A 57671-nucleotide genomic window follows, 5' to 3' on the forward strand; every position below is an offset into this window, starting at 1 on the left:
ACAACATAGCCCAAAGATACACCCAGCCACACCACATGTTTACTTATGCAGCACTACTTATTACGGTTACCCCCGCGTTACGCGCCCGCCCACTTGCCGGCGTTGCGCCTACCCTTTTCCCCGTTCACGCATTCAGCGCCCACTATGCCTGCCGCCCCTCTCCCCTACGCCCTCATCTTCGACATGGATGGCGTCATCATCGACAACACCGCCGCCCAGGCGCGGGCTTTTCAGCTGCTGTTCCGCGACCTGGGCCTGACCACCAACGCCCGCCGTTTGTTGCGCCGGCTGAACGGCATGCCGGCCGGCGAAATCCTGCAGCACGTGTTCACCAAGCCCGTTCCAAAGAAGCAGCTGGCCGAGTTTGCCGCCCAGCGCGAGCTACTCTACCGGGTGCTGTACTGGCACAAGCGGCAGGCGCTGCCCGGCCTGCGCGAGTTCCTGCAGGCGGCCCGCGCGGCCGGCTTCCGTATCGCGCTGGGCACCGGCTCGGGCACCGAAACCATCAGCTACATCCTCGACCACCTCGACCTGCGCCGCTACTTCGATATGGTAGTGGGCAAAGACGACGTAAGCAAAGGCAAGCCCCACCCCGATACCTACACCACCACAGCCCACAAGCTGGGCATCGAGCCCGCCCGGTGCGTGGTGTTCGAAGATGCCTTGCTGGGCGAGCAGGCAGCCTACCGGGCCGGTATGCGCTGCATAGGCGTCAGCACCACCCTCAACGCCGCCGACTTCCAGGCCCCGCTCACCGTCATCCCCGATTTCACCCACCTCACGCCCCAGCAGGTACTGGCGCTGCTGAAGCAGCACCCCGAAGCGCCCAAGCCCAGCAAGCAGCTGGCGAAACGGCAGTACATGCGGGGGTGAAACACACGCAAAACGGCCCGCCTCCTTGCGGAAGCGGGCCGTTAAACGAAGGTTGTCAACTAATAGCTGAAAGGGTACTACCGACTCGCGGCCAACGCTTCAGCGCCACCTACGATTTCGAGAATCTCGGTGGTGATGGCCGCCTGGCGGGTGCGGTTATAGGTCAGCTTGAGCTCCTTGAGCAGCTCACCGGCGTTGTCGGTGGCTTTGTCCATGGCCGTCATCCGGGCACCGTGCTCCGAGGCGTTGCTTTCCAGCACCGCCTTGTAGAGCTGAATCTTGAGCGACTGCGGAATCAGAGTCTGCATAATCTCCTGCTGCGAAGGCGAGAAAATGTAGTCCACGTTGCTGGTCGCCGTTTCAGTCACGGGCTGCTCGGAGGGTACCAAGGGCAACAGCTGCTCCACCCGCACCACCTGCGTGGCCACGTTGCGGAACTCGTTGTACACCATCACTACCTCGTCGTACTCGCCGCTGCGGAAACCGTCCATGGCCTGCTCGGCAGCCTGGCGTACGGTGTCGAACGAGAGCTGCCCGAACACGTGCTGGTAGTCGCCCAGCAACGGCCCACGCTTCCCGAAGTACTCGTGCGCCTTCTTGCCAATGGCCATCACCGTCAGGCTGCGCGAGGCGGCCTGCTCGGCGTAGCGGCTGTTTACCAGCGCATTCGTGGCCTTGAACACATTGCTGTTGAACGCGCCCGCCAGACCCCGGTCGGAGGTGATGGCGATGATCAGCACGCGGCGCACGTCGCGCACGGCGGCGTACTCGCTCTGGAGCTCCTCTCCGGCCAAAGCCGTGAGGTTACCCAGAATGCCGTTGAGCCGCTGGGCGTAGGGCCGCATGCGCAGAATGTTGTCCTGGGCGCGCCGCAGCTTGGCCGCCGCCACCATTTTCATGGCTTTGGTGATCTGCTGCGTGCTCTGCACCGACGTAATGCGGTTGCGGACTTCTTTTAGGTTAGCCATTACTTTGAGCTGTTAGCTATTAGCTGTTAGCTGTTAGCTCACCTGCTACCCTGCTTATTTTGGGCGGCAAGAAGCATTCACCAGTAGCTGTTAGCGGCGCCTCCTGATCGGAAGCTGACAGCTAACAGCTACTGGCTAACAGCTTAAATTAAGCGGCGTACTGAGCCGACAGGTCTTTGGTTACCTGGCGGATGGCCCCGATGATGGTGTCATCGAGCTTGCCGGCCTTCAGGGCCGCCAGCTCGGGAGCATGGCGGGTCTGCATGGTCTGGGTGAACTCCTTCTCGAACTCGCGCACCTTGTTCACGGGCACTTTGTCGAGCAGGCCGTTGGTGGCGGCATAAATGATGGCCACTTGGTCCTCTACCCGCTGGGGCGAGAACTGGGGCTGCTTCAGGATTTCGAGGTTACGACGGCCGCGCTCAATGGTGAGGCGGGTCGAGGCATCGAGGTCGGAGCCGAACTTGGCGAAGGCTTCCAGCTCGCGGAACTGGGCCTGATCGAGCTTCAGCGTACCGGCCACCTTCTTCATCGACTTGATCTGGGCGTTACCACCCACGCGGCTCACAGAGATACCCACGTTGATAGCGGGACGCACACCGGAGTTGAACAGGTTGGTTTCGAGGAAGATCTGGCCATCCGTAATCGAAATTACGTTGGTCGGGATGTACGCCGAAACGTCACCGGCCTGGGTTTCAATGATGGGCAGAGCCGTCAACGAACCGCCGCCTTTCACCAAGTGCTTGATGCTTTCAGGCAGGTCGTTCATCGCCTGGGCAATAGTGTCCGAGGCGTTGATTTTAGCGGCCCGCTCCAACAAGCGGCTGTGCAGGTAGAATACGTCGCCGGGATACGCCTCACGTCCTGGAGGACGACGCAGCAACAGCGACACCTCGCGGTACGCCACAGCCTGCTTCGACAAGTCGTCGTACACCACCAGGGCCGGACGGCCCGTGTCGCGGAAGTACTCGCCAATGGCGGCACCCGTGAAGGGCGCGTAGAACTGCAGCGGCGCCGGGTCGGAAGCCGAAGCGGATACCACCACGGTGTAGTCCATCGCGCCGCCCTTAGTGAGCGACTGCACTACCTGAGCTACGGTCGAGGCCTTCTGGCCTACGGCTACGTAGATGCAGAAAACAGGCTCGCCGCGCTCGAAGAACTCGCGCTGGTTGAGGATGGTGTCAATAGCCACGGCCGACTTACCCGTCTGCCGGTCGCCGATGATCAGCTCGCGCTGGCCACGGCCAATCGGAATCATCGCGTCAATCGACTTGATGCCGGTCTGCATGGGCTCGGTTACCGGCTGGCGGTAAATTACGCCGGGCGCCTTGCGCTCCAGGGGCATCTCGAAAGTCTCGCCCTGGATGGGGCCACGACCGTCGATGGGCTGGCCCAGCGTGTTTACCACGCGGCCCACGATGCCCTCGCCCACTTTAATGGAGGCAATTTTATTGGTGCGGCGCACCGTGGCACCTTCCCGGATTTCGGAGTAGTCGCCGAGCATTACGGCTCCAACGTTGTCCTCTTCCAGGTTCAGCACCAGGGCCTGCAGGCCGTTTTCAAATTCGAGCAATTCCCCCGACTGGGCGTTGCCCAAGCCGTAGATGCGGGCTACACCGTCGCCAACCTGCAGCACCGTGCCCACCTCTTCGAGTTCGGCTTCGGTTTTGAAGTTGGAGAGTTGCTCCCGCAGAATGGCGGATACTTCATCCGGACGTACGTCTGCCATGGTGGGTTATAGTTGGGGTTGGTAGGGATTCTTCGAGAATTCGGTGCGCAGCTTGCGCAACCGGTAGCTCACCGAGTCATCGATGAGCCGGTCGCCGATGCGGAGCACGAAGCCCCCAATCAGCGCTGGGTCAATTTTTTCCTGGAGCGTAACCCCGGGCATGCCGGCCTGCTCGCGCACGAGCTGGCTGAGCGACTCGCGCAGGGCGGGGTCGAGCGGCGTGGCCGTGGTTACCTGGGCCACTTGCACACCCTTTTTCAGGTTGTACTGCTTGAGAAACTCGTCGCCGATGAAAACGAGCGAGTCTTCGCGGTTGTGCTTGGTTACGAGCGTGAAGAACTTCTCCGTCATGGTCGTAACCTTGCCGCCGAAAATAGCCTGCAGAATCGCCAGCTTCTTATCGTGCTTCACAATGGGGTTGCGCAACAGCATGCGCAGGTCGCGGTTCTCGCTCAGCGTCTTGCTGAACAGGTCCATGTCCTGCTTCACCTGCTCCAGCTCACCCCGCTCCAGGGCCAAATCAATCAGCGACTTGGCGTAACGGGAAGCAACTCGTAGTTCAGACATTATTTTTAGCTGATAGCTGTTAGCCATTAGCTGTTAGCCTTGCCGCTCTCAAAAAGAGCTAACAGCTAACAGCTAATGGCTAACAGCTTAGTTAAGCTTTACTTCTTTCAGGTACGAATCGACGAGCTGTTGCTGGGCGGGCTGATCGGTCAGCTCGCGGCGCAGGATGCGCTCGGCAATGTCGATGGAGAGCTGAGCGGCGGTGTTTTTCACCTCGGCCAGCGCAGCATTTTTCTCGTTGCGGATGGCTTCACGAGCCTGCTCAATCATGCGGGCACCTTCTTCGGTGGCCTTGGTTTTGGCCTGCTCGATGAACTGGTTCGACATGGTGGTGGCTTCCTTCAGAATCCGGTCGCGCTCCATGCGGGCTTCCGCCAACAGCTTTTCGTTGCCGGCCTGCAGTTGCTGCATTTCGAGCTTGGCCTGGTCGGCCATGCGCAGGGCGCCCTCGATGGAGCTTTCGCGCTCCTTGAGGGAGCTGAGGATGGGCTTCCAGGCATACGCGCGCAACAGGAGCACTACGATGAGGAAGATCACCACCTGCCAGAAGATCAGGCCGAGGTCGGGCGTTACTATATTCATGGGAAGTAATCAGTAAGGAGTACTTAGGACTCTGGAATCCGGCAGAAGGGCCACTGCGGGCCCGGACTTCGGAAAAGCCAAAACAGCCCGCTACGCTATGCGCTAAAGCGCCCTAGCGCAGCGGGCTGCTCTGGTATTACTTCTTTCCTTAGAGCTTGAAGGAAATCAGCAAGCAGACTACTACGGCGAACAGAGCCAGACCTTCAATCAGAGCGGCAACGATCAGCATAGCCGTCTGGATTTTGCCCGACGCTTCTGGCTGACGGCCGATGGCTTCCATAGCCTGACCACCGATACGACCAATGCCCAGACCGGCACCCAGAGCAACCAGACCAGCACCGATAGCGGCACCGAATACAGCCAGACCAGTAGAGTTAGCAATGGCCTGCAACAACAGAGAAAGAAGCATAAAAAAGAATTTGGGGAAGTGAAAAACGGAAAAAATTCAGCGAAAAAAACAGAAGGCGAACTTAGTGAGCCTTTGCCGGCATGGCACCATCGCCGCCACCCATCTGGTAGTCAGCATCGTGGTGGTCTTCTACGGCACCACCGATGTACATGGCGGTTAGCAGCGTAAAGATATAGGCCTGCAGAATGGCAACCAGCAGCTCAAGGAAGAAGATGAACAGACCGAAAGCCAACGACACGGGGGCAATACCAATGTTGCGGAAGATGAAGATGAGCGAGATAAAGCTCAGGGTTACAATGTGACCGGCCGTGATGTTGGCAAACAGTCGCACCATCAGCGAGAAGGGCTTCACCACGATGCCGATGAGCTCGACCGGAATCATGATGGGCAACAGAGCCTTGGGCACCCCGGGCGTGGCGAAAATGTGGGCCCAGTAGTTTTTGTTGGAGCTGAACAGGGTGATGAGCAGCGTAATGACGGCCAGCGTCAGGGTCACGGCAATGTTGCCGGTGAGGTTGGCGCCGCCGGGCAGCAGGCCCAGCAGGTTGCTAAACCAGATGAAGAAGAACACGGTGAGCAGGTACGGCATATACCGCTCGTACTTCGGGCCGATAGACTTCTTGGCTACCTCATCGCGAATGAAGATGATGAGGGGCTCGAAGAACGACTGAATCCCGCGGGGGGCTGCGGTGCCGCGCTTGGCATAGCCGCGGGCTACGGTTATGAACACAATCAGCATCAGCGCCGACGCAATCATCAGCGTAGCTACGTTCTTGGTGATGGAGAAGTCGTACACCTTGGCGCCGTCGGTCGAAACCAGGTGCTCGTGCTCGAGCTTCAGGCCCTCGTGTACCTTGCCCTCGGCCAGCTCATGCGACGAAAACACCGACAGACCGCTGCCCGCCCGGTAGGCGATAACGGGGAGGTAGGTGGTCACATGGGTTTCGCCCATCGAGAACCAGTGCCACTCGTGCGAATCGCCGATGTGGTGCAGAATCATCTCGCCCGGGTTGAAGTTTTCGGACTCCGTTGCGTCGGCCGTGGTAGCGACCGGCTCGCTGGCATGGGCCGTCAGCGAAAGGAGGCAGAGGAGGGCAAAAAGTAAGCGCTTCATTCAGAGTGGCTTAGGGATTTACTCACAAAATCTTCATTTCGTGATTTCGCCCCGTTTTGAAAACGGGCGCAAGTTACTCAGAACGGCCCATACTTCAAACCCGGCGAAGAGAAAATAGAGTACGAAGAAGCTCCCGAGGAAGGCCCAACGGGCATTTCCCTCCTGCCCGCCACCCCGTAAAAGGTACACCAGCACCAGTGTAAGCGACAAAAGCAGCCGGGCCACCATGGCCCCGAAGTAGGCTACTATAAAGTTGTCGGCATCGGCCCGTAGCAGTCGCTCCATCATCCGGTAGAGCACCAGCGTGAGCACTGCGAAGAAGGCAAACGTGTAGACCGTGAACGGATGGATGACACGCGGCCCGAACTGGCTATAAAGCGCATACAGTACAAAGCCCACGATCAGGCAGAACAGTAAGTAGGTTTTGAGGAAGGGTTTCATGCGAGAGGCTTTTGAGCCGTTAGCTGACAGCTATTAGCTGATAGCGTTCTTTTGTTCTATTGATATAGAAGGCGAGTCATCATAAAAGCTAACGGCCAACAGCTATAGAAGCTGTTTAGAAAGTCAAAAGAACGTCATGCTTCATCTGACGTCCTAACTGATTGCTGGCACTTCCTAAATAGCTTCATAAGCTAACGGCTCAAAAACCTATTCGCCTTTGCTCACGGCCCGGATTACGTTGTACAGCGCCGCGAACAGGCCCAGCAGCATCAGGCCCAGTGTAAACCAAGGCGTTTTGGTCTGGTAATGCTTGTCGAGCCAGTAGCCGGCCCAGGTGCTCAGACCGATAGTGGCCGCCATCTGCATTCCGATACCCGAGTAGCGGGCCACAGTGCGCAGGCGGTCGGAACCGTTATCAGGGTTGTTGGGCTTGATAGGACTGGCCATAACCGGTGGGACAACTAGGATGGGGCGACAAAATTAGGGCTTAACACGTTAGCAACGCCCTGGGGCTCCTGCTGGCAACGTCCGGGCAGAAAGCCGTACTTTTACCCAGGTTGCGACGTTGCAGGAAAAAACCAAGCCCCCGAACGAATCGGTGGGTGGCGGGCGTTTTCCGTCCGTCCTTCTTTTCTGCCCCGAGCCTCTCTGCCGCCTTGACGACGACCCCGACGACCCTTCGCGCTGCTCTTTCCCGCCCCTTGGCAGCACTGGCGGCTACCGGGCTGCTGGCCACGCTGCTGGCTGGCTGTGCCGGCTCCGACCGCCGCTCGCTGGTGGGCCGCACCTACGACAACGTGGTGGCCCGCGACAACGCCTACTTCCTGGCCCGCGAGAAGATGCGGGAGGTGGAGGCCAAGCTTAATACGGAGCGCGTAAACGACTACAACCGCGTATTGCCGCTGTTTCCAGTGATTGATCAGCCCACGGCCACGCGCCTGACGGCCGATATGGACGACATCATCAAGAAGGCCTCTATACCGGTGCAGTACCGCCCCGGCTCCGACTGGACCGACGACTCCTACCTGCTCATCGGCCAGGCCCGCTACTATAAAGGCGAGTTCGAGGACGCGGCCAAGACGTTTAAGTATGTTAACAGCACCGGCAAAGACCTCAACGCCCGCCACGAGGCGCTGGTCTGGCTTATGCGCACTTTTCTGGCCCTGAATGAGCTGGATAACGTGGCCGCCGTGTCGAACATCCTCGATAAGGAAGCCGGTACCGAGCGCAATGCCCGGGCCCTGTTCCTGACCCGCGCCGAGTACTACCAGCGCGTAAATGAGCCGCTGCTGGCCATCGAAAACCTCGAAAAAGCCATTCCTTATATTGAGGAGAAAAACGAGCAGTCGCGCACTCGCTACGTGCTGGCCCAGCTCTACCAGGCCCAAGGCGACGATAAGAAAGCGTACGCCGAGCTCAACCAGATTCTGAAGAAAAACCCGCCCTATGAGCTGGATTTCTACAGCAAGCTGATGCTCGGGCAGGTATCGGACCTGAACCTGAATGACCGGGCCCGGCTGGAAAAGTACTTCGCCAAGCTGCTTAAAGACCCCAACAACAAGGAGTACACCGATAAAATCTACTACGAGATGGGCCGGTTTGAATACCGGCAGCAGCGCTTCCCGGCGGCCCTGACGCTACTCGAAAAGTCGGTGCGCGTACCCAAGGGGAGTCCGGCTCAGAAGGCCTACACCCACTTGCTGCAGGGCCGCATCTACTACGAAAACCTGCAGCGCTACCGGCTGGCCGCAGCCTACTACGACAGCACGGTGCAGGCCATGCCCAAGGCAAACCCCGCCTACGAAGCGGTGGCCGAACGAGCCGGGATTCTGCAGGATTTCGCCACGCAGCTGACTATTGTAGAAACCCAGGACAGCCTGCAGGCGCTGGCCCGCCTCGGCCCCGACGAGCTGACGACCCGCCTGACGACCTACGCCGAGGCCGAGTTGGCCGAACGCCAGCGCCAGGCCGACCTGCTGGCCGCCCGCCAGGCCAAAGAGCTGGAGCGCCAGCAGGCCCAGCAGCAAACCGCCGTGGGCCTGGCTCCTGGCCGCGACCTGCAGCCGGGCATCAACTCCGAAGATTTTCTGGCGAGCAATACCGGGGGCAAATGGTATTTCGATAATCCAACGGCTCTGAGTACGGCCCGCGGCGACTTTATCAGGCGCTGGGGCGACCGGCCGCTGCAGGACAACTGGCGCACCGTAACGCAGGCCAGCAGCTCGCCCGTAACGCCACAGGGCGGCAGCGTGCCCGTGAGCATTGCTGGCAACAGCAGCACCGCTGTAAATGGCACCGGGCTGAATCCGGGCAGCCCTACCGAGCCCGCCGCCGACCCACAAGCCCAACTGCGCGACCTGGTGAGCCAGTACCGCCAGAACGTGCCGCTGACACCCGCACAGCTGACTGCTTCCGACAACCAGACTCAAGAGGCTCTCTACCAGCTCGGCAGCATCTACAACCAACAGCTGCGCGAGCCCGAAAAGGCCGTAGAAACCTACGAAACCCAGTTGCGGCGCTATCCGCAGGGCCCGCACACGCCCGAAACGCTGTACATTCTGTACCTGATAAAAAAGGAGTCCGACGCCACCCAGGCCGAGCAGTACGCGGCCCGGCTGCGGCAGGCGTACCCCAACTCGTCGTACGCCCGGCTGGTAGCCGACCCCGACTATCTGCGGCGTACCTCGGTGGCCAACGCCAAAGTGGCGGTGCTGGTCGATTCGGCCTTCGCGGCATACAAGCGGCAGGACTTTAAGAAGGCCGGCACTACGCTGGATCAGGCCAAGAAGGAATATCCTGAAACCGACCTCAACGACCAGGTAGCCTATCTGGGGGCGTTAGTGAGTGTGCGCACCCAGCCTCCGCCCACCGCTAGGGCTGCGGTAGAGAAGTTCTACAAGGACTACCCCCAAAGCCCACTGGCTGCCAAGGCCTCGACGCTGCTCGAAACCTACCAGAAATACGACCAGGGCCAGATTGCCGGCGCCATGGCCAGCACCACCGAGCCCGGCAAGTCGGAGTTCCGGCCCGGCGAGATTGAGCCTCGCTCGGTGCGGCGCTTCCGTCCCGAGCCCAGCCCGCAGGTATTACTGCCGGCGCCCGTAACTCCGGCGCCTACGCTCAATGGCAGCAGTAAAGGAGTCCCGGCTGGCGCTACCACTCCGGCTTCGGCTAATCAGCCCACACAGCCGGCCCCGACGCCACCCGCGGCGCCAACCGAAACGCCGGTTCCGGCCGAGCCGGTCCCTCCTACTCCCCTTACGCCGGCCGAGGAAGCCCTTGCCGCCCGTCGGGCCGCGGCCCAGGCCCGCGCCCGGGGCCGAAAAGCACCAGCCGCACCCAAGAAGACAGCCGAGCCGACTGCTCCCGCAGAACCAGCGCCCGTAGTGCCTGCCACTGCACCGGCCACTGCACCAGCTACCAGCCCCGTTCCTTCTCCCGTAGCCCCGCCTGCTGCTACGCCGCCCCCGGCACCTGCGGCTCCCGTTTCGCCCTACAAAGTCGATTTAGCGGCCGGACACTCGGTGGTCATTGTACTGGCCAAAGATGCTCCCCAGCTAACCGACATGGCCGCCCAGCTGACGGCTTACAACAGCCGCTTCTACAAATCGAGCAGCCTGCAGGTACGCCGCCAGGCCCTGAACGCCACTGAAGAAGCCGTTATTATTGAAGGACTGGATAACGCCAAGCTGGCCCAGAGCTACGCCCTCAAGCTGCGCGGACCACAGTCGCCGCTGAGCAAGCTGCGCGGGGCGGGTTACCAAACCCTGGTTGTGGGTATGGATAACCTACCGGTGTTGCTGCAGGAAGGAAAACCCGCCGAATACCAGCGCTTCTACGACCAGAACTACCGTTGATCTTGAATTAAAATTTAAGGGTGAAAAGCTAAAATTCGCTGTTCTGGCCCGACTCATGCGAGTACTCTCGCCGCGCGTTGGCCTTTCCGAGCGCAATTTCCCACTCTTGATTTTCAGTTTTTAACTCCCTGAAATGGCCTCTGCCACCAAAAAGACTACTGCTTCCCGTCCTAAACCCAACCGTCCCGGGCGCTATACCGGATGGGCCCGCTCGTTTTGGATGCTATTCGGGCTCGGACTGATTGGACTGGTGTTCTATGTGTGGGCGGTTAGTGCAAACTTCCTGAACCTGTTCGGGCGCATGCCCAACCTGAAGTCGCTGGAGAACCCGCGCAGTGAGTTGGCCTCCGAAATCTATTCGGCCGACAATGTGCTGATGGGAAAGTATTTCCGCGAAAACCGCACGCCCGCCGAGTACGAAGACCTGCCCCAGCACCTAGTGGATGCCCTGATTGCCACCGAGGACGCCCGCTTCGAGGAGCATTCGGGCATTGATGCCAAGGCTACGGGACGGGTGGCGGCGGGTTTGCTGAGCGGCGGCAGCGGCGGCGGCGGTTCTACGCTCACCCAGCAGCTGGCCAAGGTGCTGTTCCGCACCCGCGGCGACCTCAACGACGGGGTGCTTAGCGATGTACCGGGCCTGCGCATGCTCATCACCAAGACCAAGGAATGGATTTTGGCCATCCGGCTGGAGCGCAGCTACACTAAGCGCGAAATCCTGCGTATGTACCTAAATACCAACGATTACGGCTCCAATGCATTCGGTATTAATACGGCGGCTAAAACGTTTTTCGGCAAGCAGCCTATGAAACTGACCCGCGCTGAAGCGGCCACGCTGGTGGGCGTACTTAATGCGCCTACCCGCTTCAGCCCCAAGTTTAACCCCGACCGCTCGCGCGCCCGCCGCAACTGGGTACTGCGCCAGATGAGCAAATACGGCTACGTTGACGACCAACAGCTGCGGGCTGACACGCTGCAGCCCATGAAGCTCGACTACCAGGTAGAAAACCAGAACGAGGGCATTGCCCCCTATTTCCGGGTGGAAGTGAGCAAGGAGCTGCGCCAGTGGGCCAAGGAAACCGACCACGACCTCTACTCCGATGGCCTGAAAATCTACACCACCATCGACTCGCGGATGCAGAAGTACGCCGAGTCGGCGGTGGCCGAACACATGAAGCTGCAGCAGAAATGGTTCGACCAGCAGTGGAAGGGCCAGCAGCCCTGGCGCGACGAAAGCGGCCGGGTGATTCCGGGCTTCCTGGCTACTTCCATCAAGCGCACCGGCCGCTACCGCTCCCTGCAGGGCCGCTTCCCCAACCAGCCCGATTCGGTTAAGTATTATCTGAATAAGAAGTACCCGATGAAGGTCTTCAGCTGGAATAGCCCCAACAACGAGAAAGAGGTGACGATGTCGCCGATGGATTCGCTGGCCTACTACAAGCGGCTGATGCGAGCGGGCTTTATCGCCATCAATCCACTCAATGGCCGCATCAAGGCCTGGGTGGGCGGCGTCAACTACAAGTACATCAAGTACGACCACGTGCGCCAGGGCAAGCGCCAGCCGGGCTCCACGTTCAAGCCGTTCGTGTATGTGGCCGCCATCGACCAAGGCTACTCGCCCTGCTACCAGCGGCCCGACGTAGCCGTTACGTTCCCGGCCGTTGCCGGCCGGGCCTCCTATACGCCCCGCAACTTCGAGGGCTCGTACTCGGGCCGCACTTTTACGCTGCGGGAGGCCATGGCGCGCTCCATGAACTCGATTACGGCTTGGGTGGTGCAGAAGCTGGGCCCCGAAACGGTGGTCAGCTACGCTAAGCGGCTGGGTATTACCTCGCCCATTGAGGCGGTGCCGGCCGTGGGCTTTGGCTCGTCTGATGTGAGCGTGTACGAGATGGTGGGCGCCTACAGCACGTTCGTCAACAAGGGCATCTGGACTTCGCCGGTGATGGTGACACGCATCGAAGACAAGAACGGCAACGTGCTGCGCGAATTCGTTCCTCAGACCCGCGAGGCGCTGAGCGAGGAAACGGCTTACCTGATGACCTACATGCTACGGGGCGCTACCGAGGAGCGCGGCGGCACCAGCATTATCCTCAAAACCGGTTTTAAGTTTCCATATGAGATGGGCGGCAAAACCGGCACCACCAACAACTACTCCGACGGCTGGTTTATGGGACTCACGCCCGACCTGGTGTGCGGCATGTGGGTGGGCGGCGAAGACCGGAGCATCCACTTCCGCAACGGCTTTTACGGCCAGGGCTCGCGCATGGCCCTGCCCATTTACGGCCTGTTCATGAAGAAGGTATACGCCGACAAGAGCCTCGACATCAACACCGGTGCCTTCCCTAAGCCCGCCAACCTCACCATCGAAACCGACTGCTCGCGCTACTACGGCGGCCCCGGCGGCCAGCGCGACACCATCCCGAGTGATGAAAAACTCAACCAAGTAAAGATGGAAGACCTACGCGGCGAGGATATTTAACATCATAGGTTTTTGCTGAATTTTCAGCTGATTGACTTGATTTTTATGGAATGTGGCCGGGACATCCCGGCCACATTTTTTGTTGATCCTTTGGCTCAACTCCGTAAACCAAGCCACCGTTTTCTTCCTCGCCGTATCTTATATCGAACAGTGAGTGTAGTTTTGAAAGTGTTCCGGACTCCCATCCGGAACCTGCGTAATCAGCTGAAAATTCAGCAAAAATCTGTGATGTTATGGCCGCCTCTCCCGAGCTGCAAGACCAAATCCGCCAGCTCCCGCACCGCCCGGGGGTGTACAAGTACTTTGGCGACGAAGACACGATTATCTACGTGGGCAAGGCCATCGACCTGCGCAAGCGGGTCAGCAGCTACTTCACCAAGCAAGACCACAACAAGAAAACCCAGCAGCTGGTCAGGAACATCCGGCGCATCGAGTTCACGATTGTGGATTCGGAGTCTGATGCGTTTCTGCTCGAAAACAACCTCATCAAGCAGCACCAGCCCAAGTATAACATCCTGCTCAAGGATGGCAAGACTTACCCCTACCTACTACTGACCAACGAGCGGTTTCCGCGCCTGATACCCACGCGCACCAAGCGCCCCGGCGACGGCCACTACTACGGCCCCTACGCCAACGTAACGGGCATGAACCTGCTGCTGGAGTTGATGCGGGCCCTCTACCCGCTGCGTACCTGCACCTACAACCTCTCGGAGGCCAACATTGAGGCCGGCAAGTTCAAGGTATGCCTGGAGTACCACATCGGCAATTGCAAGGGCCCCTGCGTGGGCAACCAGGACGAGGAGACTTACAACCAGTACATCCAGCAAATCCGGCAGATTCTCAACGGCGACCTGCGCCTGCCCAAGCAGTACTTCCGCGAGCGGATGGCTCAGGCCGCCCAGGAGCAGCAGTATGAGTTGGCCCACCAGTTCAAGGTCAAGCTCGACAAGCTCGACGAGTTCCAGAGCAAAAGCACCATCGTCAATGCCAACCTCACCAACATCGACGTATTCGCCATTGCCTCAAACGAAAAATCGGCCTTTATCAGCTACCTCAAGGTGATGAACGGCAGCATTGTGCTCACGCAGTCAGTAGAAGTGCAGAAGAAGCTCGACGAGCCCGACGACGAGATTCTGGCCGTGCTGGTGATGCAGATGCGCGAAGAATTCGAGAGCGAGTCGAAGGAAATATTGACCAACGTAGCCTTGCTCCCCCTGCCGCTACCCGGCGTAGCGGTGGCCCAGCCTCAGATTGGCGACAAGCGCAAGCTGCTAGAGCTAAGCCTGAAAAACGTGCTCTACCTGCGCAAGGAGAAGGAGAGTATGAACGACCGGAGCAAGGACCTCAACGAGGTGCGCATCATGGAAACCATCAAGAAGGATTTGCGCCTTACCGAGCTGCCTAAGCACATTGAATGCTTCGATAACTCCAACTTCCAGGGCGATAATCCGGTGGCCGCCATGGTGTGTTTCCGTAATGCCCGGCCCAGCAAGAAGGACTACCGGCACTACCACATCAAAACCGTCATTGGCCCCAACGACTTCGACTCGATGTATGAAGTAGTAACGCGCCGCTACCGCCGCCTCACCGACGAAGGCGCCAGCCTGCCCCAACTCGTCATCGTCGATGGTGGCAAGGGCCAGCTCAGCATGGCCGTGAAGGCCATCAAGGACCTCGGCCTATGGGGTCAGATGGCCGTTATTGGCATTGCCAAGCGCCTCGAAGAAATCTACGTGCCCAACGACCCACTGCCGCTTTACATCGACAAGAAGAGCGAAAGCCTGCGACTGTTCCAGCGCATGCGCGACGAGGCTCACCGCTTCGGCATTACCTTCCACCGCGACCGGCGCGACGCCGGCACCCTCAAAACCGAACTTACCGACGTGAAAGGCCTCGGGCCCGTCACGGCCGACAAGCTCCTGCTCAAATTCAAGTCCGTTAAGAAAATCCGCGAACTATCGGAAGCCGAGTTGGTAACAGAAGTCGGCAAAGCCAAGGCCCGCATCTTGGTCGAATACTTCGCCCAGACTGACGCGGCTGTATAAGGAGCATTACTGATTTAAAAAGCAGCAGGCCCCGACCAGATTTGGTCGGGGCCTGCTGCTTTTTTACAATTGTGCTTCTGGAAGGCGGCCGCATCTGCGTCATCCTAACATCTGCAACATCTGTGCTTTAGAAGGACCACAGGTTATACTCGTATTCAATCAGATCGGCGGCGGCTTGCTGCGAGGCGAGGATGCCCTGCTGCTGGCTACCGTAGATTTCGTCGAGGCGCGAGTCGGTCGGGTTGGACACCTTCACGATGTAGGAGTTGAACAACCACAGCTCGAATGCGTCAGCCAGATTTTTGTGCTGCGCATCGTTCTGAGGGTTGAACCAGATTGCCTTGTCAGGGTTGGCCCGGAATACGCGCACCAAGTCACTGTACTTGAAGCTAGCAATCGGCTTCTCAATACCCGCCGTATTAGCGCTCAGCGTAGAAGGCACCAGCAGGGTTATCGACTTGATGTCATGATACATTCTCGACCGTTTCTTGTCGAAAATCATATCCTCCTTCAATTCCATCTGGTAGATGTCCTTGGGGCGGTAGCCGTAGCTAGGAGCCGCGGCCGGAGCTGCATTAGCCGCACCGCGTCTTGCAGGAGCGCCCCAGTCATCAGTCGATTCGTTGGAGAAGCCGGCAGCTCTTTCCTCGTCACTGAGGCCAGCAGCGGCTTCCTGATACGACATATTGCTCACTACCTCCTTCGAGGAAAGCGTAGTAGTAAGCGAGTCGTTACGATAGGCCTGCAGTTCGCCGCGCTTTACGGCATCGAGGATAATACCGCTGATTTCACGGCCCTCGGAGAACATGGGCTTGTTCTGCTTCTCGCGCAGGTCAATTGCCCGCCAAATCGTTTTGCGGAACATGATGTCCGAACTCGGAATTGGGCGGTACGAGCCGTTGCTGCTCGCGGTAGTAGCTTGTTCTTGCGCCGAAGCTGCCACCGACAGCGTAAGAGCGGCCGCCAGAGCGGTAAAAGAAAGGACCTTGTTCATACCAAAGTAGTTGAGAGGATTCGGGTAATAAGTAGTGGGGGCAAATAAAGCCGTGGGCCTATGCATCTGCCCCCACTACCCAATATCCATACCAACGTTTAGTTCAGCGGAATATTGAACACCTTAGACATTGGCACGTCTTCGACGTTACCCTGGAAGTTCTGACGCTGTACACCTTTCACTTCGATGTAGAGTCGGTCACCCTCGCGGGCTGCATTTACAACAGCTGTTAGGTCAGCATTAGGGCCGCTTACCGGAATCATTGGGATGGCCGGACGCTTGCCGCGAACCAGCGTCACTTCGTAGCGCGATACCCGGAATCGGGCGTCGTCGGGCAGGAAAGTGGCAAAGCTGGCATCTGGTACCGCCTTCAGGTTCATGTTACGCACAGCCGTGATAGGTGTACCCTGCTTCTCGTTGGCCGGACGACCACCAACCCAGCACTGAATGTCGGGCTTAGGGATACGACGTACCTCAAATTTCTGCGAGCCGATGGGGTTGCCACCGCTGCTTACGCTCAGCGTTACTTCGCTGGCATTAGGCACCAGCGTTACTTCGCCTTTAGAAGCACCTTTGATGGTAGCTGCACCAGTAGCGGAGAAGCTTGGATCATACTGGGCACCCAAGGCGGGTACGTTCACGCTTAGCTTGTTGCCGCAACGGAAGTAAAGCGCCTGCACCGAAGCCGACTGAATCTGCATCACCGGCTTGGTAACGGTGTAAGGCATCGTCACCTTGAAGGTGGTGTCGCGGCCATTCTGCTTGAAACGGATAGTACCGGTCCAGCTCGCTTTAGCATTGCCATCCTTATCGAAGTTGCCCGGACGAGCCGTGAACTCCACCTTTGCGCGGCCATCTGGACCTACCGAAACTGGCGAGCCATTGAGCGTCATGCTAGGGTTGAGGCCCGAGGCCGAAGCAGTCAGGAACAGCTCTGCCTTATACTTGGTGCCGGCAGCTACTGTGTTCGACTCAGCGCTGGCAAAAGCCCCGATCTTATCGAATACGATGATCGTGCCACCTACTCTATCCGACAACACTTTCAGCGCGTCCGACTCGTACTTAAGCACTTCAGCTTCCTTCTGCGACAGTACAGCCAAAGCGGCTACTACCGGCGTATTTTCGAAATTGAGCTGGGCGAAGTTTTTGTTCTTCTGCTTCTTCTCCGTCACCATCGGGTCCTGACCAGCGTCGAGGGCCAGAGGCGTAACACCGGGGATGATGTTTTTGATATAGTCGGAGTACTTGTTCAGCTCTCCTTTCATCTTGTAGCCGACACCGTCCTTGTTGGCACCCAGCATCAGCTCGGCCACCTTGTCTTCGGCGCTCATGTTGGCAAACTCGTTTTTGCCTTTGTTCTCCGTTTTAGTGAGGAGTTGGTCCCGCACCGAAGCCAAATAGGCAATGGTTTCTTTGGTCCGCTCGCGCACTTCCTGGCTCTGCTTGAACACCGCCACGTCTTTGGGCTGGTTGCGGGCCTTTTCTACCTGGGCCTGAATACCCTTTACTGTTCCGTCGTTCGCCTTCGATACCTTTCCGTTGATGGAGGAAAGGCTATCGTCGAGGAATTTAAATTTCAACAGAATTGCTGAATCTACCTGCAAGGCCAGAAGCGCGGTGAGTACCAGGTACATCATCCCGATCATCTTCTGCCGTGGAGTTTCCTTTTCTCCCGCCATCTTGTATGCCTGTTGCTATACTATATGAGTGTTGACTTGCTAAACCGGATGCGGCTTAGCTACCGGCCCGCATGGCGTTCAGCATGTTGCCGTACACGCGGTTGAGCGAACCCAAGTTGGAAGTCAGGTTGGTTACTTCGGTCTTGAACTGGTCGGTTTCCTTACCAGCTTCGGTCAGGTTCTGCATGGCCTGGGCCAGCGTACCGTAGAACTGGTTCATGGACTTGAGGTGCGAGTTGGCATCATTCAGCTCCATCTCGTACACGGCATTGAGCGCGCCCAAGTTCTTGGTTACGTTCTGTACCTGCAACTGATAAGCACCCGCGTCGGCGGTGGCGTCGGCCATCGTGCTCATAGCATCAGCCGTCTTCGAATACGAATCGTTGATGCGCTCCAATGACTGGGCAGCCGAGCGAACCTTGGTCGTGTACTCGTCGGTAGCGTTGGTCGCGTCGCCGAGGCCGGCAAGCTGCTGGGTGGTAGTGCTGAGGCGGTTCAGGCCCTGGCCCAGCGAGTTAATGGCTTCGGGCGTCACGTTGGCATCCTTCAGCATATCGTCGAGCTTACGGGTCAGGCCCGTGCCGTTGTTGTCCTGCTGCAGGAAGCTGGCGTTACCAGTGGAAGGATCGTAGCCTTCGCTCAGCTCAGGGTATACCATCGACCAGTCAACCTCTTTGGAAGTCGGCTGGAACGCACTTAGGAAGAAAATAACAGCCTCAGTACCAAGACCAACGATTAGCATTTCGCTAGCACCATCCCAGTGCTGGATTTTGAATAGAGCTCCTACGATTACGACTGCTGCGCCGATGCCGTAGATTTTGGGCATCAATACATCGTACAGGAAATTACCGCCTTTAGCTGCCATTTGATTGTGTTGTTGAAGAAGAAGTGATGAGGTATAAAAGGAGTCTTAAACAAGAAGCTAACTGGCCTAGCGGCCGCCACCCGAGCCAATCTGGATCATGGCTGTGCGGAAACCAATATAAGAACGGGCCGAATCTTGGTATTCGAAATTGCGGGTTCCCGTCTCCAGGAAATACGCAATATCCTTCCACGAACCGCCACGCACTACTTTGCGGGGCTCGTTGTCGTCGGGATTGGTCGGGTTCATATCCCATACCACTGGCACGGAAGCTTCCATGTAAGCATCGTCGCACCACTCGCCTACGTTGCCCGACATGTCGTACAGGCCGAAATCGTTGGGAAAGAAAGAGGCAACCGGAGCCGTGTAGGCATGTCCGTCGGAAGCATAGTCGCCGCGGCCGGGCTTGAAGTTGGCCAGCATGCAACCGTTGGAGTTCCGCATGTAAGGACCGCCCCAAGGGTAGGTAGCTAAGTCGCGGCCACCGCGGGCGGCGTACTCCCACTCAGCCTCCGAAGGCAGACGAAAATTAGGGTAAGGGGCCAAACCGGCCTCTTCGTTGGCCTGGTTTTTCAGCTTGGTGCGCCAGTTGCAGAAGTACTTGGCCGCAAACCAGTCAACGCCCACTACGGGGTAGTCGTCGAAAGCTGGGTGCGTGTAGTAATACTCCATCAGCGGGTCACCCATGTGGTAGGTGAAGTCACGCACCCACACCGTCGTATCGGGGTAGAGTTCGGTCATCACGTATTCCTCACCCAGCACGTCGATCGAATCCTGCCGGATGGCATTCATGAACTGGCGGTACTGGTTGTTGGTGATTTCCGTCTCATCCATGTAGAAGCCGGCAATAGTTACCTGCTTGTTCATGTTGACCATAGAGGCCGAAATATCCTGGTCAGTCTGGCCCATGTGGAAAGTACCGCCGGGGCAAGGCACCATGCCGTAAGGCACTTCCTGCGGGTTAAATTCTGGCCGGTCTTCAGCACCGACCAAGTCGCCGGTGGGGCCTTTGCTGAAACCGCACCCGCCCAACAGCAGAGCCGAGAAAGCGACAAGGGGCAGGAGGAAAAACTTATTCATTATGAAAAGTAAAAAGACGACCGAGGGTGATAACCAAAGATTACAATTTTTCGGGCTGGCAAATCTAATGAATCATCCGTTGGTACGCAAGCAATCCGCCCAACACCGCACATTTGTCTACCAACTAAAGTATCAGCCGGTTAAACGACTGTTACGCCCATCTGGCCGGTTGATTGAGCCAACATTCCGTTTTCTGCAACTGCAGCACATTTTCCTCCTCTCCAAAACAGTCCGTTAGAAGCTATACCGGGGCGTGCGGATAGCTGGCCGGATATTCAGGCTTGGTTTAGGCAAGCGGTAACTCAGCATAATCTCAAATGAACTCGTTGCTTTTGCTTCTTGGCCAAATGCAATTAGGTCATAGGCCAATCCCAACCGAAGCGCATTGTCCTGGGCGAAGGAAACTCCTCCCAAGGCCGTGAAAGCGTCGCCTGAGCGGTAGCCTAAGCCGCCCCAGAACCGGTCGTTAAACGTGGCCCTTGCTCCTACCTCATACGAGGCATTGCGCAGAGTCAGTTTGTCGCTGTCGCCAAATTCTCCCGGTAGCACGAGTTTCATCAGTGCCGTCGGGGTAATTACAACGTCCGGAGTCAGATCAATATTGTAGCCACCAGTCAGGTAGGCATGATTCTCCGTCAAATATTGCGCCGTTTTTGCGTTGGCTATGCCTTCACTCTTAAAGCGGTAGCCCGAACGCAGCAGATTATTCATGCTCAAGCCGGCATAAAACTTCGGGGCTTCGTACCAGACGCCCGCTCCCATGTCAAATTTCGCATCTGAACCCTCACGCGGTACGGCTATATCGTTCTCATCATTGGACCGATATTTACCGTGGTAAATATTATTGAGCAGGCCCTGCACGCCAAGACCAAGTGTGCCCTCGCCCAGCTTGAGGTGGCGCGAGTACGAGAGTTGCACGTTGGTCGTGTATAGCTCGGCAATCCGGTCGCGGTAAATACCCAGGCCCAGACCGCCAGCCAGCACTGGTACGGGCAGCGAAGCCGTGAGTGAGGCCGTAGTGGGCGAACCGCCGGAATCGAAGGAAGCGTCGTAGCCGTAATACTGGATGCGGCCAATGCCAGTTATTTCGCCAAAGCCTTTCACCCCCGCGTAAGCCGGGTTCAGATGCATGCCATTGAGCCCGTAGTGGCTGAACTGCGGCTGTTGCTGAGCAGCGGCTTTGCCCATCATCAACAGCGCTCCGGCGCATAGTATATATCTTTTCATATAAATCTGCCGTGAGTCAGCCCCGGAGTAGTAGCGGGCCTACGTTCCCAAATGTAACGAAAAACCGCGCTAAATTTTTCATCAAACTCACGAACCAAACAGCCCGTGCAAGTGCCTTCTGCTCTTGCCGTGACTGCCCCCTGTTATCCGATTTATACTTTGCCGGCTGTTTTAGGCGAGCCGTTGTTCTGATGCAGCCGAATGTAGGCTTCAATAGCGCCCGTCATGGAAGGTGCGTTGGGGTGCGGAGCTTCAATATCGAGTAGCAGGCCCGCATCGAGTACGGCTTTAGCGGTAGTGGGACCGAAGGCGGCGATACGCGTGTTATTCTGTACGAAATCGGGGAAGTTAACGAACAGCGACGTAATGCCTGATGGGCTAAAAAAAGCAATACAATCGTATTTCACATCAGTCAGGTCCGAAAGATCGGCGGCGACGGTACGGTAGATGACGGCCTCGCTGAACTTAAACTTGTTGTCGCGCATAAACTCCGGGATGTCATCCTTGCGGATGTCGGAGCAAGGGTATAGGAACGTCTCGCCCTTGTGCTTGCGGATGACGTCGAACATATCGGCAGCCGTACGCTGGCCCACAAATAGCTTGCGCTTACGCAGCACAATATATTTCTGCAGGTAATTAGCCGTCTGCTCCGAGATGCAGAAGTACTTCATCTCGGCCGGCATCTCAATTTTAGCTTCCTGGCAGATGCGGAAGAAGTGGTCGACGGCGTTGCGGCTAGTAAAGATGATGGCCGTGTGCTCCGCAATATTGACCTTCTCTTTACGGAAGTCTTTATAGGAAACTGGCTGAACGTCAATAAATTCGCGAAAATCTACCTTGATACCGTACTTTTCGGCAATCGAAAAATAGGGAGAGACGTCGCTGGTCGGCTTTGGTTGGCTGACCAGAATAGTGGCTATAGGAACGGCATGACGGCCTTTTCCCGGCTGGTCTTTATTGTCGGCCATTGGGTAGAGAATGAGGGTAAAATCTGGAGCGATAAGGGAGCGTTAGAAAGCGGAAAAGAGCGGCGTGAATACCTGATTAGTAGGTAAAAACAATTAATTTGAGCAAAACGACCAACGGAATCACTTCTGTGGCGCAAAGGTACGAAAACAAATGTAGATTCAGGAGTGACCTTTTGCGGTGCAGCGTCCGGGCTACACGCCATACGGTACCAACCAACAGCAAGGAAACCACCCCGTTGGATACCCACAACACCGTTTCGGGCAGCTGCCGGTTGAGCCCCAGATAGAGCAGCATAACGCCGGGCAGAAAGAGCCCCATGAACAGCACCGTGCGAATAAACTCGCGGTACTGAATCGTGACTAGCTCGGCCACGTCGAAGATGTAGCCCATCAGCTCCAGAAACAGGTACTTGCCCAGCACAAAAGCTGCAACCAGCGCCGTGTAGAGCAGCACCTTCACTACAATAGTTGATTCGGCCACATCGAACAGGCGGCGCAGGATTACGATGTTTTCGATGTTGGTATGGATGGCCACCAGCAGCAGCGCAAACGATAGCGCAAACAGCAGCACCAGCACCAGATTGAGCCAGGTAAGGGTAGGCTTAACTAGGAAATCCTGCTCGGCTGTGCCCTTGCCCCAGAGCCCCTCCAGCTGGTAGATGCGCGCAAAGCCGGGCTGGTAGGTGGCGCGCAGGCCTCCGTAGCCTAGCCCGATGAGCAGCAGAAAGCCCAGAAATACGTTCTGGCCCTGGTGCCCCCGGGGCCGCGGCTGGGCAGCCGTCAGCACCTCCCGGGCCCCCACAGGGCTTTCGACCGGAGGTAGGGCGTTCTGGAATGAGGTAAGGTTGGGGACGGCTTCAGGATGCCACACGCACAGCAGATGCAGCCCGCCCTGCTGGGTTCCGGCGGGCAGCAATGCTGCCAGATCGAGGGTGTAAGAAGCAGGAGCGGGAGCGGTAAAAACGAGCTGGTTGTTGAGGAACAAACTCAGGTTTTCGCGGGCCGTGAAGGTAATGGGCAACGGTCGGCCGGGCCGCACGCTTAGCCACTGGTAGTAGGCCTGCTCGGGAGCGTGGTAGTTGGGCAGGTACAGTATCAGTCGGTTGCGGGCCGGGTCCTTTATAAGCCAATCGGTGGTAAGGCCGGACCGGGGTGGGGGCGGCAGCCGGCGGTACTCGGCAGCCCCGGCTGCCAGCGGCAGCACTCCCAGCAGCAACAGCCACAGGTTCCGGATGAAGAGCGAGCAGCGCACGTGTTTAATAAGTGGATTTACAAAAGCAGGAGCTACCACGGTACACACGATATCATGGCCGCTACCGCCTTCAATCAGGAGGCGATACGCTGGCGCTCGGCCCGGCTGTGGTATACTCCCAACAGCAGGCTCAGAAGCAGTGAGAAGCCAATCAGCAGTCCGATCAGCATCATGCTACCCAGATAAGCAAAATTGATGACCAACAGAATGACAACGACGTTGAGCAGGCCCAGCAGCATAACCGTGCTGATTTGCTGGAAACCCATAGCCAGAATGCGGTGGTGTACATGGTTTTTGTCGGGTGAGAAGGGAGAGCGGCCAGCCATCATGCGCACGATAAACACGCGTAGCGTATCGAACAGGGGCACAAACAGAATGCCCAGCGCCACAGCCGGTGCCGCGCTACCAAAGGGCTGGCCTACTTTCAGGCCCATCTCAATAAACTGAATGGTTAGAATGGACACGATAAAGCCACAGACCAGCGAACCGGTGTCGCCCATGAAAATACTGGCCCGATGGAAATTGTAGCGCAGGAAACCCAGAATACCGCCCACCACGCACACCGAAACAAAGGCGTAGTTCTGGAAACTTGGTCCGCCGTACTGGTAGAAGTAATAGCCGAAGGTGCTTACAATAATGAGCACGATGGAGCCCGCCAGCCCATCAAGCCCATCGATGAGGTTGATGGCGTTGGTGATGCCGACAATGGCGAAAAAGGTAAAGGCGTAGCTAATGCCGATGGGCAACTCGCCTATGCCCAGAATGCCCTGGAAGCTGGTAATCCGTACATCGGCCATAATCATCACCACGCCAGTAGCCAGCAGCTGGCCTACAAACTTTTTAGCCACCGAAATACTCACCAAATCGTCCTTCAGGCCTACAAAAAACAACACAATGCAGCCAGCCAGCAGCTGCTGCACGCCATTGTCAAGCGGAGCGAAGATGGTGAGAGCCGACATAAAGCCGGCAAAGACAGCCACTCCGCCCAGGCGCGGCGTCAGCGACTCGTGCACGGTACGCACATTGGGCGTATCAAGCATGTTTTTGAGGTGGGCGATGTAGATAATGGACGGCACGGCGAACATAGCTACCAAAAAGGCCCACAGGAAGGACAGGCTCAACTGTATTCCGAGTGCATTCATAAGAGTGGTTGGCGCTTGTGGTAAGGGACGGCTACTGCCAGAGCGGAGAAGACAGCTAAAGATGGCTGATTCAAGTAGCCAAGATTCCTTGAGGGATAAGCAAGCTGATAGGTTTCAGCTGCTTGAAGCCAATAGAGTCAGGTGCAAAAACGAATTTCCTATCAAAGACCTGACCATCTATGTAATAGCTGACCCAGTACTGGTTGTGCAGCTGAAAAAGCGCCGAGTCGAGGGCTTCAACAGGAGCAGCGGCATGCGGCGGCACTTCGGGAAGCGCATGGCGCAGCGTGGAAGTACGGATGGCTTCGCCCTGCGCGTCGGTACCGTAGCCGTTCGAGCTAACGATAACGTTTTGCAGGGGCTGGTCGTTGTCGTTGATAAGGAATACCTGCCAGCCTGGTGCGTCGGCCGTGGCCGTGGCAGCCTGCTCGTCGGGCGTTATGGCTACGCTAACACCCACAACGGGCCGGAAGGGTATATCTTTTTTCATGAACTCTGAGAAATCAGGTCGGCCGCAAATAACGTGGCCAAATGGGGCAATAAACGCTCCTGCACTTCAGAAACGGGTACTGCGTGGCCCAGCTCGTTTTCCAGCGAAGTCACGGCTTTGTCGGTGATGCCGCAGGGTACAATATGGCCGAAGTAGCTTAGGTCGGTGTTTACGTTGAGAGCGAAGCCGTGCATAGTTACCCAGCGGCTGCACTTTACACCCAACGCACATATTTTGCGCGGGTTGGGCGCGCCCTCTTCAAAATCGAGCCAGACTCCGGTAAGCCCGGCAATGCGGCCGGCGCGCACGCCATAGTCGGCTAGTGTGAGGATAACAGCTTCTTCGAGCAGCCGCAGGTAGCGGTGAATATCGGTGAAGAAGTTGTCGAGGTCGAAGATGGGGTAGCCTACCAGCTGGCCGGGGCCGTGGAAGGTAATATCGCCACCGCGGTTGATGCGGTGGAAGGTGGCACCGTGGGCAGCCAAGCCGGCGTCATCGAGCAGCAAGTGCTCAGGCTTACCGCTTTTGCCCAGCGTATATACCGGCGGATGCTCGCAAAGCAACAAGTGGTTGAGGGTAGCAACCACTTGCTGGCCTGCTTCGGCAGCCAGTCGGTTTTGGGTTTTCAGGGCCAGGGTTTCGGCCAGTAATTGCTCCTGTAGCTCCCAGGTAGGCGCATAGTCTACCATGCCCAGCCGCCGCACCAGCACCTGGTGGCTCTGACCGGCGCTGGCCGGCGCAGCCCCGGTCGCCGGCGGCGTTTCGGGAGCAGTGGCTGGAATTGCGCAAGTGGAGAAGATGGTGGTCATGGTGGGTTAGGCGGGCAAAACGCGGCTGGCCGGAGATGCAGCAGCAGCCTTTATTTTGACTGTCAGCAGATTGTCAGTCTATGGCCGACCGGATGCAGACGTCTTTTTTCCAAGAAAAGACAGCAACCTCCCGGCACAGAACCAAGTACGGCCAGTTTCAAATGGCAGACAAAGGTACTAGATTTCGGCCCAACCCGGTACCCGAACTACTGGTTTCCCAACCCTTGCGCGCTTCTCGCTACCCATAGCCCACCCCGTCATGCTCATTCCATCCCACCAACTCGGCCATGATGGCGAGGAGGCTGCGTTGCACTACCTGCTGGCGCAGGGCTACGAGCTACTGCACCGCAACTTCCGCTTCCGCCGGGCCGAAGTGGATTTGGTGATGCGCCGGCCGCCCGCGCTGCTGGTGCTGGTGGAGGTAAAGGCCCGCTCGTCGGAGCACTATGGCTACCCCGAGGAGTTCGTAACCGAGCGTAAGCGGCAGCTGCTGCGCCTGGCCGCCGAGCATTTGCAGGAAATGCTGGTTTGGCCCACCGATATCCGGTTTGATATTATAGCTCTCACGCCTGCTGCCACCGGCCTGCGGATAGCGCATTTTGAGGATGCTTTTTATTGATCAGCGCAAAGAATAAGGGGCGCCCATTGCGCAACCCGGGTTACTTTCCCTTCTCCCGGTTATCGAGCTTGTCCTTTTCGTAGATGAGCACGCCGTTGCGGTTGTATTCCTTCAATAGAACCGGCTCTTTTACCTCCGGCTCGTAGCCCGACTCGCCGTAGCCGTACACGTAGTGGCGGCGGTCTTTCAGGTTGCGGAAGCCCCAGTAATTTATCCACTCGCCCACGCGCTTACCGTTCTCAAACTGGCCTTCCCACTCGCGCTTGCCGGTGGCCAGGAAGCGGACGTAGTCGCCCTCCATCTGGCCGTTGAGGTAGGGAATCACTTCCTTCAGCTGCTTGCGGTCGGCATCGTAGTAGGTTACGTTGGCGTCGCGTGGGAAGCCCCGTTCGTAGTGCGTTTTGGCGGTCAGAATGTTGTCGGGCGTAAGCTTCTCCCAGCGAAGGTGGCGGGTGCCGTAGGCGAAGAAGCCGGTTTCGATGACCTTGCCGCCACGCATTTTTTTGTACGGGCCGTGCATCACCTTGTCGGTGGCCGGGTTTAGCTCGCCCGTTGCCTTAAATACTTTGCGCTTGCGCGGATTATAGTAGTACACGGCCAGCGCCATAGGATCGGGCTGCCGGAAGGTGCGCAGATAGTAGAATATTTCCACCTCCTGCCGCTTGCCTTTCTGCCCCGACTTGGTGTAGCCCTTTTTGATAGGCTCATTCAGGAAGATGTTCTTCTTCTTTTTAGGCTTTCGCTGAGCGGCTCGCTCCTTGGAACGGGCAGCCCGCTCCTGCTCCTTGCTCAGGGTTACCTGCTTGCCGCCCAGCGTTGGGGCCGCAGCCGTGTCGGCAGTCGTGGTGAGGCTGTCGGGGGCAGCGGCTAGCTGGCCGGCAGCATCGGGCTGGCTGTTAAAGGAAATGGTTTTACGCGAGCAGGAAGCCGAGGCACCGGCCAGTAGCAGCAGCACCGGCAGTAGCAGGGCCGGTGAAGAAGTCAATCGGAACAGACGCATGTAGGAAATCGGGCAGGATTCGTTCGGAGCCAGAAACGTAAAGATATGCGGATTTGGTACCCTTACTTTTGAGCTGCTGGCCTATGGCTCACGGCTGTCGGCTTACAGGCACTCACCACACCAACTATTCGTCCTGGGTTCCCCATTGCCTCACAAACACAAAACCCCAACGGCCAAGGCCGCCGGGGTTTTGTACTCTCTATAACTTTATATACCGCCTAAAGCTATTCGGCGGCCAGCAAATCGGCACTGCGCTTCACAAAGGCAGTTAGCGCCTCGCCTTTCAGCAGGCCCTGAGCCAGCAGTGCTAAGTCGAAGGCCTGGCGGGCCAGCTTGCTGCCGGCTTCGCCTTCGGCACTCAGCACGCGCTGCGTAACCGGGTGATTGGCGTTTACACTCACGGTGTAGGAGTCGGGCAGCGAGCCGAACATCTGCATGCCGCCACCGCCGCCGGTGCGCTGCATATCCTTCATGCGGCGCATAAACTCGGGCAGCGTGATGATGACGGGCGCATCCTGGGGCGAAAGCGCTTCTACCTGCACGTGCATATGGTCGTTGCTGATGGCCTGCTTGAACACGTCGGTCAGGCGGGTTTTGTCGTCGTCGCTCAGTACGCTTTCGGGCGCGTCGTCCTTCTCGATGAGTTTGCCGGTCGTTTCGGCGTCCACGCGCTTGAAAGTCGTTTTTTCGAGCTTCTGCTCCAGCTGGCCGATGAAGTGCGAATCGAGCGGGCCGTCGAGCACCAGCACGTCGTAGCCACGCTCCTGAGCCGCCTGCACGAAGCCGTGCTGGGCCTCGGCATCGGTGGTGTAGAGGATAACCGTCTGCTCGTTCTTGTCCTTCTGGTTGGCCTGCACGAACTCCTGGTACTCGGGCAGCGTGAAGGCCTTGCCGGCTATGTTCTGCACCAGCACGAAATCCTTGGCCTTCTCGTAGAATTTCTCGTCCGAGAGCATGCCGTACTTCACGAACATGCCGATATCCGACCACTTCTGCTCGTAGCCCTCGCGGTCTTTGCGGAACAGCTCGGCCAGCTTGTCGGCTACCTTTTTGGTGATGTACTGGTTGATTTTGCGCACCGCGCCATCGGCCTGCAGGAAGCTGCGGCTCACGTTGAGCGGGATGTCAGGTGAGTCAATCACGCCGTGCAGCAGCATCAGGAACTCGGGCACCACGTCCTTCACCTCATCGGTAATGAATACCTGGCGCGAGTAGAGCTGGATTTTATTGCGCTGCAGCTGCAACTCGTCCTTCACCTTCGGGAAGTAGAGAATACCCGTCAGGTTAAAGGGGTAATCGACGTTGAGGTGAATCCAGAACAGGGGCGGCTCCGAGAACGGGTACAGCTCCTGGTAAAACTTCACGTAGTCCTCGTCGGTGAGGTCGGCAGGCTGCTTGGTCCAGATGGGTTTGATCTGGTTGATAACCTCCCCCTCGAACTCGATTTCGATGGGCAGGAATTTGCAGTACTTGGTGAGAATGCCCTTCAGGCGGGCTTCCTCCAGAAACTCGTCCGAATCGTCGGCGACGTGTAGTACCACGTCGCTACCGCGCTCGGCTTTGGCGTGTTCGCCCTCGGTTTCTTCTAGCGTAAACTCAGTGCTGCCGTCGCAGGTCCAGTGGGCCGTAGCGGTGTCGTCTTTGTACGATTTCGACCAGATTTCCACCTCCTTGGCCACCATGAAGGCCGAGTAGAAACCAAGACCAAACTGACCGATAATCTGGTCTTTCGCCTGGGCATCGGTTTCCTTGTACTTCTCCACGAACTCAGTGGCACCCGAAAAGGCAATCTGGTTGATGTACTTCTTTATTTCCTCGGCCGTCATGCCCAGGCCGCGGTCAGAAATCGTGATTTTGCGGGCTTCCTTGTCAACGGTTACGCGCACCTTCAACTCGCCCAACTCGCCCTTGTACTCGCCCTGGCGGGCCAGGCTCTGGAGTTTCTGAGTGGCATCGACGGCGTTGCTGACCAGCTCGCGCAGGAATATCTCGTGGTCGGAGTAGAGAAATTTCTTGATGATAGGAAAGATGTTCTCGGTGTGAATCGAGATGCTGCCTTTCTCTTGCATAACAGAATCAGAAAAGGTGAGTGAAAACAAAAACCGGCCGTTTTGCCAGCCCCATAGGGCCGGCAACGGCGCGGAACGTTGGTTTCAAACCCTGTTCCAGTCTCCTCCCGGCTGTCAGTTTGACAGCGGCCGGCGCTGCTCGGTCCGGCCCCCGCCCCTACCCAGGTAGCCTTCGCCGGTTTGCCGGAGCCAGTCGAGGGCCATGGCGGCATCATCGAACACCTGCACTTCATAGGCAGGGGCCAGGCAGCTGGTAGCGGCCAGCAGGGCCTCATGCTGCCAATCTGCTTTAAATACCAGTGCCAGGTGCTGTAGCGGCAACGCGGCCAGCTTCACCAGCAAATGGTATTCCGTCTGCGGCTGCCCCATCGACGACAGGTCGGGCATATACTGTAAGTCCAAGAGGCAGGCACGCACCCGTGGGCGGGCGGCGGCGTCCAGGAGATTTTGAAGAGCGGACGGAGCGCGGTGGGGTTGCGCTAAAAACTGCCACTGCGCATGCAGCAGGGTATCGTTTCGCTCGTATCTGACTACCAACGGGCTTTCCAGAGTTTCAACTTCCATTACTTCCGCACGAGTAAACGTCTCTCCAACAACACATATATAAAATGCCGGATGCAATATTACGGCTGATGTGGCATACTACAAATACAAATTTCTGATACCCTGCCTATTTGAGCAAAATACAACTATTCCCATTATGGGTTGGCGGCCTGAGGCAACATGATGTGCAAGTCATACTACGTATAATGCAGTTAACGTCATTCTCATTTCACCCGGCCCGGCCGCACCGGCGGCGCGGGAGGTTGGTTTGCCGTACATTCAATTCTTCGTCCCACTAGTTCTAATGTACAATCTTCGGTCCCGGCTGGCTACAGTGCTGCTCCTGTGCTTTGCACGGGTACTGGTACCCAATGCCTGGATTCTGGCGCTGCACGAGCATCAGCACACGGTGGACGTTGCACTGGAAGCCGGTCCTAACATCCGCCAGGCCGACATCGTCAGCAGCCAGCATAAGCACTGCGCGGTCGACCATTTCTTCAACGCGGCCTTCCAGCCACCGGCTCCGCTGGTGCAACCGGTTCTGCCCGTGGCGTACCGATTGCCCCACTCGATAGCCGCCGCTTCGGTGTGGGACTCGGCCACTCGTATCACAGCCGACCTACGCGGCCCGCCTATGGCTTAACCCTTCGTAAGCTACGCTGCCCTGCTCTCTGCAGGAATCTGCTCCCGCCTTGTTCGAGCAGTGCTTATCAGAGCGTATCCGGGTCTCTTTCGCGGCACTAAGGGTGCGCAGGTCCATTCTTCTTCCTTTTTTGCTTGTTGAGGCGACCGGCCGATTATTACGGCGGGCTGAGGCAGCCACGGTATTGTTGGCTGCCGGGCCTCTCCTATCTCCACTTTTATGCTTCGCTTTTTTATCACGACGGGCTTTGCACTCGGCACTGGTCTGGCGGTGGCCCAAACCACCAACCAGGCACCGGCCGCAACGCGAGCCACGACCAGTGCCCCCGTAACCGGCCGCGTTACCGATGCAGCCACCGGCCAGGCCATGCCCGGAGCCACGGTATACTTCCCCGACCTACGACAGGCAACTGCAACCGACGAAAACGGGCAGTTTAGTTTCGCTAACCTGCCCCGCGGACGGTTTCTAATGCAAGTCCGTTTCGTGGGGTACTCGACTGTGGCCCGTAACGTGGATACGGGCACGAGTACGGCCATTGATGTGGTGCTGGAGCCCACGGCCACCGAAATCGGGCAGGTAGTGGTAACGGGCGTGTCGGCCAGCACCGAGCGGCGCCGCTCGCCCGTTCCCACCACGGTGGTTAGCCAGGTTCAGCTACAGCAAAGTTCGGCCACCAACGCCGTGGATGCGCTGGCCCATGTGCCCGGCCTGAGCCAGATTACCACCGGTGTGGCCATCAGCAAGCCTATCATCCGGGGGCTGGGGGCCAACCGCGTTATCACCCTCAACAACGGCGCCAAGCAGGAAGGCCAGCAGTGGGGCGACGAGCACGGCATCGAAATCGACGAGTTTAGTATCGACCGGGCCGAGATTATCAAGGGGCCGGGTTCGTTGCTGTATGGCTCCGACGGGCTGGCGGGCGTCATCAACTTCCTGCCGCCCGAGCCGGTGGCCGAGGGCCGGGTGCTGGGCGCGGCGGCCGCTACGTATCAAACCAACAACCAGCAGCAGGGCTACTCGCTCTGGAACGCGGGCAACCTCAACGGCTTCAACTGGCAGGTGCGCGGCTCGGGCAAGGTGGCCGGCAACTACCGCAATAAGCTCGACGGCCGGGTGTACAACTCGGGTGCGCGGGAGCTGAACGGTAGCGGCTACGTGGGCTTGAACAAAAGCTGGGGCTACTCGCACCTCACCTTCAACTCCTTCAACCAGCAGTTGGGCCTGATTGAGGGTGCCCGCGACTCGCTGACGGGCCGGTTTCTGAAGGGCGTGCCCACGCTGGATGGCGACGTGGCCGATGTGCCGGTAACCAGCGCCGACCTGCGCGGCTACGGCCTGGCCGTACCCCGCCAGCAAATCAACCACCTGCGCATCGGCACCGACAACAGCTTTATACTGGGCCAGCACCGCCTCACGGCCAACCTGGGCTGGCAGCAGAACCTGCGCCGCGAGTTCGGTAACCCCGCCGACGCGGATGAAACCTCGCTCTTCTTCCAGCTGCGCACCGTAGACTATGCTCTGCGCTGGTTTCTGCCCGAAATGAACGGCTGGAACACCACGTTTGGGGTAAGCGGGATGCAGCAGGAAAACCAGAACAAGGGCGTCGAGTTCCTGATTCCGGCCTACCGGCTGCTTGATGACGGCGTGTTCGGGGTAACTAAAAAGACCTTCGGCCGGCTCGATGTGAGCGGGGGCCTGCGCTACGATTTGCGCCGCATTAAGGCCGACGCGCTGTATCTGAACGAAGAAGAGCAGCCAGTGCCCGCCGGACAGGGCGAAACGAAGTTCGGGGGCTTTACGAGCACTTTTCGCAACGTGAGCGGCAGCCTGGGCGGGGCTTACCTGCTGGGCGAAAAGCTGGTGCTGAAGGCCAACGCGGCCCGCGGCTTCCGGGCACCCAACATTGCCGAGCTGGGCTCGAACGGCAAGCACGAGGGCACGGTACGCTACGAAATCGGAGAGCCGGACCTGAAAGCCGAAACCAGCTTCCAGCTCGATGGCGGCCTGGCTTTCACTTCCGAGCACGTCGATCTGTCGGTCGATGTCTTCCGCAACCGCATCAGCAACTACATTTTCCCGCGCGTGCTGGGAGCGGCCGGCGGCGGCGACTCGCTGTCGGTGGAAGGCGACCAGGTGTTCCGTTACGGGCAGGGCGATGCGCGGCTGGCCGGGGGCGAAATTAGCCTCGACCTGCACCCCCACCCGCTCGACTGGCTGCACTTCGAAAACTCGTTTTCGATGGTGCGGGCCGTGCAGCTCGACCAGCCCGCGGGCCAGCGCAACCTACCCTTCATTCCGGCCGACCGGTTTCAGTCGGAGTTGCGGGTGAGTTTTGCCAAGGTGGGCCGCTCGCGGCTGCGCAACCTGTACGCCCGCACGGCGCTGGAGCACAATTTCGCCCAAAACCGCGTTTTCTCGGCCTTTGAAACCGAAACCCGCACGCCGGGCTACACGCTGGTAAACCTGGGCCTGGGCTCCGACGTGGTATCGACCAAAGACCGCACGCTATTCTCGCTCTATCTCACGCTCAATAACGTGTTCGATGTGGCCTACCAGAACCACCTGAGCCGCCTCAAATACACCGACGTGAATTACGCCACCGGCCGGCAGGGCGTGTTTAACATGGGCCGCAACCTGAGCATGAAACTCATGGTACCGTTGTCGTTTAAGTAGGGTTGCTTCTGCCTGGCAGGCCGATGTGCACGAAAGAATAATGGCCCGGATTATGACCGTTCGCAACGTGCCAACGTACTAGCAGCGAATTTCACTTTCGCCCTTCCCATGAAAACGTTTCTAATACTAACCGCCTTTACCCTCACCCTGCTCGGAAGCCACGCTTCGCAGGCTCAGGTAGTCACCGATTCGACCCAGCTGCGCCGCCAGATGCAGGAGCAGCGCACCATGGATGCCAAAGCTACTTTGGATGCCCAGAAGCAGCAAAGCTCCGCTACAAAGAGCAGCGTTAACGACTCTAAATCGCAGCTAAAAGACCAGAAGCAGGCTATGCGCGAGCAGCAGCGCCAGATGAAAGAACAGAAGATGGAGTTGAAGCGCCAGCGTGCCACTGCCAAGGAAGCCAGCCGCCAGGAAAGCGAAGCCAAAAAAGCCCTGCGCGATGAAAAGCGCCGGACCCGCGAGGCCAAAAAGGCCGGTAACGTATAGCCCCGCGACATTCGGCCGACACCACTATGTACAAAACTCCGGCCCCTGGTCGGAGTTTTTGCGTATCAGCAGTTCACACTTCACCCCAACCCGCTTCCTATGGCCGCCAAACCGACCAAAAATACGCTCATGTTTTACCCCTGGCACCACTTCGTGCTGTTGCCGGCGGCCCTGATTCTGGCCATTTACGGCGTCCGGCGCTACCTGACGGTGGCCGGCGACGACTCCGAAATTTCACGCCTCTGGTTTACGGTGGCCGCGCTGGCCGTGGTGGGCCTCGGCGTGCTACTGATGCTGCGCCAACACTACGCCCTCACGCTCCAGGACCGGCTGTTGCGCCTAGAAGTGCGCCAGCGCTACTTCGAGGTAACTGGCCAAAGCCTGCGCCCGCTCGAAAGCCAGCTCAAGCTAGGCCAGATACTGGCCCTGCGCTTCGCCGGCGACGCCGAGCTAGCCGACCTCACCCAGGCCGCCATCCGCGAGAACCTGTCGTCGAAAGACATTCAGGCCCGCATCAAGGATTTCCACTTCGACGATATGCGGGTCTGATGCGCAGGCGTTCAGAGTAGGCTTCGTCGCCTTAAATTTGCGCAGGAAGACCACTGCTCCGCTGAAGCCTTAGCTGTTTACCCCAACCACCCGTTTATGATTCTTTACAACGTAACCACCAGCCTCGATCCGGAAATTGCCGAGCGGTGGCTGGCTTATATGCAGAACACGCACATGCCGGAGGTGATGGCCACCGGCTTTTTTCTCAAAAGCCAGCTCTGCCGCATGCTCGATGAGGAAGAGGGCGGCATTACCTACGCCTCGCAGTATTACGCCGTGAGCCTGGAGCAGCTCGAAGCTTACCAGGAAGTGGCCGCCCCCGCCCTCCGCGCCGACATGGACAAGCATTTTGGTGGTCGCTACGCCTCGTTCCGCACGATGCTGGAAGTGCTGTAATGGGCTGATTTATTAGCTGCTAGTACGCTCTGTTTGAGCTACAGCCCGGTGTAGGGGCGGGGCTTGTCCCCGCCCGCCGTTAGGAGCCGTTGAACGGCCACGCTCGCGTACACTCTACGGACTCGTTCAACGGCGGGCGGGGACAAGCCCCGCCCCTACAGCGTACTGGCAGCACATCAGGCAACTTCCCGCACGGCGGCCTCGATGGCCGGGTCGCAGGGGAATTGCTGGATTTGCTGGGCAGTGAGGGTACCGTTATGCCACTCCGGGTCGAGGGTAGCGCCCAGCTTCTGGTAGAAACCGATGGCTGGCTCGTTCCACTCCAGCACCTGCCAGCGCAGGCGGTGGGCCCCGCTGTGGCGGGCCTCTGCCACCACGGCCTCGAACAGCCGCCGGCCCAGGCCCGTGCCACGCATGGCTTCGGTTACCACCAAGTCTTCGAGAAACAGCATCCGGCCCTTCCAGGTCGAGTAGGCGGTGTAGTATAGCGCAATGCCCACAATCGGGCCTTCGGGCACTTCCAGGGCCACAAAGAAGCCAAAGATGGGCGCGGGCCCGAATCCGTCGCGCTGCATATCGGCCAGCGTATTCGTGACCTCCTGGGGGGCCTTCTCGTATTCGGCCAGCTCCTGAATCAGGGCCAGCACCTGCGGCAAATCGGCCTCCCGGCCCCGGCGAATAAACATGGCGGTCTGGTGAGTAGTGAGTAGTGAGTAAGCTACGCGCCTTGAGCTATAGTAGGTACTCCCATCAACTTTCCTGCTGGCTTTACGAGCAGCTCTTACTGAGCCTAAAGTAAGGCCCTGAACGCAGAAAGAGCAGCAGCCCGGTGGGGCTGCTGCTCTTTCTGCGTTAGAAAAACTGCCAGCTACATTACCGGCTGCATTTTCTTGATGGATTCGGTGGCGTTAACGGCATTGATTTCGCGGGTTTCATCAGTTTTACCACCCGTGGTATCGACCGGTGCGGGGTAAGACAACGGCGCAACGGTCATATCTTCCTGCCGCTCGTAGTCGGGGTTGCTACAGGAAGTAGCGGAGAGCAGCAGCGAACCGGCCAGCAGGCCGAGCAGGGACATTTTTTTCATATGGGAAAGCAAAAGACTAAGGCACTTACGCGGTTTGCAGCCGCAAAGATACGGCGGTTTGTGCTTAGTTAATAGTGCGTCGTGCTTGGGCAGTTTGAAACGCTACAAGCGCGAAGCACTATCAGCTAAACGCTAAAAACTTACTTTCCGAACGGCTTCACGTCCATGTTGTAGAAGGCGAACGACCAGATGTCGGCCCACTCCTGAATCTGGAGTTTGGTGCTTTTGCCGGCGCCGTGGCCCGCGTTTACATCGACGCGGATGAGCTGGGGGTTGGGGCCGGTGTTGGCGGCCTGCAGGGCGGCAGCAAACTTAAACGAGTGCGCCGGCACCACGCGGTCGTCGTGGTCGGCGGTGGTAATCATGGTGGCGGGGTAGTCGGCGGGCTTTAGGTTATGCAGCGGCGAGAACTTGTAGAGGTTCTGGAACTGCTCGTAGCTGTCGGAGGTACCATACTCGGGAGCCCAGTTCCAGCCGATGGTGAACTTCTGGTAGCGCAGCATGTCCATCACGCCCACGGCCGGGAAGGCCACTTTGCACAGGTCGGGGCGCTGCGTCATCGTGGCACCTACCAGCAGGCCGCCATTCGAGCCGCCGGCCATGGCCAGCTTCTCGGTGCTGGTGTAGCCCTGCACCTTCAGGTACTCGGCGGCGGCAATAAAGTCGTCGAACACGTTCTGCTTGTTGGGCGTCATGCCGGCTTTGTGCCAGGCCTCGCCGTACTCGCCCCCGCCCCGCAGGTTGGGAATGGCGATGATGCCGCCGTTTTCGAGCCACAGCATGCGGGCCACCGAGAAGCCGGGCGTGAGCGAGATGTTGAACCCGCCATAGGCGTACAAGTACGTGGGGTTCTGGCCGTCGAGCTTCAGGCCCTTTTTGTGGGTGATGAACATGGGCACCTTCGTGCCGTCTTTGCTGCTGTAGAACACCTGCGTGGTGGTGTAGTCAGTGGGGTTTACATCTACTTTCGGAGCCCGGAATACGGTGCTGGTGTTGGTGGCCAGGTCGTACTTGTAAATGGTGGTCGGGTACGTGAACGAGGTGAAGGCGTAGTACACCTCCTTCGCGTCGCGCTTGCCACCGAAGCCCGAGGCCGTGCCCAGGGCCGGCAGGGCCACATCGTGCTTGAATTCGCCCTTCTCGGTGTACACCTTAATCAGACTGCTGGCATCCTTCAGATACGATGCCACCAAATAGCCGCCCACGTGGTCGACGCCCTCCAGCTTTTGCTGGGTTTCAGGCAGCACGGTTTTCCAGTTTTTCTCCTGGGGCTTTTTGGGGTCGATGAGCACGACGCGGTAGTTGGGTGCGCCGTTGTTGGTGAGTACCAGCAGCTGTCCGCCCACGTTGCCAACCACCGAGTTGTTGTGCTCATAGCTCGTGATGATGGGCGTGAAGCTTCCCTCCTGCCGCCGGTCGGTCAGGTCGCGCACCGAAAGGCGGTTGCCGTCGGCCTTGCCATCGGTGAGGTACAAGGACAGGAACCGCTCGTCGTCGGTGGTGCTTACCATGCGGAAGCCCAGCGCGCTTTTGGGGTCCTCGTACACCAACCGGTCGGTGCTCTGGGGCTTGCCGAGGGTGTGGTAGTACACCTTGTGGTACTCGTTTTTGCCAGCCAGCTTATTCTCGCCGGCCTTGGGCGCGTCGTAGCGGCTATAGAAGAAACCGTTTTTGTACCAGGACGCCCCCGAAACCTTCACCCAGTCGAGCTGGTCAGACATCGGCTGGCGGGTTTTCAGGTCGAGCACCTTCATCGTCTGCCAGTCCGAGCCGCCGCCGCTAGTGGCGTAGGCCATGTAGCGGTTGTCGTGCGAGAAGTAGGTACCGGCCAGGGCCGTCGTACCGTCGGCCGAAAACTTGTTGGGGTCGAGCAGCACCTCGGCCGCAGCATCGGAACCCTCGGGCTGCACATACAGCACCGCCTGGTTCTGCAGGCCGTCGTTCTTACTGAAATACAGCATTTTGCCCTCCTGCTGCGGAATGCCGAATTTCTCGTAGTTCCAGAGTGTAGTCAGCCGCTCACGGATTTTGTCGCGAAACGGGATCTGGTCGAGGTAGCCAAACGTCACCTTGTTTTCGGCCGTCACCCAGCTCTTGGTTTCGGGCGCATCGGGGTCTTCGAGCCAACGGTAAGGGTCGGCCACGGAGGTGCCAAAATAATCGTCCTTCTGATCGGACTTACGGGAGTCGGGGTAGTTAAGCACGAATTTATTGGAGGGGGAAGCAGCAGTTTTGGCTGCAGGCGTAGTGGCCGTGGGCATAGCCGGCTGCGAGGAGCGGCAGGCGGCCAGGCCGGCCAGCGCCAGCAGTGGAACGGTGAGTTTGCGCATAGGGAAGGAACATGGGTGAATGGTCGAAGATAGCCCACAAGTTTGGCAGATGCCGCCCCGGCAGCCCGTTCACGGGCCGTTGCAAGCCAACAGGCGGTCATCATACCGCAAATTAATTCTATTAAGAATTTTTCTAAATAGAATATACGTCGTTCCTTTGCCTAATTAAGAAAGATTCTAATTAAAATCTCTCATGTTGAATCTCTGCTCGCTAGGCCTTACTTCCATCCTTCTGGTCAACGCCCTCACGGTGCAGGCCCAGCAAGCGGCCACCATCCGGGGCCGCGTTACTACCTCCGACGGCCGCCCGGCCGAGTCGGTAACGGTGGGTCTGAAGAGCCGTAGCCAAGGCGCCATCACCAACGGCAACGGCGAGTATGTAATTGAGCGCGTGCGCGATGGCCAGTACACCGTGGTAGTATCGGCGGTGGGCCTGAAAACAACGGAGCAGTCGGTAACGGTGCGCGGCGGGCAGGCCGTGGTGCTCGATTTCATGCTGAGCGAAAACGCCGAGCAGCTCAAGGAGGTGGTTATCAGCGGCAACCGCACCAATAAGTTCGTCCGCAAAACGTCGGAGTACGTGGGTAAGATGCCGCTGAGCAACCTCGAAAACCCGCAGGTGTATGCCACCGTGGGCAAGGAGCTGCTGACCGAGCAGGTGGTGTTTTCGGTGGACGACGCGGTGCGCAACGCCCCCGGCGTGCAGAAAATGTGGGATGCCACCGGCCGCGGCGGCGACGGCGGCGCCTTCTACGCCTCGCGGGGCTTCATCGTGTCGAGCCAGCTGCGCAACGGCGTGGCCGGCAACGTCACGAGCGACATCGACGCCATCAACCTGGAGAAGCTGGAGGTGATTAAAGGCCCCTCGGCCACGCTGTTCGGCAGCTCCCTCACCTCGTATGGCGGCCTGCTGAACCGCGTGACCAAGAAGCCGCTGGATACGTTCGGGGGCGAAGTGAACGTGGCGGCCGGCTCCTACGGCTTCCACCGCGTATCGGCCGACGTGAACCTAGTGGATGGCAACACGCCCGCCAACCAGCCCAAAACGCTGGCCTTCCGCCTGAACACGGCCTACACCTACGAAGACAGCTTCCAGAACCTCAACTACCCGGGCTTCACCAAAAACCTGGCCGTGGCCCCGAGCGTGCAGTTCCGGCCCAACGAACGGCTGACGGTGAACGTGGACGCCGAGATTTACAAAGGCACCAACGTGGGTAAGCAAATCATCTTCTTCTACGAGCCCTCCTCGGCGCTGGGCTTCGACCGGGCCGACCAGGCGCCGCTCAACTACCGGCAGTCGTACCAGGGCGAGGGCCTGACCCAGGATTCGCGCAGCACCAACCTGTTTGGGCAGGTGCATTACCAACTGGCGCCCGGCTTCAGCACCACCACCTACCTCACCAGCAGCCACAGCTACTCCGACGGTTTCGGCGCGTATTTCTACCTGCTGCCCAACAGCCGGCTGGTGCGCGCCGACCAATCGACGGACAACAGCCGCCGCACCGTGTTCGAGGCCCAACAGCTGTTTAATGGCGACTTCCGGGTGGGCAATATGCGCAACCGCGTGGTGGTGGGCCTGGATTACCTGCGCGTGAACTCCGACCTGAACTTCCTGGGAGGCAACATCGATACGATTTCGCTGAACGCCTCCAGCGGCACTATCCGCGGCTTTAATGGCCCGAACATAGCGGCCCGCTACGCGGCCTCGTCCCCAGCGCATTACCTGGTTACCACTACCACCAACACCTATAGCGCCTTCGTGTCGGATGTGCTGAACCTGACCGACCAGCTGAGCGTGCTGGCGGCCCTGCGCGTCGACCATTTCGATAACAAGGGCGGCCTGTTCTACTCGCCGGTGGCGCCGTATTCGCAAACGGCGCTGTCGCCCAAGTTCGGAGCCGTGTACCAGCCGGTGAAAGACCGGGTGAGCGTGTTTGCCAACTACCAGAACAGCTTCAACAACCTGGGCGTGTACCTGAACGCCGGCGGCAGCAGCCTGATTGCCCGGCCCGAGCGCGCCAACCAGTGGGAAGGCGGCGTGAAGCTGGATGCCGCCGGGGGCCGCCTCAGCGCCACGGTCAGCTACTACGACATCTACGTGAAGGATCGGCTGCGCATTATCAGCTACGATGCTAACTTCCAGGCCATCAGCGCCCAGGATGCCAACCAGCGCAGCAAGGGCGTAGAGGTGAGCGTGCTTGCCAATCCGCTGCCGGGCCTGAACATAGTGGGTGGTTTCGCCTACAACGATTCGAAGTTTGAAACCCAGGACGAAACCGTGAACGGCCGCCGGCCCAACACCGCTTCTTCGCCCATCGTGGCCAATGCCTGGCTGAGTTACCGACAGCCCGCCGGCCCGCTACAGGGCCTGGGAGCAGGGTTCGGCGGCAACTATGCCAACGACAACCGCATCCAGAACACGAGCACCAACGTGTTTACGCTGCCCAGCTACACTGTGCTCAACGCCAGCGTGTTCTACGACCAGCCCAGGTTCCGGCTCTCGGCCAGAGCAGATAACCTCACCGACAAGCAATACTGGACCGGCTACACCACGATGAACGCGCAGAAGCTGCGCAGTATCATCGGTAGCGTTGCCTACAAGTTCTAGGGTGGTGGGGGCGGCGCGCCAACAGCCAGCACAGTTGCAGGCTCAACCGCAGGCCGACGCTGTACCGGCCTGGAACTGCGCCGGCTGCCGGCTCTGTAGCCTCACGCCGCAACGGCAGCTGTGCCAGCTCCGGCACCTGCTGCGCTGGCACGAAGCCCGCCTGAACGCCGCCGCCCTACACCACCTTCCCGCCTCCGACCCGATTCCGCCAATCAGCCTAACCGACCCGAGCCATGACATTTAAGAAAATCAGCGCCAAACTGCACCTGTGGCTGGGGCTGTCCTCGGGGCTGGTGGTGTTTATTGTGAGCCTGACGGGGTGCATTTTCGTGTTTCAGGACGAGATAAGGGACCTGACGGAGCCGTGGCGGCAGGTACAGCCGCAGCCGACGGCCATGCTGCTGCCCTCACGATTGCAGGCCGCCGCCCTGGCCACGCACCCCGGCGTGGCTGCCCAGGATACGTGGTTCACCTCCTTCGGCCCCGCGCGCTCGGCCACCGTGTTTTTCACCGATAAAGCGGGGACACCCACACAAGTGTACCTGAATCCCTACAGCGGTCAGGTGCTGCACGAGCACGATTTGCGTACCCATTTTTTCACCATCATCCAGGAAATCCATACGCACCTACTGCTGCCCGCACCGGTGGCGAAATGGGTGGTGGGGCTTTCCATCTGTATTTTTGTGGTGATGCTGCTGACGGGCATCGTGCTATGGTGGCCCAAGCGCAAGCAGGAGCGCAAGCAGCGTTTTACCGTGAAGTGGGGGGGCCGCTGGCGGCGCATGAACTACGATTTGCACAACGTGCTGGGCTTCTATGCGGCCAGTATCGCGCTGGTACTGGCACTGTCGGGCCTGTTCATGCTTTTCCCCTGGATGCTCAACGTCACCGTATTCGCCATCGACGGCAAGTGGCCACCTTCGCCGGAGCAGCTCACACCTAAAATCGACACGCTGCAAACCGTGGCCGCCGCCGCCCGACCTCTGCCCGACGTGGCGTACAGCACCATCTACCGGCTCGCGCCCGAGACGCACATGCTGATTATCGCCCCGGTTGGTAGCGGCAAAGCCACGCTGCAATGCTGGGCTTACCAGCGGGCACTGCACTACTACCACCGCACCGAATTCTTCTTCCATCCCACCTCGGGCCAGCTGCTGGGCACCACGCCCCACCACCAGAAAAGCAACGGCACCAAGTTCTCCGATATGAACTACGACCTGCACACCGGCCAACTGCTGGGCCTGGGTGGCAAAATCGTCGCCTTTCTGGCCAGCCTGATTTCGGCCAGCCTGCCCGTTACAGGCACCATTGTGTGGTGGGGACGGCGCAACAAAAAGCAGAAACCGCAACGCCTGCAACCGGCGTAGGCTACCGCCATGCTGAGCGTAGCCGAAGCATCTCTACCGCAATGCCATATAATTACTTTGGTGGTAGAGATGCTTCGACTGCGCTCAGCATGGCGGCCCTTTTGCCGCATCATACTCTCTCACTACTTCTCTGCTACTGCATCCGGCCCACCTTCGGAATCACTTGAATCAGGAAGCGTTTGTTGTCGCCTTCGCGGCGGCCCTGGTAGCGGCCGGTGCCGTAGAAGCCGCTGCCCCCGATGATGAGCTCGATGTTGCGGTCCTGGCCGAAATCGAGGCCGTTCTGCTTCCAGAAGTTGAGCAGATTCAAGGCCCGGCGGTAGCTGAGCTGGTAGGTGGTTTGCTCCTCGCGGGCGTTGCGCAGGTCGCCGGCCGGGTAGCGGGCGGCCATGCCCTCCACAATCACGAGGTAGCGCACGGGCTGGTCGGTTTTGATGCTCTTGAGCACCGTGCGCAACGTGCGGCCAGCCTGCAACAGGGCAGGCTTGTAGGCATCCTGAATTTCGTCGCGCCCAGCCTTGAACTGTACCGGCACCAGCAGCTCGTGCCGTTCATTGCTGGGGTCATACTTAAAGTACTTACCCTCCAGCCGCTCCAACGAACGGCGGATTTTGGTTATCTGCTCCAACTCCTCGGCCTTGGCTTTCAGCTCGCCGTTGGCCTGCTTCAGCTCCCCCTCGCGGTCCTTAAACAGCTTGAAGCTGTACACGAACAGCACCAGCATCACCACAAACAACGACGTCATCAGGTCCACATAACTGGGCCAGAAGAAGTCGTTTTGTTGGCGTTTGTTGGAGGTGGGGTTGTTCATCTTCGTTTTATCGATATTTGACTTTATCAGTACTCAAATCACACCCTATGAAGATTGATAGTACAGAGACGTTAACAGAAAAACAGGGCTATGAAGCTATGCTATATATGCTGATGCAATACTGGAAGGCGACAGGCTCCAATGATCTGACGGACATTCTCAGTGGTGGAGAATACATTGAAAAGGATACACCCGCCGACCCCGTATTCTGGTATGACTGGCTTGATGCAATCGAAAAGGTGAGGCGCGAAGGTCCGCTACCTTTTAAAGTACTGTATCCTGTGGATCCTGAAAACTAAAAACCCCAAACTCAGAGGCTCTCTACACCGGCTTCACGCCCCCAAACAGCTTGTCCATGAACCGCTGGAAGCTATTCTTGGCGGTGGCCTTCACCAGCACCGTATTCAGGTTGGATATTTCGGCCAGCAGCTTGGCCTGAATCTGAGAATCGAGCTCCACTTTGCGCAGCAGTTCGCGCTGGGTGGCGGTTACGTCGCGGCTGAGGTCGGTTTGCTGGGCGTTGAGGCTTTGGAGGGGCTCCAGCTGCTTGAGCAGCTTTTCGAAGATGTTGTCGGCGTTGAGCTGCTGGTAGTACTGCTGCCACTTCTCGTAGGCCAGTTGGGCTTGGCGCTCGTTCTGGTCCTGGCGCTGGGTGAGGATGTCGGCCAGACTGATGCCCGCCTGGTCGATGTGCTGCTCGGCCCGGTCGCGCAGGTTGCGCAGCTCCACCTGGTGCTTCTGGAAGAAGTCGAGCATGAGCTGCACCGAGTTGTTGTTGCTGCCCACGTATTGGCCCAGGTCGTTGATGCCCTTCTCGAAGCCGCGCAGCCGATCCAGAATCCCGTTCACGCTCTGCGCCGACTGGTAGCCGTTTTCCAGCATCTGGTTCAGCTTCTGCTGGTAGCCGGTGAAGGCCGCGAACATATCAGCCGACTCGCTTACCCTGTCGAACACGGCAATGTTGGCAGCGGCCATCTTGTCGTAGCCAATGGTATCGAGGCGCTGCAGAAAATCACTCTGCACCCGGATGTTCTCCGTCACCTTGTCCATGAGCGGGTTGAACAAATCAACCTGGCCCACGAACTGCTGATTGAAGGCATCGAGCACCGATTTGAGGTTGCTCAGGCTGCCGGCCATGTCGGAGTGCAGAATGGGTAGTAGCCGCACCTGCAGCACGGTGTAGTATTGGTTCTGGCGGCCATCGAGCTGGCGGCGGGCCTCGCGTAGCAGCCCGTTGCCGAGCAGCGTGAGCAGCAGCCCCACGAACGAGCCGGTCATGGCAATCAGCACCCCGGTCAGGAAGGGCGTCAGCGCATTTTCATCCGATACCCCGTTGCGGGCAATGCCCACCAGGCCCAGAATCACTCCCAGAAACGTCCCTAACAGTCCTAGGTACAGAGGTGTCGAAACGTTGGCCTGCACCTCATTGTCGAGCACTTGGCTGCGGCGTTCCGAAATGTCCTTCAGAATCCCAAAATCGGCCGCCGCGCCCTTGTTGTGGCGCAGGTAGTCATTGGTGTCGAGCAGGATTTCCTGGAACTCGGTCGAGGCGTTATCGGCCTTAAGCAGGGTGGCCGGGTAGGCATCGGCAGGCGCATCGGCGGCGTATTCGGGCAGGTCGCGGCCGTCGGCCAGCACGAGGCGCTGTTCCACCCGCAGCGCTTCGCGGGGCGGATACAGCAGGCTGAGCTGGCGCGTTTTGGCCCGCGTTTGCAGAAACGTGCGAATCTGCAGGCCCACCACCACGACGACAACCAGTACTTCGAGGATAATTTCGAGCATAGAACTACAAATAACGCTATTACTGCCCTGTCATCCTGACAAAGGAAGGATCTTATCCCGCTTCAACTGCCGTCGTCATAACGGGTCGTTTGCGCGCGAAAAGATCCTTCCTTCATCAGGATGACAGTTCTTTTAACCAGTGGGCGCGTTTCTACTCGAACCGGATGGCTGCTTTCTGCTCAATCTGCCAACTACCGGCCGCTTTGCGCAACACACCTTCCTCCTCGGTTACGATGCGGGTAACCGGCTCGGTGGGCTGCTGGTAGCGGCAGGCCTCGCGTAGCGAATACTGGGCGCTCTGGATGGCGTAGGCGTGGATGGCGGGGTTGGGCGTAACGTTGAACGTCGCCAATTCGGGCCACTGCGGATCGAAGTGCAACTCGTATATGCTGTCGTGCTGGGGCTCGTCGGACAGGTCGTACTCGCTGAACGCCCCGTTCACCGGCACCTTCACGTAGCGCGTAAACTGTGCCCGGGCCGCTGGCTGAACTGGGTCAGGTGTAAACGCCTGCTCGGGTTCCGGGCTGATTGGAGCAGGATCGGGTAGTTGCACAGGCGGCACCAAGCTTTCGAACTCGTCGCGCGGGGTGGCTGTGGGCGAGCCCGCCGGAATGGCAGCCGGTGGAGCCGGTATTTCTGAAAGGCTGGCCGGCACCTCGGCCAGCCGCGCTTCGGCCGGCTTAGTGGTACTTGCTGCCGGGGCCGGGCGCGGCGCGGTAGCTGGCGCTTGGGGCGCGGCGGCCGGAGTCGGCATCGGGTTCTTTGACGACCCCAGGCGCTGCTCCAACTCCTCAGCGAAGCGCTGGGCCACTATTTTCTCCACTTCCCGGCGCTGGGCCAGCGTGAGTTGGCCGGCCACGGTGCCGGGGGCGGCTACCGACTTCACGGCGTCAATATCGGTGCGGTGCCGACCCAGGCGGCTGGCCAGGTCGGCCACTTTGCGGCTCTGCAGCCAGAACAGCACCAGGCCCAGCAGCGCCAGAATCAGGGCCAGCGGGGCAAATAGCTTATCCATCACGCTTTCGCCCACGCCGCTGGCAGCCGTCGGCTGGCTGGTCACGCCCGCATCGTCCAGCCCCGCATCACCGGCCGCGGTGGCGGTGGTTTCGTCGAGGTTGATGGCCGTATCAGCCGGAGTATCGGCCGGTTCGGTGCCGGCCAGGTCGCCGATGGGCGTACCATTCTGCACATAGCTAGCCAGCGCCGTTTCAAGGGCCGTCAGGCGCTGCATCCGGGCCGGGTCGGCGCGGCGGGCAGCCGACCCTTTCAGCTTGTTGATGATTTCCGACGTCAGCTTTTGCACCCGCGCCTCATTGCTCCCCAGGCCCGCGTACATCGTGCCGCGGCCTTCCAGGGGCTGGTAGAGCAGGCTGTACACCTTCTGACTATCGGCCTTGATGCTGGTTTCGAAGGCCTTAAGCGAGCTGCCGCAGCTTAGCTTGTCCTTGAGGTTGGGCCGGCCGTTGTCGTCGTACACGTAGCGGGCGGCAGCGCACCAGATTTGCACCTTCTGCTCATCGAGCGTGGGCTGACCGGGGGCAGTCTGGGCCGAAACAGCGCCGGCCGCTAGCAGCAGGCCGGTGAGCAGGGAAGCAGCGCGGCGGGAAAGAGTCATAGCTAGGGGTTAGATGGTCGAAGGCGTCTGAACTAGATGGGCAGAGGCTTTACGCCTGCAACTCCCGGCTCAAGTTATACAACGCCTGCTTCAGCGGCAGGAAGAACAAGGTTTCAGGCAACGTCTCGTCGGCCGAGAGCTGACGCTGGAACTGGTGCAGGCCCAGGCTGAGGCTGTCCTCGATTTCGCGGAGCAGGATGTCCTTCACGCGCTGCCGGTCCACATCCACACCTACTTCGCGCAGGTAGGGCGCCACTTCGTCGCCTTCGAGCACCAGCGTGAGGAAGTTGCGCACGTTGGCCAGCACCTCGTCTTTGAGGGCCGCATCCACCTGGTTGAGCTTGAGGCGCTGCTGGTTCAGCTCGCCGCCTTCCACGGTGCCGCTGAGCTTCACCGCCTGAATGTTGTCGTAGTCGGTGTTGGTCTTCTCCTCGAACAGCACACCACCATTAGTGGTCGCCTCCTTGGGGTTATCGGCCAGGATAACGCGGAAGTTGTGGGGCGGCTCGGTGCCGGTTACGGACTGGAAAATGGCTTTCGTAATCTTCTCAATAGACACCAGCGAGCTGCCGCCGGCCAGCAGGCGCAGGTACAGGCTGCCCTTGCCCGAGAAGCAGAGGTAGCGTGGCGTTTTCAGCCCGAAATGCTTGGTCAGCTGGGCCGTGTGGTAGATGATGGCCGTGTAGTGCAGGTAGAACAGCACCCGTAGCTGCCGGCCGCGGCCCAGGCCCAGGGCCTGAGTGAAGCGCAGCGCATCGTCGTACTTGAAGAGCAGGCTGGTCACGTCGGCCGAGCCGAAGTCGTTGTTTTTGAGCGCCGCCTGCAGGTAGCCCTTGTACTCCTGGTTTTGCTCCGAATCGGGCAGGCTTTCCACATGGCTCACGCCGAGGCGGAGCAGGCCATTCTGCTTGGGTGCGCCCTGCACGCGGGCGTACCCGTCGCCCCACAGGTCGTCGCCGGCAAAGCGGAACGAAGTGCTGTAGGCCGGCTTTTGGTCGGCGAAGAGTAGCAAGTCGGTAGTACCGCCGCCAATGTCGATGTTCACCACGTTCTCGTCGCGGTTGGGCACCACCTGGTTGGTGGCGGTGAGGTAGTAGTAGGGTGCCACCGATTCGGTGAGGCAAATGGTAGGACGCTTGGCCTTGAACACCTGCTGGAACGCCTCGTCCCAAACCTGCTGGAACTGGTTGCGCAGGAAACCGTCGAAGCTCAGCGGCGCAAACCACACTACCCGGGTGTCTTCCAGAATGCCACCGTGCAAAGCTGCCTTGTGGCGCAACAGCAGCAGAATTTCCTTGAAGAAGGCTTCGATGCGCGACACACCCTGGGGGTCGAGTTCAGCGCTCCACTTCAGGTTGGTAACGAAACGGTTCTGGGGCAGCTCGGCGGTGGTTTCGGTGTTGATGCTGAAGCCGATGTTGATGTTGCTGAGGGCTTTGGCCGGCTCGTTGGCAAACGAGGTAGTTTCGCACACAGCAGTCCGAATCGGGAACTCGTACACCGAGCCGCCCTCGCCGATAAAACTGGGCACGAACTCGCGGTTTTGCAGCGTAGCCACGTCGGAGTTCAGCTGCCCGGCCCCAAAACGGTAGCGCTGGGCAGCCGACTGCCCGGCATCAGCCAGCGGGGCGCTGAGCCACTCCACCTGCACGTCGGCCTCGCCGATGGTGAGCGGACGCGGGTGGGCCGAGGGCGAATCGGCGTAGGCTACGTGGGTGTTGGTGGTACCGAAATCGACGGCAAACGTGAAGCGGCGGGTACCGCGCTCCAGCTCGCGCCAGCGCGGCACAAACAGTCCTCGGGCCGGCTCGGCACCCAGCGTGGCGGGCGGGCAGGTTATTTCGGCCAGGTCGAAGTGGGTGCCAGTGATTTCGTAGTAGGTGCTGCCGGCGGTGGCCACGCTTTTCTGGGTGCGCTCGTAGCGGGTGGCGCGGCGGGCGGCGCCCTGCTCGGTAATCCGCTCCCCGTTCACGAAAAACGTGAGGTCGTAGCGGCGGCTGAGCATGGTGGGCGAGTTGTCGGCATCCACCAGCATCACCTTGTACAGGTCGTTGAACTCGGGCTGGTGGCGCACCTTATAGAACGGGAACACGCCCACGCCCACGTTGGCCTTCACAATGCGGCCCTTCTCCGGAATCTCACGCCCCTGAGCGTCTTTGGGGTTCTGGGGGTTGGTGTAGTAGCTGCGCTCGAAAGTGATAAACCGCCCGCCCTGCACCGGTACCCGCAGCTGCACGCGCACGTGGCTCAGGTCGATGGTGAAGGTGAGCAGTTCGGCCAGTTCGTTTTCGGTGAAATACTCGAAAAACGCCTGTTTCAGGGGCAGCAGGTACGGGAAACGCGCGCGTCCCTGCCCATCGGCCCCGTACTGGAACGTGACTTTGCCGGTGTGGAAACGCTGGGTATTCAGCTCGTAGGGCAGCTCCACCAGCGAGTCTTCGAGCAGGTCACCCACCGTGATGTAGGGGTACTTAAAGCCCTTGCCGGGCAGCACCCGGTTTTCCAGCGCCAGTTCATCATGGTAGGGCACCGGCGTGCGGTCGTCCCAGGGCTGGCCGTTGAGGTAGTTGGCCCCCGGCATCGTCAGGTTGGGTCGCAGCACCAGCGGGCGCGGGCGGCCGTTGCCGGCTTCGCGGGTGGGCTGAATGAACAGGTCGGAACTGGTCACGGCCGACTGGTCGGCACGGCCGGGCAGGGGCACACCCTTCACACTCACCAGGTTGCCCTGGGCGTCGGCTAGCGCCGGGTAGCGGGTCGCAAACTGCTGGGCGCTCCGGTCACCCTGCATCTGCAACTGGTTGATTTTGGTGCGGTCGAGGCCGGCGTACACGCTGCCGGCAAACTCGCGGCGCTGCAGGGCCGGGTAGGCCAGAAACAGCTCGTACACGAACTCCCGGAACTGCGGGTCGCGGTCATCAAGCAGCACCGTTTGGTGGTCGAAGTAATGGCCGCGGGCCTGGGGCCGCTCCAGATCGAGGGCGCCCACGCCGGGGCCGGTAAACAGCATCGTCAGCGGCGAGGTGCCGCCCAGCAGGCGCGGCCCGCCCGTCAGCTCCGGCGACTCGTAGTACACCAGGTACATGTCGGAAAAGTCGCGAAACCGCTCGTCCTGCATGTACAGCTTCAGGGTTTCGCCCAGCAGGCGCGTGCTCTCGCTCTGCCGCATCCGCTGGATTTCGGCTTCCGCATTCCAGCGGCGCAGCGTGATTTTGCGGCCGGCCTGGGTGTAGAGGTGGTAGTTGTAGAGCAGCTCCAGCAAATCCCAGAAGTGGGTCGTCAACTCGTGGTACACCGAGCCGGGGTTGCTCTTGCCCTCCCGGACCAGAAAGTCGAAGGCCGTCTCAAACAGGTGCATCCGCGCAAACGGCGTCGGGATGCTCACCGCCAGATTGCGCGACTTGCCGCCCGCCGGGTCGGTTACGGTGTTGATTTCGGTGCTGGTAACGGGGGCGGTTTTCTGCCAGCCCTGCACCTGCTGGGAACCGTTATTGTGTAAGCGAAGGACTTTGGGCATGTTGTGCGGAAATCTGTTCTAGAAAACTAGTAGTTCCCTCCTCAGATAGGAGAGATTGGGAGTAGTTGACTGAATAAGGCGTTACTACTGTCCGTCATGCTGAGCTTGTCGAAGCATCTCTACCGCTTCGTTGAGCTGGCAATCTTACTGTGGACTGCTGTGCGTATTGACGTTCCTGTTAATTGTAACGATGTCACCGCTCTGCATTTCAATAACTACCAATTCATCAGAAGCCGTAATGGAATTTATCTGACTACTAGGTCCCCACTCGAATGTCCTAGTTGCGTGAAATGCAGTTGCGTTGGCTATTCTCAGAAGAAACCTTGGGTCAGCAGCAGTTCGCAGATGAATTTCTACTACTCCAGTTTGCCAAATGAAACTGATGTGCACCAGAGTTGCATCGTGCAATTCTTCAAGTGTGGAGGTCAAAGTTGCTTTCGAATCCATTAGTGCTTAGAGAAACGAGAGCATCTGATATTTCTGCTTTTAAAACGAAGCGGTAGAGATGCTTCGGCAAGCTCAGCATGACGTTCTTTTTGGTAGCGGTTACACCACCTTCACCTTTTCCTCAAAGGCCTTGTCGGTCACCTGATAAAACAGGTCGAGCAGCTTGCGGAAGCTGTCGGGCTCGGCAATGGACTTTTCGGTTTTATTGAGGCTGTCGAGGAAGTAGTTGTGGCTCATGCCTTTGTTGAAGAAGTCGTTCCACTTCTTTTCCACCGGCTTGCCCAGAATCATGGCGTTGAAATCGTCGGTTTGCAGGTCGAAGGGGCGGAAGGCACGGCGGTTCTGGGCCAACTCCTGAAGCCACTGGTCTACACCCGAGTCGGGACTGTGCAGAAAGGTGTTGAGCTCCCGGAAAATGGGCTCGTTGCGCAGGGCGTAATCGAGCTTGAGGTTGTCGTGGTAGGGCGCCTTGTCGGTGGGCAGGTGCTGCTTGTGGTAGCGCGTGAAGTACAGGAACTGCGTGAGCTGCTGGGCCACCATTTCGCGGGTTTCGTCGGGCAGGTGGCTGAACTGGATTTCCGGCGCGTCGGTGCCGAGGCCGTACTCGTGGAAGTGCGGGCCACCGGTGCGTAGCTCGGCGGGCGAGTAGTTCATAAAATCCACAATGCTCAAGGCGGCCAGCAGCTCAATGATGTGGGCCTTGTTCTTCTGCTGGATGCCGCCGGGCTGGTTTTCGTAGGGCGTGTCGGGCGTATCGGCGAGGTAATACAGCGCGTCGAGGCCCTGCAGGTTGTGCTCGTAGTAGCTGAGCGCGGCCTTGGTCTTGGTCAGGAAGTTGTTGGAGTCGATAACGGCCGAATCCTCGCTCTGGAGCGCGAAATAAGGCATTACCGTCACGGCCCCGGTGGGCGCGTCGCGCAGGTAGCGGGCGTTGCTGAGGCGGGTGTTGGGGTCCTTCATATTCTTGAGCATCAGCGGGAAACCCGCCGCGCCGGTACCGCCGAAGATGCTCGACACGAAGAACACCCGGTCGCCATCCTGGAAGTTGTCGGCAAAAAACCGCATTTCGGCGCTTTCCACCAGCTTATTCAGCACGATGCTGCCCACGTTGGGCGAGCCCCGGAAGCCGATGGTGAGCGGGCTTTCGAGGTTATCAGGCGTGAACAACAGATCCACCAGTCCCTTCGAATCCACACTCAGCCCGTCGTAATCCAGGTACTGCCGGAACGTCTGGTTGATGCCGCCGAAATCGAAGATGAACGTGTCCTTCACCGAGCCGTTCACATCCTGCGAAATACCGCTGAGCGTGCTGATGTCGGTCTGGAAGAAGCCTTCCTCGCGGGGGCCGAGGTGCTTGTAAATCTGCTGGTAGTTCTGCAGCAACTCCACCGTGCGGTTCATGTCGCCGTTGTGGGCGTCGGGGTCGATGATGATGGGCACCACCCGGTCGCAATTAGGCAGCTTTACGCCCGCCGCCAGCAGCATCGTGAGCGAGCGAATCACCCGCGAGCCCGTGCCGCCAATACCGAATAAGAAGAGTTTAGCCATGAGTGTTCGTTGTCAAAATCTGCTGTGTATTAGGCATCTAGTGAATCGTCATCTTCGGAGTTGTAAATAGCTCCTTGCAGAACCATATATAGGTCTCCGAAATGACGTGCCTGCTGTACAAGTAAGGTGAGATGTTCGGCCTCGATAAATTGAGTCATCACATCATCATCTGCTTTAACGCAAAGCGCGACCTGTTCTTTTAACTCCTCAAAACGGTAGTATCCTATTATATACCACTCGCTTTCAACTAATATTTTACCCCAATAGAAGTACGAGAGAAGCTTTTGCCATCTACCGAAACTGCGTTTCAATTTCAGCCTACGCCCAACCTTCGTACCAGAGGCATCGAAGTACAATTCAGGATTTTGCTGTGAATCGTAATACCATGCCAAGTTGCAGTAGCTCAAATCCTGCGCTTCCTCTACCAGATAACCATAAGGCTTCGTTTCCTTTTGCAGGCAGAAAAGAGGGAAGACCGGATTCATGTCTTCATTCTAAAACGGTGTCGTGCTGGCGTTGGTCGAGCCCTGCTTGAAGATGAGAGAAAGCACGAAGAACCAAACCAAGCTCAAGATGGCGTTCCAGGTGGCCAGCCAGTAGATGTAGCTATGGTCGGCGACCTGTTGGGAGTGGGCCTGCCAGATGGCAATACCAAAAGCCAGCACCGCGTTCAGGCCCAGAAATAGGCCCCAATGGCGGGCCTTGTTGAAGGTGGCCACACCCATGGCCCTGTTGATGAGGATATAAAACATGATGACCAGCCACACCGAAACAGCCACATTCAGCAGGCCGATGTTAGGGAACACCACGTCGCGGTACACCGGCGTATCGGCCGGGGGCTGGGGGTTACCGATGATTTCGTAGAGGAAGCGGAAGAATGCTTTCATGCAAAAGATTAACGCCCGGCACCAGCCCGGCAACTCGTGAAACGATACAACAGAAGCGAAATTGCAAGCCGCTCCGAAAGACCCGGGCACTGGCCCCTAGAACTCCCCGAACGACTATCGTGCCAACCCTGGCAGCAGCCCGATAGCAGCGGCGACCTGCCCGGCCCGTAGCGCCGCCGCTTACCGGGCCGGCTGCAGCGTGAGCGGCAGCTCGAAAACGGTAGGGCGGGAGCCAACGGAAGCCTGCAGGCCATCGAGCAGGCTGCTCAGGGCGAAGGTTTTAGCGGCCGGCACGGCGTCGTTTTTCGTGGTCCACTGGGCCACCCAGGCGGGGCGCTGGTTTTGCAGCTTGAGCACCAGCGGGCGCGAGGCAGGCGGCACTTTGGTCAGGCGGATTTTAGCAAAATGCGTGAACCGGCTTTGCGGGCTGCTGCTACCGCGGGTTTGGGCGGTGGCGGCGGTTACACCCGCCAGCTTGGCGTCGGTGTCTACGGTCTGCACCTTCAGGTTTTGCTGCAGGTAGGCCAGCTCGCGGTACTGGGCGGGCAAGTTCTGCAGGTCGAGGCCCACCACAAACTCCACCGGCTGCTGGGCCGAGGCCTCACTTATGCTCACTACGCGGTAGCTGTCGGCAGCGCGCTTGCTGGCGCCGGCGTCGCCGTAGTACCAGCTGCCCTGGTTCTCAAACTTATCGAGCACCGAGTAGGCTGGCCGCGGGTACACCACCCCGAAGTGGGCCTGCCGGGCGGCTTCGTCGGTCAGCAGGGCAGCATCGAACTGCCGCACGGCATTGGAGGGGCCAATAACCCAGTAGTAATACGGAATGTCGGTGTCGCAGCAGTTGGCTTTTTTGCCCGTTGCCACCAGCGCCGGGTAGTAGGTCCCCCGGAAGTCGGAAGTGAAACCGTACACCGACACGGCCAGGTCGGCTTGCGCGCCGTTGCGCTGCAGCGCATCGGTGATGTCGGTTTTGATGTAGGGAATGGCCCCGGCGTTTTTAGGCGAATAGATGAAGTCCGAAATCAGCACGTTCACGGTGCCCGGCTGGTAGTAGCGGGTCATGAGGGTATCGAGCACGGCAGGCACATCGGTGCTTTTGGCCGGCTGCCGGATGCCGGCGCGCACCGTACCCGACAGGGCCGCGTACGATTCGGCATACGGTTTCTCCTTGAGTAGGAAAAACGACTTCTGCTGCACGGTGGGCGTACGGTTCACTTCCGACAGAAACTGCGCTACCTGCTGCTGAAACCGGGTGTTCTGGCCGTTGGCGGCAGTTTTGGGCATGAAGCCCTCCATCGAGCCCGACACTTCCAGCAGCACGTTCACGCGCTGCAGCGGCTGGGTTGCGGCGGGCGCTGCGGCTGCGGCTGCTGCGGCTTTCTGCTTGCTGCCGCCGGGCAGCACGTCGGTCATTTCAACGGCCGTTTCCTGCTCCTGCTTGATATCGGAACGGGAGTAACAACCGGGCAACAGCAACAGCACCAGGCCCAAAATGGGCAGCAGGCGGGGCGAAAGGGAGGTGGGGTAGCGCATCGGGTTAAAGTAACGACTTTCTGGCGGGAGGGTTGGGGCCGTTGCAGAACGCTATGCAGGCAGCTCGCTCCTAGCTGTAATCAATCTCGGTATTGTCGCCGATGTTCAGGCTGTGCTTGGTGCCTTTGAACAGGGCGTCGGAGCCCACGATGCAGTCGTGCATGACGGCGGAGCGCAGCTCACTATAAGAACCAATGATGGACTCGCTCAGGATGACGTTCTGCACGATGGTCCGGTCGCCGATGGCCACGTTGGGGCCGATGATGGAGCCCGAAATCTGACAATCCTGGCCGATGCTGACGGGCGGGATGATGATAGTGTCGGGGAATTCGGGGAAGTCGTGGCGGCGCAGGAACTCGGGGCGGTTGAGCAGGCGGGCGTTGGCTTCGAGCAGCGAGCTTTTGCGGCCGCAGTCAAACCAGTTATCCACCGGCACGGTCACCATTTCGGCGCCGTCCTCAATCATGAGCATGAGCGCGTCGGTGAGCTGGAACTCACCGTGGGTGCGCTGGTCCTGCTCGACGATGCGCTCCAGGGCCGAGGCCAGCCAGTCGGCGTTGGCAATCTTGTAGAGGCCTACCAGCGCGAAGTTCGATTTGGGAATGCGCGGCTTCTCGACCACCTTGGTAACCAGGCCACGGGGCCCGTTCTCCACGATGCCGAACAGAGCGGGCGTTTTTACTTCCTTCACGGCCAGCACATTGCCCGGCATGGCTATCATCGCCCGCAGATCTATATCCACAATTGTGTCGCCGAGCAGGATGAGCACGCCGTCGGGTTCGTGGCGGAACTGCTCGCGGGCCAGCCACAGGGCATGGGCAATGCCTTCGCGGGGTTCCTGCACGATAAAACTGACGTTCAGGCCAGGATACTGGCGACGAACATAGTTCTCAACCTTCTCGCCGAGGTAGCCGATGATGAACACGAACTCCTGCACGTCGGCTTCTACCAACCGGTCGATGATGTGGCCCAGAATGGTGTTGCCGGCCACTGGCACGAGCGTTTTAGGCTGGGTGTGCGTGTGAGGGCGTAAGCGGGAGCCGATGCCGGCTACGGGAATGACTACTTTCATAAACAGAATCGGGAAGCGCCGAAGCGCAAAATACACAATAGCGGCCGAGCCGCCCATAGCACAACCGCCGAGCGGCGAATTCGTACTTTGCAGCGCGGCCAATCTTGGCTGGCGGCTTTTAGTACGGGTCCTGCGGGACCGGTTTTTCTCTCCCCCTCTCTTCCATTTTCCCAAACCTCTCTCCCATGAAACGCTTTCTGCTCTATTTTGCCGGCATCGTGCTGATGCTCTCCCAGTCGTCGTGCGGCTACAACTCGATGGTAACCAAGGACCAGGCCGTAAAGGGCCAGTGGGCCAACGTGCAGAGCTCCTACCAGCGCCGCTCCGACCTGATTCCTAACCTGGTAAATACGGTGAAGGGCGCCGCCAACTTCGAGAAATCGACGCTGACTGAAGTAATTGAAGCCCGGGCCAAGGCCACAAGTGTGCAAATCAACGCCGACCAACTGACGCCCGAAAATCTGCAGAAATTCCAGGCCGCCCAGAGCCAGGTAGGTGCCGGCCTCGGCCGTTTGCTGGCCGTGTCGGAAAATTACCCCGAACTGAAGGCCAACGCCAACTTCCAGGAGCTACAGGCCCAGATTGAAGGTACCGAAAACCGCATCAACGTGGAGCGCAACAAGTTCAATGGCCTCGTAAACGACTACAACGCTTACATTAAGAGCTTCCCCAACAACCTGTTTGCCGGTCTGTTCGGCTTTGCCGAGAAGCCGTACTTCGAGGCCGATGCTGCCTCGCAGAAGGCCCCGACGGTACAATTCTAATTCAGTTGTCAGTTGCTGGTTGTCGGTTGTCAGTCGCTACCCGTCGATTGTCAAGAACGACCTGACAACCGACAACCAGCAACTGACAACTACTATGACTAACCCTCTCACTCCCGAACAGGAAGCGGCGCTGGTGGAAGCCATCCGGCAGGCCGAGCTGCGCACTTCGGGCGAAATCCGGGTGCATCTGGAAGACTCCTGCCCCTCGCCTGACCCGCTTGACCGCGCCGCCCAAGTGTTTGCCGACCTGGGGATGCACCACACGGCCCAGCGCAATGGCGTACTTTTTTACCTGGCGTGGCAAAGCCGGCAGTTTGCCGTTATCGGCGACGCGGGCATCAACTCGGCCGTACCCGACGACTTCTGGGAAGCAGCCAAGGAAAACGTGCTTAAGCATTTCCGTACCGAGAAATACGTGCTGGGCCTGGAAGCCGGCATCCGGATGGCGGGCGAACAGCTGCAGCGCTACTTCCCCTACAATGCCGCCACCGACAAGAACGAGCTGGACGACTCCATTTCGTTTGGCGACCCGACCTCCAAGCGCCCATGAAGCATCTGATAATGAATTTGAGGCGGCCCACCGGCTGGCTGCTGGCCCTTGGGCTACTGTTGCTGGCGCTGGTGGCCACGGCCCAGGATGTACCACCCCGGCCCAACCCGCCCCGCCTCGTGAACGACCTGGCCGGGATGCTGCGCCCCGACGAGGTAGACCAACTGGAGCGGAAACTGGTGGCCTACAACGACTCCACTTCGTCGCAGATTGCGGTGGTGACGGTGCCCAGCCTGGGCGACTATGACATTTTCGATTACGCCCAGAAGCTCTACCAGGCTTGGGGAATCGGCCAGAAAAGCAACAACAACGGCGTACTGCTGCTGGTAGCCAAGCAAGAGCGCAAGGCGCGCATCCATACTGGCTACGGCCTCGAAGGAGCCATTCCGGACGCTATTTCCAAACGCATCATTTCCAATACCATCGTTCCGGCTTTCAAGCAGGAACGCTACTACGACGGCCTCAACCGCGCCACCGACCAGCTGATTTCGCTGGCTCAGGGCGAGTACAAGGCCGACCAGACCACCCGGCAGCGCGCCTCGGACGACGACAGCGGCTCGGGTATCACGTTCTGGCTCGTCATCGGGGTGCTTATTCTATTCATCCTGTTCCGTAACCGCGGTGGCGGGAGCGGTGGGCGGCGCAACCGGGGCTTCGGTGGCTCCATGATTCCACCCCTCATCTTCGGCGACTTCAGCGGCGGCCGGGGCACCTTCGGGGGCGGAGGCGGCGGTTTTGGCGGCGGTGGCTTCGGCGGTTTCGGCGGCGGCAGCAGCGGCGGCGGCGGTGCCTCCGGCAGTTGGTAGCCACACACCTGTCATCCTGACGAAGGAAGGACCTGGAAAGAAGCTATTCCCTCTTGAGGCTGGCTTCCTTCCAGGTCCTTCCTTCGTCAGGATGACAGGCGGCGGCTTCACTCGCTCCGCTTGTACACTGGCGTCTCATAGAACGGGCGTAGCAGCTCGATTACGTCGAGTGCGTCGGCTAGGGCTTGGTGGGCCACGGTGTCGTCGGCAAAGCCGGCGCGGGCCTTGCAGGTTTGCATGGTGGGCAGGCGGCTGTCTTTGCGCCAGTTGAGGTAGAAGGCGGCCGGGTCGAGCATGGCAGGCTCGGCCCGCACCAACGTACCGTAGCCAGGCAGCTCGCGCAGAAATCCCAGGTCGAAGGAGGCAATATTCTTGCCGGCCATGGTCACGGCCACACAA

At 59.0% G+C, this 57671-nt stretch carries 51 protein-coding genes (1 of these 51 running past the window's edge); 17 read left to right on the plus strand and 34 right to left on the minus strand.

What is annotated here, in order from left to right; genetic code table 11:
- Positions 1–144: 144 nt before the first annotated feature.
- The gene (locus HW554_RS06405) at positions 145–873 is read left to right on the plus strand and encodes an HAD family hydrolase (protein ID WP_176907757.1); all 729 of its coding nucleotides are present in this window, start codon (positions 145–147) and stop codon (positions 871–873) included.
- Positions 874–950: 77 nt separating this feature from the next.
- On the opposite strand, the gene atpG is transcribed toward HW554_RS06405, so the two are convergent.
- The 8 genes from atpG to HW554_RS06445 form a co-directional block, all read right to left on the minus strand.
- Complete coding sequence (gene atpG, locus HW554_RS06410; protein ID WP_176907758.1) at positions 951–1841, minus strand: ATP synthase F1 subunit gamma; 891 nt, start codon at positions 1839–1841, stop codon at positions 951–953.
- 148 nt (positions 1842–1989) lie between these two features.
- Positions 1990–3570 (minus strand): F0F1 ATP synthase subunit alpha, encoded by a 1581-nt coding sequence (gene atpA, locus HW554_RS06415; RefSeq protein ID WP_176899497.1) that lies wholly within the window; start codon positions 3568–3570, stop codon positions 1990–1992.
- Between the two features lie 6 nt (positions 3571–3576).
- The gene (atpH, locus tag HW554_RS06420) at positions 3577–4137 is read right to left on the minus strand and encodes an ATP synthase F1 subunit delta (RefSeq protein ID WP_176907759.1); all 561 of its coding nucleotides are present in this window, start codon (positions 4135–4137) and stop codon (positions 3577–3579) included.
- An 87-nt stretch (positions 4138–4224) separates the two neighbouring features.
- Positions 4225–4719 (minus strand): F0F1 ATP synthase subunit B, encoded by a 495-nt coding sequence (locus tag HW554_RS06425; protein ID WP_176899494.1) that lies wholly within the window; start codon positions 4717–4719, stop codon positions 4225–4227.
- A gap of 148 nt (positions 4720–4867) precedes the next feature.
- Entirely contained in the window at positions 4868–5128 is a 261-nt protein-coding gene (gene atpE, locus HW554_RS06430; protein ID WP_088465749.1) for an ATP synthase F0 subunit C, read from the minus strand.
- A gap of 61 nt (positions 5129–5189) precedes the next feature.
- Positions 5190–6242, minus strand: a complete 1053-nt coding sequence (gene atpB, locus HW554_RS06435) for a F0F1 ATP synthase subunit A (RefSeq protein ID WP_176907760.1) — start codon at positions 6240–6242, stop codon at positions 5190–5192.
- Positions 6243–6275: 33 nt separating this feature from the next.
- Positions 6276–6683 (minus strand): hypothetical protein, encoded by a 408-nt coding sequence (locus HW554_RS06440; protein WP_176907761.1) that lies wholly within the window; start codon positions 6681–6683, stop codon positions 6276–6278.
- Between the two features lie 207 nt (positions 6684–6890).
- Positions 6891–7130 carry an AtpZ/AtpI family protein gene (locus tag HW554_RS06445; RefSeq protein WP_176907762.1) on the minus strand — a complete coding sequence of 80 codons (240 nt, stop codon included), beginning with the start codon at positions 7128–7130 and terminating at the stop codon, positions 6891–6893.
- A 209-nt stretch (positions 7131–7339) separates the two neighbouring features.
- Here HW554_RS06445 and porW point away from each other — a divergent pair, with 209 nt between their 5' ends.
- The 3 genes from porW (at position 7340) to uvrC (ending at position 15067) form a co-directional block, all read left to right on the plus strand.
- A complete protein-coding gene (gene porW / locus HW554_RS06450; RefSeq protein WP_176907763.1) occupies positions 7340–10540 on the plus strand; it encodes a type IX secretion system periplasmic lipoprotein PorW/SprE in 3201 nt (1066 codons plus the stop codon).
- Positions 10541–10760: 220 nt separating this feature from the next.
- Positions 10761–13022: a transglycosylase domain-containing protein gene (locus HW554_RS06455; protein ID WP_176907883.1), complete on the plus strand. Its 2262-nt coding sequence runs from the start codon at positions 10761–10763 to the stop codon at positions 13020–13022.
- A 233-nt stretch (positions 13023–13255) separates the two neighbouring features.
- Complete coding sequence (gene uvrC, locus HW554_RS06460; RefSeq protein ID WP_176907764.1) at positions 13256–15067, plus strand: excinuclease ABC subunit UvrC; 1812 nt, start codon at positions 13256–13258, stop codon at positions 15065–15067.
- Positions 15068–15194: 127 nt separating this feature from the next.
- Here the strand turns inward: uvrC and porN are convergent, their stop codons facing one another.
- The 10 genes from porN to lipB form a co-directional block, all read right to left on the minus strand.
- On the minus strand, positions 15195–16061 hold the full coding sequence (gene porN, locus HW554_RS06465) for a type IX secretion system ring subunit PorN/GldN (RefSeq protein ID WP_176907765.1): 867 nt from the start codon (positions 16059–16061) through the stop codon (positions 15195–15197).
- A gap of 98 nt (positions 16062–16159) precedes the next feature.
- On the minus strand, positions 16160–17740 hold the full coding sequence (gene porM, locus HW554_RS06470; protein WP_176907766.1) for a type IX secretion system motor protein PorM/GldM: 1581 nt from the start codon (positions 17738–17740) through the stop codon (positions 16160–16162).
- 55 nt (positions 17741–17795) lie between these two features.
- The gene (gene porL, locus HW554_RS06475) at positions 17796–18605 is read right to left on the minus strand and encodes a type IX secretion system motor protein PorL/GldL (RefSeq protein ID WP_246285134.1); all 810 of its coding nucleotides are present in this window, start codon (positions 18603–18605) and stop codon (positions 17796–17798) included.
- A gap of 66 nt (positions 18606–18671) precedes the next feature.
- Positions 18672–19682: a T9SS ring complex lipoprotein PorK/GldK gene (gene porK, locus HW554_RS06480; RefSeq protein ID WP_176907767.1), complete on the minus strand. Its 1011-nt coding sequence runs from the start codon at positions 19680–19682 to the stop codon at positions 18672–18674.
- A 234-nt stretch (positions 19683–19916) separates the two neighbouring features.
- Positions 19917–20909, minus strand: coding sequence for a PorP/SprF family type IX secretion system membrane protein (locus tag HW554_RS06485; RefSeq protein ID WP_176907768.1), 993 nt, complete (start codon positions 20907–20909; stop codon positions 19917–19919).
- Between the two features lie 152 nt (positions 20910–21061).
- Entirely contained in the window at positions 21062–21877 is an 816-nt protein-coding gene (locus tag HW554_RS06490; RefSeq protein ID WP_176907769.1) for a uroporphyrinogen-III synthase, read from the minus strand.
- A gap of 76 nt (positions 21878–21953) precedes the next feature.
- Entirely contained in the window at positions 21954–23129 is a 1176-nt protein-coding gene (locus tag HW554_RS06495) for a DUF4271 domain-containing protein (RefSeq protein WP_176907770.1), read from the minus strand.
- Between the two features lie 74 nt (positions 23130–23203).
- Entirely contained in the window at positions 23204–24271 is a 1068-nt protein-coding gene (locus HW554_RS06500; RefSeq protein WP_246285135.1) for an MraY family glycosyltransferase, read from the minus strand.
- A 70-nt stretch (positions 24272–24341) separates the two neighbouring features.
- Entirely contained in the window at positions 24342–24761 is a 420-nt protein-coding gene (locus HW554_RS06505) for a hypothetical protein (RefSeq protein ID WP_176907771.1), read from the minus strand.
- A complete protein-coding gene (lipB, locus tag HW554_RS06510; protein ID WP_176907772.1) occupies positions 24758–25570 on the minus strand; it encodes a lipoyl(octanoyl) transferase LipB in 813 nt (270 codons plus the stop codon). Before lipB ends, HW554_RS06505 begins: the two co-directional genes overlap by 4 nt.
- Positions 25571–25829: 259 nt before the next feature.
- Here lipB and HW554_RS06515 point away from each other — a divergent pair, with 259 nt between their 5' ends.
- Positions 25830–26189, plus strand: a complete 360-nt coding sequence (locus tag HW554_RS06515; protein ID WP_176907773.1) for a YraN family protein — start codon at positions 25830–25832, stop codon at positions 26187–26189.
- A 40-nt stretch (positions 26190–26229) separates the two neighbouring features.
- Here the strand turns inward: HW554_RS06515 and HW554_RS06520 are convergent, their stop codons facing one another.
- The 3 genes from HW554_RS06520 to HW554_RS06530 form a co-directional block, all read right to left on the minus strand.
- On the minus strand, positions 26230–27189 hold the full coding sequence (locus HW554_RS06520; RefSeq protein WP_176907774.1) for a toxin-antitoxin system YwqK family antitoxin: 960 nt from the start codon (positions 27187–27189) through the stop codon (positions 26230–26232).
- 224 nt (positions 27190–27413) lie between these two features.
- Positions 27414–29258, minus strand: a complete 1845-nt coding sequence (htpG, locus tag HW554_RS06525; RefSeq protein ID WP_176907775.1) for a molecular chaperone HtpG — start codon at positions 29256–29258, stop codon at positions 27414–27416.
- 114 nt (positions 29259–29372) lie between these two features.
- Entirely contained in the window at positions 29373–29822 is a 450-nt protein-coding gene (locus HW554_RS06530) for a hypothetical protein (protein ID WP_176907776.1), read from the minus strand.
- Between the two features lie 283 nt (positions 29823–30105).
- On the opposite strand from HW554_RS06530, the gene HW554_RS06535 reads away from it, so the two are divergent.
- The 5 genes from HW554_RS06535 (at position 30106) to HW554_RS06555 (ending at position 34551) form a co-directional block, all read left to right on the plus strand.
- Positions 30106–30444, plus strand: a complete 339-nt coding sequence (locus HW554_RS06535) for a hypothetical protein (protein ID WP_176907777.1) — start codon at positions 30106–30108, stop codon at positions 30442–30444.
- Between the two features lie 219 nt (positions 30445–30663).
- On the plus strand, positions 30664–33117 hold the full coding sequence (locus HW554_RS06540; protein WP_176907778.1) for a TonB-dependent receptor: 2454 nt from the start codon (positions 30664–30666) through the stop codon (positions 33115–33117).
- Positions 33118–33225: 108 nt separating this feature from the next.
- Positions 33226–33606 (plus strand): hypothetical protein, encoded by a 381-nt coding sequence (locus tag HW554_RS06545; protein ID WP_176907779.1) that lies wholly within the window; start codon positions 33226–33228, stop codon positions 33604–33606.
- Between the two features lie 99 nt (positions 33607–33705).
- Positions 33706–34155: a DUF6526 family protein gene (locus tag HW554_RS06550; RefSeq protein ID WP_176907780.1), complete on the plus strand. Its 450-nt coding sequence runs from the start codon at positions 33706–33708 to the stop codon at positions 34153–34155.
- Between the two features lie 96 nt (positions 34156–34251).
- Positions 34252–34551, plus strand: a complete 300-nt coding sequence (locus tag HW554_RS06555) for a DUF4286 family protein (protein WP_176907781.1) — start codon at positions 34252–34254, stop codon at positions 34549–34551.
- A gap of 176 nt (positions 34552–34727) precedes the next feature.
- On the opposite strand, the gene HW554_RS06560 is transcribed toward HW554_RS06555, so the two are convergent.
- From HW554_RS06560 to HW554_RS06570, 3 genes are all read right to left on the minus strand, one after another.
- Positions 34728–35237, minus strand: coding sequence for a GNAT family N-acetyltransferase (locus HW554_RS06560; RefSeq protein WP_176907782.1), 510 nt, complete (start codon positions 35235–35237; stop codon positions 34728–34730).
- Positions 35238–35419: 182 nt separating this feature from the next.
- On the minus strand, positions 35420–35638 hold the full coding sequence (locus HW554_RS06565) for a hypothetical protein (RefSeq protein WP_176899470.1): 219 nt from the start codon (positions 35636–35638) through the stop codon (positions 35420–35422).
- Positions 35639–35778: 140 nt separating this feature from the next.
- Positions 35779–37968: a prolyl oligopeptidase family serine peptidase gene (locus HW554_RS06570; RefSeq protein ID WP_176907783.1), complete on the minus strand. Its 2190-nt coding sequence runs from the start codon at positions 37966–37968 to the stop codon at positions 35779–35781.
- A 193-nt stretch (positions 37969–38161) separates the two neighbouring features.
- On the opposite strand from HW554_RS06570, the gene HW554_RS06575 reads away from it, so the two are divergent.
- The 3 genes from HW554_RS06575 to HW554_RS06585 are packed head-to-tail and all read left to right on the plus strand — an operon-like array spanning position 38162 to position 41943.
- A complete protein-coding gene (locus tag HW554_RS06575) occupies positions 38162–40576 on the plus strand; it encodes a TonB-dependent receptor (protein ID WP_176907784.1) in 2415 nt (804 codons plus the stop codon).
- Positions 40577–40610: 34 nt separating this feature from the next.
- The gene (locus HW554_RS06580; RefSeq protein ID WP_176907785.1) at positions 40611–40820 is read left to right on the plus strand and encodes a hypothetical protein; all 210 of its coding nucleotides are present in this window, start codon (positions 40611–40613) and stop codon (positions 40818–40820) included.
- Positions 40810–41943: a PepSY-associated TM helix domain-containing protein gene (locus HW554_RS06585; protein ID WP_176907786.1), complete on the plus strand. Its 1134-nt coding sequence runs from the start codon at positions 40810–40812 to the stop codon at positions 41941–41943. The genes HW554_RS06580 and HW554_RS06585 overlap by 11 nt, the downstream gene beginning before the upstream one ends.
- A 133-nt stretch (positions 41944–42076) precedes the next feature.
- On the opposite strand, the gene HW554_RS06590 is transcribed toward HW554_RS06585, so the two are convergent.
- Positions 42077–42754, minus strand: a complete 678-nt coding sequence (locus HW554_RS06590; RefSeq protein WP_176907787.1) for a hypothetical protein — start codon at positions 42752–42754, stop codon at positions 42077–42079.
- A 47-nt stretch (positions 42755–42801) separates the two neighbouring features.
- Between HW554_RS06590 and HW554_RS06595 the strand changes: the two genes are divergently transcribed.
- Positions 42802–43053 carry a hypothetical protein gene (locus HW554_RS06595; RefSeq protein WP_176907788.1) on the plus strand — a complete coding sequence of 84 codons (252 nt, stop codon included), beginning with the start codon at positions 42802–42804 and terminating at the stop codon, positions 43051–43053.
- Positions 43054–43075: 22 nt separating this feature from the next.
- Here HW554_RS06595 and HW554_RS06600 read toward each other — a convergent pair whose 3' ends face one another.
- From HW554_RS06600 to HW554_RS06635, 8 genes are all read right to left on the minus strand, one after another.
- Positions 43076–44536 (minus strand): hypothetical protein, encoded by a 1461-nt coding sequence (locus HW554_RS06600; RefSeq protein WP_176907789.1) that lies wholly within the window; start codon positions 44534–44536, stop codon positions 43076–43078.
- 151 nt (positions 44537–44687) lie between these two features.
- The gene (locus HW554_RS06605; protein ID WP_176907790.1) at positions 44688–46151 is read right to left on the minus strand and encodes a hypothetical protein; all 1464 of its coding nucleotides are present in this window, start codon (positions 46149–46151) and stop codon (positions 44688–44690) included.
- Positions 46152–46200: 49 nt separating this feature from the next.
- Positions 46201–49665, minus strand: coding sequence for a hypothetical protein (locus HW554_RS06610; RefSeq protein WP_176907791.1), 3465 nt, complete (start codon positions 49663–49665; stop codon positions 46201–46203).
- A 546-nt stretch (positions 49666–50211) separates the two neighbouring features.
- A complete protein-coding gene (locus tag HW554_RS06615; RefSeq protein WP_176907792.1) occupies positions 50212–51660 on the minus strand; it encodes a hypothetical protein in 1449 nt (482 codons plus the stop codon).
- Positions 51661–51689: 29 nt separating this feature from the next.
- On the minus strand, positions 51690–52145 hold the full coding sequence (locus HW554_RS06620; protein ID WP_176907793.1) for a hypothetical protein: 456 nt from the start codon (positions 52143–52145) through the stop codon (positions 51690–51692).
- A gap of 9 nt (positions 52146–52154) precedes the next feature.
- On the minus strand, positions 52155–52547 hold the full coding sequence (locus tag HW554_RS06625; protein WP_176907794.1) for a hypothetical protein: 393 nt from the start codon (positions 52545–52547) through the stop codon (positions 52155–52157).
- 180 nt (positions 52548–52727) lie between these two features.
- Positions 52728–54080, minus strand: coding sequence for a hypothetical protein (locus tag HW554_RS06630; RefSeq protein ID WP_176907795.1), 1353 nt, complete (start codon positions 54078–54080; stop codon positions 52728–52730).
- A gap of 70 nt (positions 54081–54150) precedes the next feature.
- A complete protein-coding gene (locus HW554_RS06635; RefSeq protein ID WP_176907796.1) occupies positions 54151–55152 on the minus strand; it encodes a sugar phosphate nucleotidyltransferase in 1002 nt (333 codons plus the stop codon).
- Positions 55153–55337: 185 nt separating this feature from the next.
- Between HW554_RS06635 and HW554_RS06640 the strand changes: the two genes are divergently transcribed.
- From HW554_RS06640 to HW554_RS06650, 3 genes are all read left to right on the plus strand, one after another.
- A complete protein-coding gene (locus HW554_RS06640) occupies positions 55338–55916 on the plus strand; it encodes a LemA family protein (protein WP_092740857.1) in 579 nt (192 codons plus the stop codon).
- A 94-nt stretch (positions 55917–56010) separates the two neighbouring features.
- Positions 56011–56466: a TPM domain-containing protein gene (locus HW554_RS06645; protein WP_176907797.1), complete on the plus strand. Its 456-nt coding sequence runs from the start codon at positions 56011–56013 to the stop codon at positions 56464–56466.
- Positions 56463–57272 carry a TPM domain-containing protein gene (locus tag HW554_RS06650; RefSeq protein ID WP_176907798.1) on the plus strand — a complete coding sequence of 270 codons (810 nt, stop codon included), beginning with the start codon at positions 56463–56465 and terminating at the stop codon, positions 57270–57272. Before HW554_RS06645 ends, HW554_RS06650 begins: the two co-directional genes overlap by 4 nt.
- A gap of 107 nt (positions 57273–57379) precedes the next feature.
- Here the strand turns inward: HW554_RS06650 and HW554_RS06655 are convergent, their stop codons facing one another.
- Positions 57380–57671: the end of a 3'-5' exonuclease gene (locus HW554_RS06655; RefSeq protein WP_176907799.1), read on the minus strand. The gene runs 305 nt beyond the window's last position; only the last 292 of its 597 coding nucleotides appear in the window; its start codon lies off the right edge, out of view — the gene reads right to left on this strand; its stop codon occupies positions 57380–57382.

The sequence above is a fragment of the Hymenobacter lapidiphilus genome (genome assembly GCF_013377885.1).
In the GTDB taxonomy this organism is placed as follows: domain Bacteria; phylum Bacteroidota; class Bacteroidia; order Cytophagales; family Hymenobacteraceae; genus Hymenobacter; species Hymenobacter lapidiphilus.

Bases quoted from the DNA above. Each gene is read 5' to 3' on its own strand.
- HW554_RS06405 (WP_176907757.1), top strand. From the start codon at position 145: ATGCCTGCCGCCCCTCTCCCCTACGCCCTCATCTTCGACATGGATGGC.
- atpG (WP_176907758.1), bottom strand. From the start codon at position 1,841: ATGGCTAACCTAAAAGAAGTCCGCAACCGCATTACGTCGGTGCAGAGC.
- atpA (WP_176899497.1), bottom strand. From the start codon at position 3,570: ATGGCAGACGTACGTCCGGATGAAGTATCCGCCATTCTGCGGGAGCAA.
- atpH (WP_176907759.1), bottom strand. From the start codon at position 4,137: ATGTCTGAACTACGAGTTGCTTCCCGTTACGCCAAGTCGCTGATTGAT.
- HW554_RS06425 (WP_176899494.1), bottom strand. From the start codon at position 4,719: ATGAATATAGTAACGCCCGACCTCGGCCTGATCTTCTGGCAGGTGGTG.
- atpE (WP_088465749.1), bottom strand. From the start codon at position 5,128: ATGCTTCTTTCTCTGTTGTTGCAGGCCATTGCTAACTCTACTGGTCTG.
- atpB (WP_176907760.1), bottom strand. From the start codon at position 6,242: ATGAAGCGCTTACTTTTTGCCCTCCTCTGCCTCCTTTCGCTGACGGCC.
- HW554_RS06440 (WP_176907761.1), bottom strand. From the start codon at position 6,683: ATGAAACCCTTCCTCAAAACCTACTTACTGTTCTGCCTGATCGTGGGC.
- HW554_RS06445 (WP_176907762.1), bottom strand. From the start codon at position 7,130: ATGGCCAGTCCTATCAAGCCCAACAACCCTGATAACGGTTCCGACCGC.
- HW554_RS06455 (WP_176907883.1), top strand. From the start codon at position 10,761: ATGCTATTCGGGCTCGGACTGATTGGACTGGTGTTCTATGTGTGGGCG.
- uvrC (WP_176907764.1), top strand. From the start codon at position 13,256: ATGGCCGCCTCTCCCGAGCTGCAAGACCAAATCCGCCAGCTCCCGCAC.
- porN (WP_176907765.1), bottom strand. From the start codon at position 16,061: ATGAACAAGGTCCTTTCTTTTACCGCTCTGGCGGCCGCTCTTACGCTG.
- porM (WP_176907766.1), bottom strand. From the start codon at position 17,740: ATGGCGGGAGAAAAGGAAACTCCACGGCAGAAGATGATCGGGATGATG.
- porL (WP_246285134.1), bottom strand. From the start codon at position 18,605: ATGGCAGCTAAAGGCGGTAATTTCCTGTACGATGTATTGATGCCCAAA.
- porK (WP_176907767.1), bottom strand. From the start codon at position 19,682: ATGAATAAGTTTTTCCTCCTGCCCCTTGTCGCTTTCTCGGCTCTGCTG.
- HW554_RS06485 (WP_176907768.1), bottom strand. From the start codon at position 20,909: ATGAAAAGATATATACTATGCGCCGGAGCGCTGTTGATGATGGGCAAA.
- HW554_RS06490 (WP_176907769.1), bottom strand. From the start codon at position 21,877: ATGGCCGACAATAAAGACCAGCCGGGAAAAGGCCGTCATGCCGTTCCT.
- HW554_RS06500 (WP_246285135.1), bottom strand. From the start codon at position 24,271: ATGAATGCACTCGGAATACAGTTGAGCCTGTCCTTCCTGTGGGCCTTT.
- HW554_RS06505 (WP_176907771.1), bottom strand. From the start codon at position 24,761: ATGAAAAAAGATATACCCTTCCGGCCCGTTGTGGGTGTTAGCGTAGCC.
- lipB (WP_176907772.1), bottom strand. From the start codon at position 25,570: ATGACCACCATCTTCTCCACTTGCGCAATTCCAGCCACTGCTCCCGAA.
- HW554_RS06515 (WP_176907773.1), top strand. From the start codon at position 25,830: ATGCTCATTCCATCCCACCAACTCGGCCATGATGGCGAGGAGGCTGCG.
- HW554_RS06520 (WP_176907774.1), bottom strand. From the start codon at position 27,189: ATGCGTCTGTTCCGATTGACTTCTTCACCGGCCCTGCTACTGCCGGTG.
- htpG (WP_176907775.1), bottom strand. From the start codon at position 29,258: ATGCAAGAGAAAGGCAGCATCTCGATTCACACCGAGAACATCTTTCCT.
- HW554_RS06530 (WP_176907776.1), bottom strand. From the start codon at position 29,822: ATGGAAGTTGAAACTCTGGAAAGCCCGTTGGTAGTCAGATACGAGCGA.
- HW554_RS06535 (WP_176907777.1), top strand. From the start codon at position 30,106: ATGTACAATCTTCGGTCCCGGCTGGCTACAGTGCTGCTCCTGTGCTTT.
- HW554_RS06540 (WP_176907778.1), top strand. From the start codon at position 30,664: ATGCTTCGCTTTTTTATCACGACGGGCTTTGCACTCGGCACTGGTCTG.
- HW554_RS06545 (WP_176907779.1), top strand. From the start codon at position 33,226: ATGAAAACGTTTCTAATACTAACCGCCTTTACCCTCACCCTGCTCGGA.
- HW554_RS06550 (WP_176907780.1), top strand. From the start codon at position 33,706: ATGGCCGCCAAACCGACCAAAAATACGCTCATGTTTTACCCCTGGCAC.
- HW554_RS06555 (WP_176907781.1), top strand. From the start codon at position 34,252: ATGATTCTTTACAACGTAACCACCAGCCTCGATCCGGAAATTGCCGAG.
- HW554_RS06560 (WP_176907782.1), bottom strand. From the start codon at position 35,237: ATGTTTATTCGCCGGGGCCGGGAGGCCGATTTGCCGCAGGTGCTGGCC.
- HW554_RS06565 (WP_176899470.1), bottom strand. From the start codon at position 35,638: ATGAAAAAAATGTCCCTGCTCGGCCTGCTGGCCGGTTCGCTGCTGCTC.
- HW554_RS06570 (WP_176907783.1), bottom strand. From the start codon at position 37,968: ATGCGCAAACTCACCGTTCCACTGCTGGCGCTGGCCGGCCTGGCCGCC.
- HW554_RS06575 (WP_176907784.1), top strand. From the start codon at position 38,162: ATGTTGAATCTCTGCTCGCTAGGCCTTACTTCCATCCTTCTGGTCAAC.
- HW554_RS06585 (WP_176907786.1), top strand. From the start codon at position 40,810: ATGACATTTAAGAAAATCAGCGCCAAACTGCACCTGTGGCTGGGGCTG.
- HW554_RS06590 (WP_176907787.1), bottom strand. From the start codon at position 42,754: ATGAACAACCCCACCTCCAACAAACGCCAACAAAACGACTTCTTCTGG.
- HW554_RS06595 (WP_176907788.1), top strand. From the start codon at position 42,802: ATGAAGATTGATAGTACAGAGACGTTAACAGAAAAACAGGGCTATGAA.
- HW554_RS06600 (WP_176907789.1), bottom strand. From the start codon at position 44,536: ATGCTCGAAATTATCCTCGAAGTACTGGTTGTCGTCGTGGTGGTGGGC.
- HW554_RS06605 (WP_176907790.1), bottom strand. From the start codon at position 46,151: ATGACTCTTTCCCGCCGCGCTGCTTCCCTGCTCACCGGCCTGCTGCTA.
- HW554_RS06610 (WP_176907791.1), bottom strand. From the start codon at position 49,665: ATGCCCAAAGTCCTTCGCTTACACAATAACGGTTCCCAGCAGGTGCAG.
- HW554_RS06615 (WP_176907792.1), bottom strand. From the start codon at position 51,660: ATGGCTAAACTCTTCTTATTCGGTATTGGCGGCACGGGCTCGCGGGTG.
- HW554_RS06620 (WP_176907793.1), bottom strand. From the start codon at position 52,145: ATGAATCCGGTCTTCCCTCTTTTCTGCCTGCAAAAGGAAACGAAGCCT.
- HW554_RS06625 (WP_176907794.1), bottom strand. From the start codon at position 52,547: ATGAAAGCATTCTTCCGCTTCCTCTACGAAATCATCGGTAACCCCCAG.
- HW554_RS06630 (WP_176907795.1), bottom strand. From the start codon at position 54,080: ATGCGCTACCCCACCTCCCTTTCGCCCCGCCTGCTGCCCATTTTGGGC.
- HW554_RS06635 (WP_176907796.1), bottom strand. From the start codon at position 55,152: ATGAAAGTAGTCATTCCCGTAGCCGGCATCGGCTCCCGCTTACGCCCT.
- HW554_RS06640 (WP_092740857.1), top strand. From the start codon at position 55,338: ATGAAACGCTTTCTGCTCTATTTTGCCGGCATCGTGCTGATGCTCTCC.
- HW554_RS06645 (WP_176907797.1), top strand. From the start codon at position 56,011: ATGACTAACCCTCTCACTCCCGAACAGGAAGCGGCGCTGGTGGAAGCC.
- HW554_RS06650 (WP_176907798.1), top strand. From the start codon at position 56,463: ATGAAGCATCTGATAATGAATTTGAGGCGGCCCACCGGCTGGCTGCTG.